Origin of the sequence: Paenibacillus sp. FSL H8-0283, assembly GCF_045040675.1 — a bacterium.
Classification (GTDB): domain Bacteria; phylum Bacillota; class Bacilli; order Paenibacillales; family Paenibacillaceae; genus Paenibacillus; species Paenibacillus amylolyticus.
In genome coordinates this window covers 634,386-692,056 of the sequence record NZ_CP150295.1, presented here as the reverse complement: position 1 = coordinate 692,056, position 57,671 = coordinate 634,386, and the positions used below count along the sequence as shown (strand labels likewise).

Annotated in this window: 55 protein-coding genes and 1 riboswitch (2 of these 56 cut by a window edge); of the genes, 15 read left to right on the top strand and 40 right to left on the bottom strand. The window is 47.6% G+C overall.

The features are described 5' to 3' along the window. The 5 genes from MHI52_RS03255 to MHI52_RS03235 all read right to left on the bottom strand — a co-directional run. On the bottom strand, positions 1 to 974 hold the 5' portion of the coding sequence (locus MHI52_RS03255) for an ABC transporter permease (RefSeq protein WP_405158436.1). 322 nt of this gene lie to the left of the window's left edge; the window shows 974 of its 1,296 coding nt (coding positions 1-974); its start codon is at positions 972 to 974; its stop codon lies off the left edge, out of view. Beyond that, a complete protein-coding gene (locus tag MHI52_RS03250) occupies positions 967 to 1,869 on the bottom strand; it encodes an ABC transporter ATP-binding protein (RefSeq protein WP_036668607.1) in 903 nt (300 codons plus the stop codon). Before MHI52_RS03250 ends, MHI52_RS03255 begins: the two co-directional genes overlap by 8 nt. A gap of 20 nt (positions 1,870 to 1,889) precedes the next feature. Beyond that, positions 1,890 to 2,786 (bottom strand): ABC transporter ATP-binding protein, encoded by an 897-nt coding sequence (locus MHI52_RS03245; protein WP_047840261.1) that lies wholly within the window; start codon positions 2,784 to 2,786, stop codon positions 1,890 to 1,892. Between the two features lie 15 nt (positions 2,787 to 2,801). Then, positions 2,802 to 3,191, bottom strand: a complete 390-nt coding sequence (locus tag MHI52_RS03240; protein ID WP_036613231.1) for a GntR family transcriptional regulator — start codon at positions 3,189 to 3,191, stop codon at positions 2,802 to 2,804. Positions 3,192 to 3,280: 89 nt separating this feature from the next. Next, a complete protein-coding gene (locus MHI52_RS03235; RefSeq protein ID WP_405158435.1) occupies positions 3,281 to 3,994 on the bottom strand; it encodes a hypothetical protein in 714 nt (237 codons plus the stop codon). 200 nt (positions 3,995 to 4,194) lie between these two features. Between MHI52_RS03235 and MHI52_RS03230 the strand changes: the two genes are divergently transcribed. Continuing rightward, positions 4,195 to 4,524, top strand: a complete 330-nt coding sequence (locus tag MHI52_RS03230) for a hypothetical protein (protein WP_405158434.1) — start codon at positions 4,195 to 4,197, stop codon at positions 4,522 to 4,524. 110 nt (positions 4,525 to 4,634) lie between these two features. Here the strand turns inward: MHI52_RS03230 and MHI52_RS03225 are convergent, their stop codons facing one another. The 9 genes from MHI52_RS03225 to MHI52_RS03185 all read right to left on the bottom strand — a co-directional run bounded on the left by MHI52_RS03225 (position 4,635) and on the right by MHI52_RS03185 (position 12,249). After that, complete coding sequence (locus MHI52_RS03225) at positions 4,635 to 5,006, bottom strand: hypothetical protein (protein WP_036613171.1); 372 nt, start codon at positions 5,004 to 5,006, stop codon at positions 4,635 to 4,637. Between the two features lie 141 nt (positions 5,007 to 5,147). Further along, positions 5,148 to 5,612, bottom strand: a complete 465-nt coding sequence (locus MHI52_RS03220) for a DUF420 domain-containing protein (protein WP_405158433.1) — start codon at positions 5,610 to 5,612, stop codon at positions 5,148 to 5,150. Between the two features lie 34 nt (positions 5,613 to 5,646). Continuing rightward, positions 5,647 to 6,570 carry a cytochrome c oxidase assembly factor CtaG gene (ctaG, locus tag MHI52_RS03215; RefSeq protein ID WP_127551107.1) on the bottom strand — a complete coding sequence of 308 codons (924 nt, stop codon included), beginning with the start codon at positions 6,568 to 6,570 and terminating at the stop codon, positions 5,647 to 5,649. Between the two features lie 108 nt (positions 6,571 to 6,678). Further along, positions 6,679 to 6,999, bottom strand: a complete 321-nt coding sequence (locus MHI52_RS03210; protein WP_036613178.1) for a cytochrome C oxidase subunit IV family protein — start codon at positions 6,997 to 6,999, stop codon at positions 6,679 to 6,681. Positions 7,000 to 7,002: 3 nt separating this feature from the next. Then, positions 7,003 to 7,629: a cytochrome c oxidase subunit 3 gene (locus MHI52_RS03205; RefSeq protein WP_047840264.1), complete on the bottom strand. Its 627-nt coding sequence runs from the start codon at positions 7,627 to 7,629 to the stop codon at positions 7,003 to 7,005. Beyond that, the gene (gene ctaD / locus MHI52_RS03200) at positions 7,626 to 9,476 is read right to left on the bottom strand and encodes a cytochrome c oxidase subunit I (protein ID WP_370511460.1); all 1,851 of its coding nucleotides are present in this window, start codon (positions 9,474 to 9,476) and stop codon (positions 7,626 to 7,628) included. Before ctaD ends, MHI52_RS03205 begins: the two co-directional genes overlap by 4 nt. A 71-nt stretch (positions 9,477 to 9,547) precedes the next feature. Further along, positions 9,548 to 10,600, bottom strand: coding sequence for a cytochrome c oxidase subunit II (coxB, locus tag MHI52_RS03195; protein WP_047840266.1), 1,053 nt, complete (start codon positions 10,598 to 10,600; stop codon positions 9,548 to 9,550). Between the two features lie 565 nt (positions 10,601 to 11,165). Next, positions 11,166 to 11,927 (bottom strand): type I methionyl aminopeptidase, encoded by a 762-nt coding sequence (gene map, locus MHI52_RS03190; RefSeq protein WP_076319471.1) that lies wholly within the window; start codon positions 11,925 to 11,927, stop codon positions 11,166 to 11,168. 133 nt (positions 11,928 to 12,060) lie between these two features. Next, on the bottom strand, positions 12,061 to 12,249 hold the full coding sequence (locus MHI52_RS03185) for a hypothetical protein (protein WP_017690840.1): 189 nt from the start codon (positions 12,247 to 12,249) through the stop codon (positions 12,061 to 12,063). Between the two features lie 399 nt (positions 12,250 to 12,648). Between MHI52_RS03185 and MHI52_RS03180 the strand changes: the two genes are divergently transcribed. Next, a complete protein-coding gene (locus MHI52_RS03180) occupies positions 12,649 to 12,924 on the top strand; it encodes a transposase (RefSeq protein WP_405158432.1) in 276 nt (91 codons plus the stop codon). A 108-nt stretch (positions 12,925 to 13,032) separates the two neighbouring features. On the opposite strand, the gene MHI52_RS03175 is transcribed toward MHI52_RS03180, so the two are convergent. Continuing rightward, complete coding sequence (locus MHI52_RS03175) at positions 13,033 to 14,334, bottom strand: hypothetical protein (RefSeq protein WP_405158431.1); 1,302 nt, start codon at positions 14,332 to 14,334, stop codon at positions 13,033 to 13,035. Positions 14,335 to 14,576: 242 nt separating this feature from the next. Here MHI52_RS03175 and MHI52_RS03170 point away from each other — a divergent pair, with 242 nt between their 5' ends. Then, on the top strand, positions 14,577 to 14,915 hold the full coding sequence (locus tag MHI52_RS03170; protein WP_047840268.1) for a DUF4870 domain-containing protein: 339 nt from the start codon (positions 14,577 to 14,579) through the stop codon (positions 14,913 to 14,915). A 96-nt stretch (positions 14,916 to 15,011) separates the two neighbouring features. Here MHI52_RS03170 and MHI52_RS03165 read toward each other — a convergent pair whose 3' ends face one another. From MHI52_RS03165 to MHI52_RS03155, 3 genes are all read right to left on the bottom strand, one after another. Then, a complete protein-coding gene (locus MHI52_RS03165; RefSeq protein WP_282319523.1) occupies positions 15,012 to 15,824 on the bottom strand; it encodes a DUF418 domain-containing protein in 813 nt (270 codons plus the stop codon). A 738-nt stretch (positions 15,825 to 16,562) separates the two neighbouring features. After that, on the bottom strand, positions 16,563 to 17,924 hold the full coding sequence (locus MHI52_RS03160) for a nucleobase:cation symporter-2 family protein (RefSeq protein ID WP_405158430.1): 1,362 nt from the start codon (positions 17,922 to 17,924) through the stop codon (positions 16,563 to 16,565). 1 nt (position 17,925) lies between these two features. After that, complete coding sequence (locus MHI52_RS03155) at positions 17,926 to 18,513, bottom strand: xanthine phosphoribosyltransferase (protein ID WP_036613196.1); 588 nt, start codon at positions 18,511 to 18,513, stop codon at positions 17,926 to 17,928. A 57-nt stretch (positions 18,514 to 18,570) separates the two neighbouring features. Between MHI52_RS03155 and MHI52_RS03150 the strand changes: the two genes are divergently transcribed. After that, positions 18,571 to 18,717 carry a hypothetical protein gene (locus tag MHI52_RS03150; RefSeq protein ID WP_157116037.1) on the top strand — a complete coding sequence of 49 codons (147 nt, stop codon included), beginning with the start codon at positions 18,571 to 18,573 and terminating at the stop codon, positions 18,715 to 18,717. Positions 18,718 to 18,813: 96 nt separating this feature from the next. Continuing rightward, a riboswitch (purine riboswitch) is annotated at positions 18,814 to 18,913 on the bottom strand. Positions 18,914 to 19,184: 271 nt separating this feature from the next. Next, complete coding sequence (gene mscL / locus MHI52_RS03145) at positions 19,185 to 19,679, top strand: large conductance mechanosensitive channel protein MscL (protein WP_036613199.1); 495 nt, start codon at positions 19,185 to 19,187, stop codon at positions 19,677 to 19,679. A gap of 239 nt (positions 19,680 to 19,918) precedes the next feature. On the opposite strand, the gene MHI52_RS03140 is transcribed toward mscL, so the two are convergent. Further along, the gene (locus MHI52_RS03140; RefSeq protein WP_017690846.1) at positions 19,919 to 20,221 is read right to left on the bottom strand and encodes a hypothetical protein; all 303 of its coding nucleotides are present in this window, start codon (positions 20,219 to 20,221) and stop codon (positions 19,919 to 19,921) included. A gap of 79 nt (positions 20,222 to 20,300) precedes the next feature. Between MHI52_RS03140 and MHI52_RS03135 the strand changes: the two genes are divergently transcribed. Further along, complete coding sequence (locus MHI52_RS03135; protein ID WP_282319527.1) at positions 20,301 to 20,993, top strand: NUDIX domain-containing protein; 693 nt, start codon at positions 20,301 to 20,303, stop codon at positions 20,991 to 20,993. A 269-nt stretch (positions 20,994 to 21,262) separates the two neighbouring features. Here the strand turns inward: MHI52_RS03135 and MHI52_RS03130 are convergent, their stop codons facing one another. Both MHI52_RS03130 and MHI52_RS03125 read right to left on the bottom strand, forming a co-directional pair. After that, positions 21,263 to 22,069 carry a helix-turn-helix domain-containing protein gene (locus MHI52_RS03130; RefSeq protein ID WP_340937105.1) on the bottom strand — a complete coding sequence of 269 codons (807 nt, stop codon included), beginning with the start codon at positions 22,067 to 22,069 and terminating at the stop codon, positions 21,263 to 21,265. A 73-nt stretch (positions 22,070 to 22,142) separates the two neighbouring features. Continuing rightward, positions 22,143 to 22,955: a zinc ribbon domain-containing protein gene (locus tag MHI52_RS03125; protein WP_405158429.1), complete on the bottom strand. Its 813-nt coding sequence runs from the start codon at positions 22,953 to 22,955 to the stop codon at positions 22,143 to 22,145. Between the two features lie 349 nt (positions 22,956 to 23,304). Between MHI52_RS03125 and MHI52_RS03120 the strand changes: the two genes are divergently transcribed. The 3 genes from MHI52_RS03120 to MHI52_RS03110 all read left to right on the top strand — a co-directional run bounded on the left by MHI52_RS03120 (position 23,305) and on the right by MHI52_RS03110 (position 26,689). Next, positions 23,305 to 25,887, top strand: a complete 2,583-nt coding sequence (locus tag MHI52_RS03120; RefSeq protein WP_405158428.1) for a UvrD-helicase domain-containing protein — start codon at positions 23,305 to 23,307, stop codon at positions 25,885 to 25,887. Positions 25,888 to 25,907: 20 nt separating this feature from the next. After that, positions 25,908 to 26,225 (top strand): hypothetical protein, encoded by a 318-nt coding sequence (locus MHI52_RS03115; RefSeq protein ID WP_127551127.1) that lies wholly within the window; start codon positions 25,908 to 25,910, stop codon positions 26,223 to 26,225. A gap of 95 nt (positions 26,226 to 26,320) precedes the next feature. Further along, positions 26,321 to 26,689, top strand: coding sequence for a hypothetical protein (locus MHI52_RS03110; protein ID WP_339189982.1), 369 nt, complete (start codon positions 26,321 to 26,323; stop codon positions 26,687 to 26,689). Positions 26,690 to 26,830: 141 nt separating this feature from the next. Here MHI52_RS03110 and MHI52_RS03105 read toward each other — a convergent pair whose 3' ends face one another. The 3 genes from MHI52_RS03105 to MHI52_RS03095 all read right to left on the bottom strand — a co-directional run bounded on the left by MHI52_RS03105 (position 26,831) and on the right by MHI52_RS03095 (position 29,595). Next, the gene (locus tag MHI52_RS03105; protein ID WP_405158427.1) at positions 26,831 to 27,550 is read right to left on the bottom strand and encodes a hypothetical protein; all 720 of its coding nucleotides are present in this window, start codon (positions 27,548 to 27,550) and stop codon (positions 26,831 to 26,833) included. 450 nt (positions 27,551 to 28,000) lie between these two features. After that, positions 28,001 to 29,071, bottom strand: coding sequence for a Gfo/Idh/MocA family protein (locus MHI52_RS03100; protein ID WP_405159350.1), 1,071 nt, complete (start codon positions 29,069 to 29,071; stop codon positions 28,001 to 28,003). 47 nt (positions 29,072 to 29,118) lie between these two features. Then, positions 29,119 to 29,595, bottom strand: coding sequence for a GNAT family N-acetyltransferase (locus tag MHI52_RS03095; RefSeq protein ID WP_405158426.1), 477 nt, complete (start codon positions 29,593 to 29,595; stop codon positions 29,119 to 29,121). A gap of 261 nt (positions 29,596 to 29,856) precedes the next feature. Here MHI52_RS03095 and MHI52_RS03090 point away from each other — a divergent pair, with 261 nt between their 5' ends. Both MHI52_RS03090 and MHI52_RS03085 read left to right on the top strand, forming a co-directional pair. Continuing rightward, complete coding sequence (locus MHI52_RS03090) at positions 29,857 to 30,915, top strand: copper amine oxidase N-terminal domain-containing protein (protein ID WP_405158425.1); 1,059 nt, start codon at positions 29,857 to 29,859, stop codon at positions 30,913 to 30,915. 235 nt (positions 30,916 to 31,150) lie between these two features. Then, positions 31,151 to 31,318 carry a hypothetical protein gene (locus MHI52_RS03085; protein ID WP_405158424.1) on the top strand — a complete coding sequence of 56 codons (168 nt, stop codon included), beginning with the start codon at positions 31,151 to 31,153 and terminating at the stop codon, positions 31,316 to 31,318. Between the two features lie 340 nt (positions 31,319 to 31,658). On the opposite strand, the gene MHI52_RS03080 is transcribed toward MHI52_RS03085, so the two are convergent. From MHI52_RS03080 to MHI52_RS03030, 11 genes are all read right to left on the bottom strand, one after another. Beyond that, positions 31,659 to 32,060: a RidA family protein gene (locus MHI52_RS03080; protein ID WP_074093334.1), complete on the bottom strand. Its 402-nt coding sequence runs from the start codon at positions 32,058 to 32,060 to the stop codon at positions 31,659 to 31,661. 258 nt (positions 32,061 to 32,318) lie between these two features. Beyond that, positions 32,319 to 33,293, bottom strand: a complete 975-nt coding sequence (locus MHI52_RS03075) for a D-alanyl-D-alanine carboxypeptidase family protein (RefSeq protein WP_036668590.1) — start codon at positions 33,291 to 33,293, stop codon at positions 32,319 to 32,321. A 407-nt stretch (positions 33,294 to 33,700) separates the two neighbouring features. Continuing rightward, positions 33,701 to 34,513, bottom strand: a complete 813-nt coding sequence (locus MHI52_RS03070) for a hypothetical protein (protein WP_405158423.1) — start codon at positions 34,511 to 34,513, stop codon at positions 33,701 to 33,703. 46 nt (positions 34,514 to 34,559) lie between these two features. Continuing rightward, positions 34,560 to 37,763: a DEAD/DEAH box helicase gene (locus tag MHI52_RS03065; protein WP_405158422.1), complete on the bottom strand. Its 3,204-nt coding sequence runs from the start codon at positions 37,761 to 37,763 to the stop codon at positions 34,560 to 34,562. Positions 37,764 to 37,990: 227 nt separating this feature from the next. Next, positions 37,991 to 38,410, bottom strand: coding sequence for a chemotaxis protein CheW (locus MHI52_RS03060; protein ID WP_164783412.1), 420 nt, complete (start codon positions 38,408 to 38,410; stop codon positions 37,991 to 37,993). Between the two features lie 625 nt (positions 38,411 to 39,035). Continuing rightward, on the bottom strand, positions 39,036 to 39,983 hold the full coding sequence (locus MHI52_RS03055; RefSeq protein WP_405158421.1) for an aminopeptidase: 948 nt from the start codon (positions 39,981 to 39,983) through the stop codon (positions 39,036 to 39,038). Between the two features lie 93 nt (positions 39,984 to 40,076). Then, positions 40,077 to 42,029, bottom strand: coding sequence for an alpha/beta fold hydrolase (locus tag MHI52_RS03050; RefSeq protein ID WP_405158420.1), 1,953 nt, complete (start codon positions 42,027 to 42,029; stop codon positions 40,077 to 40,079). A 60-nt stretch (positions 42,030 to 42,089) separates the two neighbouring features. Next, positions 42,090 to 42,656 carry a TetR/AcrR family transcriptional regulator gene (locus MHI52_RS03045; protein WP_036607516.1) on the bottom strand — a complete coding sequence of 189 codons (567 nt, stop codon included), beginning with the start codon at positions 42,654 to 42,656 and terminating at the stop codon, positions 42,090 to 42,092. A 433-nt stretch (positions 42,657 to 43,089) separates the two neighbouring features. After that, a complete protein-coding gene (locus MHI52_RS03040; protein ID WP_405158419.1) occupies positions 43,090 to 44,388 on the bottom strand; it encodes an ABC transporter substrate-binding protein in 1,299 nt (432 codons plus the stop codon). Between the two features lie 942 nt (positions 44,389 to 45,330). Further along, positions 45,331 to 46,167: a carbohydrate ABC transporter permease gene (locus MHI52_RS03035; RefSeq protein WP_036607337.1), complete on the bottom strand. Its 837-nt coding sequence runs from the start codon at positions 46,165 to 46,167 to the stop codon at positions 45,331 to 45,333. After that, the gene (locus tag MHI52_RS03030) at positions 46,167 to 47,048 is read right to left on the bottom strand and encodes a carbohydrate ABC transporter permease (RefSeq protein WP_036607341.1); all 882 of its coding nucleotides are present in this window, start codon (positions 47,046 to 47,048) and stop codon (positions 46,167 to 46,169) included. The genes MHI52_RS03035 and MHI52_RS03030 overlap by 1 nt, the downstream gene beginning before the upstream one ends. Before the next feature lie 143 nt (positions 47,049 to 47,191). Here MHI52_RS03030 and MHI52_RS03025 point away from each other — a divergent pair, with 143 nt between their 5' ends. Both MHI52_RS03025 and MHI52_RS03020 read left to right on the top strand, forming a co-directional pair. Beyond that, positions 47,192 to 49,021: a sensor histidine kinase gene (locus MHI52_RS03025; protein ID WP_405158418.1), complete on the top strand. Its 1,830-nt coding sequence runs from the start codon at positions 47,192 to 47,194 to the stop codon at positions 49,019 to 49,021. Between the two features lie 5 nt (positions 49,022 to 49,026). Beyond that, a complete protein-coding gene (locus MHI52_RS03020) occupies positions 49,027 to 50,655 on the top strand; it encodes a response regulator (RefSeq protein ID WP_405158417.1) in 1,629 nt (542 codons plus the stop codon). A 358-nt stretch (positions 50,656 to 51,013) separates the two neighbouring features. On the opposite strand, the gene MHI52_RS03015 is transcribed toward MHI52_RS03020, so the two are convergent. Next, the gene (locus MHI52_RS03015) at positions 51,014 to 51,979 is read right to left on the bottom strand and encodes a bile acid:sodium symporter (RefSeq protein WP_315372089.1); all 966 of its coding nucleotides are present in this window, start codon (positions 51,977 to 51,979) and stop codon (positions 51,014 to 51,016) included. A 227-nt stretch (positions 51,980 to 52,206) separates the two neighbouring features. Between MHI52_RS03015 and MHI52_RS03010 the strand changes: the two genes are divergently transcribed. Then, entirely contained in the window at positions 52,207 to 52,965 is a 759-nt protein-coding gene (locus MHI52_RS03010) for a tryptophan-rich sensory protein (RefSeq protein ID WP_017690869.1), read from the top strand. Between the two features lie 117 nt (positions 52,966 to 53,082). Here the strand turns inward: MHI52_RS03010 and MHI52_RS03005 are convergent, their stop codons facing one another. From MHI52_RS03005 to MHI52_RS02990, 4 genes are all read right to left on the bottom strand, one after another. Continuing rightward, positions 53,083 to 53,457 (bottom strand): RidA family protein, encoded by a 375-nt coding sequence (locus MHI52_RS03005; protein WP_127551150.1) that lies wholly within the window; start codon positions 53,455 to 53,457, stop codon positions 53,083 to 53,085. 148 nt (positions 53,458 to 53,605) lie between these two features. Beyond that, the gene (locus MHI52_RS03000) at positions 53,606 to 54,292 is read right to left on the bottom strand and encodes an oxidoreductase (RefSeq protein ID WP_127551152.1); all 687 of its coding nucleotides are present in this window, start codon (positions 54,290 to 54,292) and stop codon (positions 53,606 to 53,608) included. 106 nt (positions 54,293 to 54,398) lie between these two features. Next, positions 54,399 to 55,556, bottom strand: coding sequence for an MFS transporter (locus MHI52_RS02995; RefSeq protein ID WP_235193865.1), 1,158 nt, complete (start codon positions 55,554 to 55,556; stop codon positions 54,399 to 54,401). Between the two features lie 208 nt (positions 55,557 to 55,764). After that, on the bottom strand, positions 55,765 to 57,180 hold the full coding sequence (locus MHI52_RS02990) for an ATP-binding protein (protein ID WP_338707671.1): 1,416 nt from the start codon (positions 57,178 to 57,180) through the stop codon (positions 55,765 to 55,767). 240 nt (positions 57,181 to 57,420) lie between these two features. On the opposite strand from MHI52_RS02990, the gene MHI52_RS02985 reads away from it, so the two are divergent. Continuing rightward, positions 57,421 to 57,671, top strand: the start of a protein-coding gene (locus tag MHI52_RS02985) for a phosphatase PAP2 family protein (protein WP_036607365.1). Its footprint extends 403 nt past the window's final position; only the first 251 of its 654 coding nucleotides appear in the window; it begins with the start codon at positions 57,421 to 57,423; its stop codon lies off the right edge, out of view.

Here is a 57,671-nt window from a genome sequence, read left to right as displayed (position 1 = left end):
TCTTCAGTACGGCTTACCATTGAACCAATGGCAGCAAACAACACGGCATACAGGAAGTAACCCAGAATGTAGAATATGAGTCCGTACACAATAACCGCAATATTCACATCACTTACACTCATATTGAAATCACCTAATACTGCACGGTTATGCGGCAACAAGATATTTCCGGCAACCACCGCTCCGAAGATCCCGATTTGCAGCATCCCCACCATGAAAATCCCGATGATTTTACCAAACATCTGACTGAGCGGTGATACACTCGTAATCAGAATCTCCATAATACGTGAGCTCTTCTCAGCTGTGATCTCGGAGGCAATCATGTTACCTGTCATCATCGTTGAGGTAAACAGCAGGATGATCAGCAAGTACACCACAATATAGTTAATCGGGCTCATTTTACCTTCAGACTCAGTACCTGCTCCGCTCTCATCTGTACTCAAACTTTGCTCAGTGAGCTTCACAGGTGTTGTAATCAGTTCCTTCTGCTCCGCTGTGAGTACATCCTTCACAACCACATCCAGCTTCACACTCTGCAACGCTGCTTCAATGGATGCAATGATCTGAGGTGATACGTCTTCTGCTGAATATAGAATGGGCTGCGGGAACTCTTGCCCGGAAACAGCTTCAAACTTCAGATAACCATCGGTAATCCCTGCTTCCACATCCGCCGCAAGAGCCGCCTCATCTTTGTCTCCACTGGTAACGAATCGATAAGCCTGATCTCCTTGAGCCGCAGAGAAGCTCTCCAGTTTCTCGGAAACTTCAGGCTGCCCTGTACTCAAAAGACCAATATTTACAGGATTACTGCTTGAAGCTCCACCAATGGAACCCCCGTTGAATAAGGTAATGAAATATGGGACATTGAGTCCAATTGAAATTAAAAGTGCAAGTACAATGGTCGTTACCATGAATGATTTCGTTTTAACTTTGTTTTTAAATGTAAAACCCGTAATCGTTCCCATTTTATTCATTCGACTCACCTACCTCACGAATAAAGATTTGGTTAAGCGTTGGTTCCTTCAGTTCAAAGTGTTCCACTGTCGTCTGGGTCATGGCTGTTCTGAGAATCTCTTGAGCCGCTTCCACCTGACTAATATGTATCAGGTACCCACGCTCATTCCGCTCGACTTTCTTCACACCAGACAACTGTTCAAGTCCTTCCACACTACCAATCGTACCCAGGAATACCTGTTCACGCGGATACCGGCTCTTGATCTCCTTGATCTCTCCTTGTACCACCGTGTTGGAACGATGCAGAATGGTGATCTGACGACACAACTCTTCAACGTGCTCCATACGGTGTGTTGAGAACAGAATGGCCGTGCCTTCATCACGCAATTCCTTGACGGTGGACTTGAGTAATTCCACGTTCACAGGATCCAGTCCACTGAACGCTTCATCCAGAATGAGAATCTGCGGTCTATGCACTACAGCCGCGATAAAGCCCATTTTCTGCTGATTACCTTTGGATAACTCCTCGATCTTCTTATCGTAATACTCAGGTACCTCAAACCGATTCAGCCAGTACTTGAGGCTCTGATCTGCGTCCTTACCATTCATACCACGAAGTCGTGCCAGGTAATTAATCTGTTCGCTGACTTTCACCTTCGGATACAATCCGCGCTCTTCCGGAAGATAACCCATAATCTGTTGCAGCTCCGTATTATAGGGCTTGCCGTTGTACAGGATATTCCCTCCGTCAGGGTGAATCAGTCCGAGCACCATACGCATTGTTGTTGTTTTACCTGCACCATTGGCTCCGAGCAGTCCGTAAATCTCCCCCTCTTTTACATTGAGCGTGACTCCATTAACGGCTGTTTTGTCTGCATATTGCTTGACGACTTGCTTCAATTCCAATCGGTTCATCATTTATCGTCTCCCTTCGGTTATTTCCACTGTACGGGTGCATACCCGGCAATCCAGAATGCCAGCACTTCATCCAATTCCAAGTTACGGATTCTCAATACCCGGTTATTGGACAGCTCCAGCCTCTCCTGCGCCTCGCTGACCCGGGTTGTAATTACGCGAACCAGACCTCCCTCTTCTATAGAAGATTCCACAACACCAGGAATACTTTCTGGCCTTAAATCTCCTTCATACCAGACTTCTTTCCACTGATCGAGCACCATATCTTTCTCGGCCATCCCCAGTGACTGACCACGGTGCATCAATACGATGTAATCCGCAAGCCTTTTGACTTCGTCTGCAATATGTGTGGCAATCAGAATCGTGGTGTCTCCCCCCGCCATGAAGGTACGGAACTGCTCAACCATCACTTTCCAGGCAAAAGGGTCCAATCCTGATGAAGGCTCATCCAAAAGCAATAGTCTTGGGCGAGCTGCAATTGCAGCTGCAATCTCAAATTTTCGCCTTTCTCCCTTGGACATCTTGTTCAGCTTCACATCAACAGGTACTTCCATATCCTGAATCAGTTGGTCGAACAACTTCATATCCCAACGTGGGTACCAGTACGCCCGGAAATGGGCCGCTTCTTGTGCTGTTATCCGGTTCTCTTCTGAACCAGCGTTATCTGCCACAAAACCAATCTGTTGTCTCAGTTCAATGGGAAGTGGCCCATCATGTTCCTGACCAAACCATATAATCTGCCCAGCATCTGGCAGCACCACTTGCTGTAACATGTTAAGAAGGGTGCTTTTGCCTGAACCATTGTGACCGAGAATAGCCACTATATACCCTTCCGGGATGGTCAGATCAATTGGGCCAATAACTCTGCGTTTTCGCATTTTGGATACGCCGTTCAACTGGATTGCTATGGGTTCCACGTATGAATCACTCCCTTACTTCACGTAAATAGCCTTCAGGACTTCCCGGAATAGGCTCTCCATCTCTTCTTCCGTACAGCCTACCGATTTCCCGGACTGCACCGCTGCCTGCATCGCTTCCTGTGCGGCCTTTAATCTATAATTTTCTCTGTCACCGGCTTCTACCTGGGCCACAAATGTACCTGTCCCCTGCTTCGTACGAAGCAAGCCTTCATTCTCCAGATCCTGATAGACCCGTCTAACCGTAATAACACTGCAATTCAGTGCTCCGGCGAACTCACGAATGGACGGCAAATGTGTTCCCTCCCCCAACTGACCCGTAATAATTAACGATCTTAACTGATTTTCAATTTGGTGGTATAAAGGTTCAGCGCTATTTTCATTAATTTGAATGGGTATTTTCACATCTTGCACCTCGCCCTCCGGTACACTCCAGTCTGTTACCTGACCGTGCCGGTTTCATCCTGTATTCGTACATAAGCTCAATTCTCATTTTAATTCAAATCCCGATGAACCAGCTTCTTCAGCGTAAAACGACTAGACAGCCATAATCCCGCTACGCCAGCCACCAGAGAAATCCACATGATCGGGGAAAGCAGCCCCCATGATTTACTTCCATCCATTACAATCCGCAATCCGTAACTGCCTGATATTCGAATCAGTATGGATATGCCAATGGCGAATGGTATAAAAAGCATACTGAGAAGCAAGTATTTCTTGCCACTGTTCAGAAACTCTCCGTAAATATAGAACCCTGTTACCAAAAGGCCATAACCTGTACAGGTAAGGCTAAAGGCCAGATACTGATCCCATCGGAATCCTTCGGCATGAAGGTTAACCACGTATAACGATCCGTAGAAAAAGATTCCATTGTACTTAAACGCCATCAGAGACTGCTGTAGCCTGGACCACATCACCACTTGTTCAGGAATGGGAATTCTACGATAGTAGGCCAGCATCTGCGTATAAGAATCTTCCTGTATGTAACGGAAGGAGCGCCTGCAGAACATAAACCCTTGAAATGGCAACATGATTAAAAAGAAGGAATCCACTACTGGATTAATAATATCTGTCTGTTGTTGTCCTAAAAACATCACACCGCTCATACCGCCAGTGTATATCATGAATAATGCAGACCATAGCCATTGGAGCCTATCCTTACTCATCTGGCTGCGGGTCAACCACCACGCCTGCTTCCATTCGTTCATATGCATGCCTGCCTTTCATCTGTCATTCACTCATGTTGCTTACTGTGATTACTGTATATATCAATATACACAGTATACAGACCTATTTCTCATCCCGTCAACCCCTAATTTTCCTGAATCAGGAAGACGGGATGGGACACAGTACGAATTTACGTTAAAATAAATTATAGTAACGAATCATAGAAAGGAAGGTTACAGCTATGGATTGGCTGATAGAGATCGGATTTGTCCTCCTTTTCCTTATCGTCGTAATCTGGTTGGTCCTCCGGGATGAGCCTCATCGTCATTCTGCCAAAAAAGGCAGACACCGCATCCGCCGTAACAACGGTCATACCGACTCTGCTTCGGGATATCCGGTCATTATGGGAGATGACTCCTACGATCGACATGCTAGACACACACCGGATCACAAACATCATGATTCAGATTCTTCAGGAGGCACACATTCTCATCACAACAGCGATAGTGGTAGCAGCAATGACAGCAGTGGGGATAGTGGCGGCGGAGACAGTGGGGGTGGCGGGGATTAAACATCATTTCCCAATCACAAAAGAAGGGCTGTACCCGTTATTGTGTAAACACAATTCGGGTACAGCCCTTTGCCGCTCTCTAGCACCTGTTAGAAGAAGAGGCCTTACGATTAAACGAGGTTATAGCCACTAGGCAGACTGCGATCCCTGCGGATTGCGCGAATCTGAGCCAGCGTTAACCGTTGATTGGTGGAGATCAGGGATTCCACGTCATTGCCACGGATCAGATCATCCAAATCTCTCAAGTTGGTGTTGCCTCGGAAGACTCGGAATCCACCTTGGAAGTTAGGACGTGTAAACACAACCAGTGTTGCATTGGAACTTGTTGAGAAAAAGCGCAGGCTCTCCACCCCATCCAAAATATTGTCCAGGTTACGAAGACCCGTGTTGCCACGATAGATGCGGCTTCTCCCTCTGTAGTTCTCTTCTGAATACACGGTAAGACGTGGATACGTTTGACTGACGTTGACTGTTTTTTTCATTTTGTTTCCCCCTCTCGAACTCATTCTATGAATGAATGAGAGAGGAAGCGTGGACGAATGATCTGCTAGATTCGTCCATTTTCATATTTTCAGAAGAGAGTAGTGACGCCGCCCAAGTAACAGGAGGTTATATCTCAACTTTTATACGCCGAGGATAACTTCCCATACCGGACGTGTATGACCTCCAGGATATAAGAGATATAGAAGAACATACACAACAACACCTGTTAGCGCTGACCCGAACCAGATCATGGACGTGTACTTACCCCAGCGGCGATGTTTTCCGAACTTCTTTTTGAACCCCAGCACCAGTGTGGAGATGCCAAATATCGCTGCCACGGTAGCCAGGATAATATGAAAGATCAGAAATATCCGATAAAAGATCTCCAGATCCGGGTCCCCGCCCCAAGCCGTATTTCCCACGAACACTGTACGAGACATATAGATCACAAAGAAGATTAGAGCTGCAATCGCACCTGCTACCATGGCGGACTGATGAGCCTCACGTTTCCCCCGAATAATCAGTACCCATCCAATCCCCACCAGTACTGCACTAATCACAATGAAAGAAGTACTGATCGTTGGTAGCCAAAAATACATATCCATCGTGTGTTCCCCCTCTTGTCAGAACATTACTTCATTATTTGGCAGCCGGATTGAGCGGCCCTCCTGCGCCCCCTGCAGGATACGAATCATCATCATCTTCCTGCTTCTCTTTCCGATACCATTGGAAAAAGACATAAGCCAGCATCGAGGCAAAGATTCCTTCCTGAATAAACTTCATGACAATGCCACCGACCTGCTGATCTTCTTTCGCAGAAGACAGGAAGTTGAAGAACGCAGGCCCACCGAATGAGCGAAGTAATGCCGTAGAATCTCCAGACACACAATACCGCATTGCTTCAGCCCATACGGCCGGGTTGCTGTACGTCTGATACAACGGCTCGGCCGCAAAAATAATCAATCCACACGCAGGCGTGAGCAGTACCATATTCAGAAAAATAAAACCAATCTTGGATAACCCCGATGCTTGTCTGCCTTCTGGCAACGGATTCAGCAATGTCCACCACATGAGCATCGAGGTGATGAACAGCGCAATATAATACAACCGGTGAACGGTAAAATTCAGCATGACGTAATCATGCACAATCGGTAGGTGATACAGCGAGAACAGCCCGTTAAAGAGTACTGCCGCAACGATCGGATGAGCCAGGAACGATAGCTGTCGTGTAGGCAACCAGCGCACGATTCTGCGCCATACCCAGATCGGCAAACCTTTCATCATCAGCGGCGGAGCTACCAGATAGGAGAACGCCATACTTACCATGTGGAAGCTAAACATCACGTGACCAAGCAGATTAAAGGGTCCAGCTTGAGCCAGATACAGGACAAACAGTCCTGTAATAAACATGATTTTCTGTGCAGCAGTCGCAGGTTCTGCATCCTTTATTTGCTCGCTTAACGGTCCCACAAGCACCAGATAAGCCGCAGCAATGATCAGAAATAAAGCCAGTATAAGCGGACTCCATAAATCGTTGAAGCTAAAATATTGCAACCCGAGCATACGGGAAACCTCCCCGTGACCTGATTTGGTTGTTACCTTCATTACTTTGAGAAGATTCATTCGCCAAAAAGGGGAAAAGACGGCGGCAATGCGCCGCCGCCATCTCTTTTACCACCAGACCCAATAGAGTGCCATAATGATGCACGTAAAGGCTACGAAAAAGCCAAAGGCCATGAACAGAATCGGCATCAAGTGCCCTTTGTCCTTCAAGTGCATCCAATAACCCAATTGAACGAATACTTGAAGAATAGCCATGACGAGCAAAATAATAATGATAAAGGTTGTGTTGACCCCTCCGGCAGAAGCAGCCGCAAACGCAATCAGCGTAAGAATAATGGAGAAGATAAACACCACGACGTGTTTCTGTGGCCCTTCCGTCCGGTGACGGTGTTTCACAGGCTGTTGATCTGTCTTATCCTGTGCCGACATGTGCTACCCCACCTTTCCGAGCAGGTACACGACCGTAAAGATGAACACCCATACCACGTCAATAAAGTGCCAGTACATTGCGGAGACGTATACTTTAGGTGCGGTTACGACCGTCAATCCTTTTTTGAACAGCTGACCGATAATGATTCCGATCCACACAATACCAAAAGCAACGTGGGCTCCGTGGAACCCGACCAGTGTATAGAATGCTGAACTGAATGCACTCGTGGTCATGCCAAACTCTTTATGTTTCACATACTCGTAGAACTCGTAAATTTCCAGTGCGAGAAATCCCATACCCAGTACTACCGTGATGCCAAGCCACAACGCCAGTGCATCTCGCTTGCCCTTATGCATGGCCTGAATCGCAAATACACTTGTCAAACTACTGACCAGGAGAATGAACGTTGCAGCGGCCACAAGTGGCAGGTGGAACAGTTCATTCGCCGTAGGTCCATCATTGGTTTGGCCACGAAGAGCCAGGAAGGTAGCAAAGAGTGTACCGAACAGTACCGTCTCGCCGCCAAGGAACAACCAGAAGGCGATAAGCTTGTTACGGCCTTCCAGCGTTGCTTTCTCCGGTTCATGCGGCAATTTGTCGTTCACCGGTTCGGCATGTGAGGTTGTCATGTTCTAGCCCCCTTCTCATCCTGATCCTCCGGTTCAATATGCCAGCCATGATCATCATAAAGTGAACGAAGTGCCATTGCACCAAATGTGATTACGAGACCAATAATAACTACAATATAATTGTTGAAAATGACATTCATAAATGCATTACCAAATTCATCATTGCTGAACATCAAGCCAAGTCCGGCGATAAAGATACCTACTGACATTACAAACGGCAACGGCGTTGCTGAAGGCATATGAATCGAACCTACAGGTTCTGCCGGTGTCATCTCCGTATGTCCTGCCATTTTTTCCTTCCAATATGCATCAATTCCGCGTACCAGCGGCGTCTGCTTGAAATTATATTCCGGCGGCGGAGATGGAATAGACCATTCCAGTGTACGGCCGTCTTCCCACGGATCGTTTGGCGCGCCAGCCGGTTTTTTCATTGTGATCACGATGTTCACGAGGAACATGATAACCCCAACACCCATTAGAAACGCACCGACGGAGCTGACCAGATTGAGCAGGTCAAAGTCCTGATTCGGCAAGTATGTAACGATCCGGCGCTGCATCCCCATCAGACCGAGGAAATGCTGTACAAAGAACGTTAATTGGAAACCGATCATAAATGTCCAGAACGTCCATTTGCCCAGTGTTTCGCTGAGAATACGTCCGAACATCTTCGGCCACCAGTAATGCAGTCCCGAGAACAATCCAAGTACGAGTCCCCCTACAATAACGTAGTGGAAGTGGGCTACAACAAAGTACGTATCATGGAACTGGAAGTCTGCCGGAGCAGATGCCAGCATAACGCCTGTAACACCACCCATAACGAAGGTTGGGACAAATCCAACAGCAAACAGGTTTGCCGCGGTAAAGCGGATCTGTCCACCCCACATCGTAAAGAGCCAGTTAAAGATTTTGATCCCGGTAGGTACGGCAATCAACATCGTGGAGATGGAGAAAAGCGCGTTGGCTACATTACCCAGACCTGTTGTAAACATGTGATGCGCCCATACCATGAAGCCCAGAAAGGCAATCAGGATGGTGGCAAATACCATGGAGCTGTATCCGAACAACCGTTTACGCGAGAAGGTCGGAATAACCTCCGAGATAATACCAAATGCCGGCAAAATCAGAATGTATACTTCCGGGTGCCCGAAGATCCAGAAGATGTGCTGCCAGAGTACCGGGTTACCGCCACCTGCTACATCGAAGAAATTCGCTCCCAGTATACGGTCAAACGTCAAAAGTACAAGCCCTACCGTGATGGCAGGAAAAGCAAAAAGGATAATGGCAGATGTAATAAATGTCGTCCATGTAAACATCGGCATCCGCATGTAAGACATGCCTGGAGCACGCATTGTAATAATCGTTGCGAGAAAGTTAATGCCCCCGATGAGCGTTCCCAGACCCGCGATCTGAAGGCCGATGGTGTAGAAATCCACACCATGCGTTCCACTATACTCACTGCCCGAAAGCGGCGTATATGAGGTCCAACCCGCATCCGGTGCTCCGCCCATAACCCAGCTCAGGTTCAGCAACAATCCACCAAAGAGGAATGTCCAGAAACCCAGCGCGTTAAGAAACGGGAAAGCAACGTCCCGTGCCCCGATCTGCAAAGGCACGACAGCATTCATAATGGCAAAAATAAGTGGCATGACACCAAGGAAAATCATCGTTGTTCCATGCATTGTAATCAATTCGTTGAAGACCTGTGCCGATACAAAATCATTCATAGGCTTCATCAGTTGAATCCGAATCAAAATGGCTTCAATGCCGCCGATTCCAAAGAAAAATCCACCCGCAACCAAATAGAGAATGGCGATTTTTTTGTGATCGACGGTGGTGATCCAATCCATCAAGCCCCTGTACCTCTTGACGCTATGCGCATGAGCCAAGGTTGTGTACCCCCTTCTTCGTCCTTGCTGTTCTATTCATAGTCCAATTTGTAGTTGGCCAGATATTCGGCAATTCCGTCGATTTCTTCATCCGTCAACCCAAGATCTTTGGGATTCGGCATGGTATTGCCCGGCTTCACGGATTGTGGATCATGGAGCCATTCTTTCATGTTATCCAGTACCGGACTACCTTCTTCCTGTCCCTCGCGAGAATTCAGCAAAATGCCTGCGACAGATTCCTTGCCGCCGATTCCCGTCAGGTTAGGTGCAACCGGTCCACCTTGATCACCAACAGCGTGGCAAGAAAGGCAGTTTGTTTTGAACTTTTCGGCCAATTGAGTGTCTTCAGGAAGGACTGCAGGTGCTTTCATCTGGTTCACCCATCTGTCAAAGGATTCCTGACTCACTGCTTTTACCTTAAACTCCATAAAAGCATGCGATCTGCCACATAATTCGGCACATTTACCACGGTAAACGCCTTCATTCGGTGCAGAGAAACTGAACTTGTTAAGTGTTCCATCCGGGTTTGTGTCCATTTTGCCCGCAAGTGACGGCACCCAGAAGGAGTGAAGCACGTCAGCGGTTTTTAATTCGAATGCAATTTTTGTTCCGGTCGGGATGATGAGATCTTGAGCGGTGGTTACGTCATATTGAGGATAAGTGAATTCCCACCAGTACTGATGCGAGGTGACTTGGACCTTAAGTGCATTTTTGTCATTGGACAGATCTTCGCCTTGGGCAAAAATCGTTTGGACCGTCGGTACTGCTAGAACAATAACCAGCAATAACGGAATGGCTGTCCAGATTACTTCCAGCTTGAAATTACCTTCAACCTGTTCGGGCATCTCAGTCTGCCCAGCTCGTCTACGAAACCGGATCAGAACATAGGCCGCTATGGCAAATACAATGATGAGCACCACGATCATAATCGCGATGGATAACTTCATCAGATCATATTGGCCTTGCGCTACAGGACCCTGAGGTTTCATTACCGACAAGTCTTCCCGCCCGCATGCGGATAGCAGCAAAGAGAACACCGCCAGCAAGGGGAGAATTCGCTTTGCAACCTGCCACTGTTTCATCATTGATCTACCCCACTTTTTTACGTTTTCGTAGATTACCGTTGTCGTTCGGTAGAAAGGCAACAAAAGGTACGTTTCAGCACGATACGCATAATCCTCTTCATCATACAGAACGCTTAGAAAAATAACGCTTCCAGTACTCCCGTGATTTCCTGCTCAGGGCATGTCTGCGCATTCTTCCAATTCATTCTATATGCTTCAATCACTTATTAAATATAAGTTGAGGGTATGATTTTGTCAATCTTTGGACACATGTTCACAAATTGTTCACTTTATGTAAAAAACCGCTCTACAACTTGATTTGCAAACGATTTCAGTTAAAAGTATTACACTCTACATTTGAAAATTTTTGCCAAATTTCGGTGATAAAACTCGATTTATTGGTGATTTTTCTCACAATGAAAACATGTGCTATTATGCAAAAGAAAGATCAGAATTTATGGAAAACCTCTTCCATATCCATTCAGAAGACATGCCTATCGCTCCATACCGCTATCTTCAAGCTCAAAACAGCATGGAGCATTTCTGAGAAAGTTCAACTCAAGCCCTCTTCTTCACTGAGTTCATCTCACGTGCCATCGGTCAGAATCAAGGGGCCATTCCCAGTAATCGCAACCGTATGCTCATACTGGACCCCCCAGCTGCCATCTACCGTCCTTACCGTCCATCCATCTTCATCCCAGACAACGGCCCCAGAACTGCCTTTTGTAAAGATTGGTTCAATCGTAATAACCATGCCCTCGGTGAGCATCGTGCCCGTTCTACGTTTGCCATAAGGCAGAACATTTGGGGGTTCATGAATATATTGACCAATCCCATGACCGATGAGAGGCTTCACAATCCCGTACCGATACAGTCTGGCTGTTCGTTCAATGGCACTTCCAATATCTCCGAGTGTATTCCCTGGAACTGCCTGGGCAATCGCCCGCTCAAGTGCCTTCTCCGTGCGTCTCATCAGCTTGCGAATAGATCTGCTTGTTTCACCAATTCCATATGTCCAGGCCGAGTCAGCAAGCCAGCCGTCTTTGTTTACCACCATATCGATGGTCACTACATCCCCACTCGCCAGCTCCTCTTCCCCAGGAAATCCGTGGCAGACCACTTCATTGACAGAGGCACACGTCGCGTACGGATATCCTTTGTACCCTTTTTGCTCCGGTGTGGCTCCTCGTGCTGCCAGAAACTCTTCCACCCGCTCATTAATCGCTGCTGTCGTGATACCGGGGATCATCCACTGCTCAATATGCTGGTGACAGCTCCACAAAATTCTTCCTGCTTCCCGCATGTAGCCAATCTCTTCTTTGGTTTTCAAAATAGGGTCCACATGCATTCATCCTTCCCGCTGTAGGTGTACTCCCATATATATGCAGCAGGAACGCAAAAAAAACCGCCTTCCGGAGCTTAACGCCCGAGAGACGGTTCTATTCATTATCGGAACAGTATAATCAGAGTTGTGTGTTGTTTCAGGACACGGAAGAATCCATCTTGACAAGCTCATGCTCAACCACAGAAGTCAATTCTTCCTCATATCCACCCGTAATCCGGTATTTTCTCACGTACTCCTTCACGAATTTTTTTGGATCCTTAGGACGGAAAATCCGAGTCATTTCCCTCAAACTTTCTTTGACCTCATTGTGACCTTTCGTTGCCATTGTAATTCCCTCCCAAAACGTTGAAAGTGAATGCTCCGTTTAGAGAATGCCGAATAAGTCTTAAATGCCATCCATGAAGTTGTGTGCGCGGCTTAAAGCAAGCTTTAGGTCGGGAACCTCGCTAGAAAGCAAGTACCTGACACTATAAATACCCGATATGATTCGGAATGAATCATAATCTTATTGTAGCATATTCGGAAGTATCTTACGACTTGACGATTTCCTCTAATAAATATAACGGTTTTCATGCCCAAAAAGTTTAATTCCGAATCATATGTTAAGATTGCCACCATTCTATACGGAATTAATATATCCAGCATAACACTGAACTATTCGGGGGATATTATCACGGACAACCCATACAGTTAAATTACTGGTATCCAAAGGAGGCGTCGTCTCATGGACCGCAAAGAACAAGATATGCTGCCCCTTTCGCATGAAAAGGTGGAAGTAGACGGAGTTTACATCAACGAAGCCGGACGTGAGGAACATCTGCACCGGGGGCAACATTTCCCGGCTGATCCCGTTCTTGGCAAGTCGGAATGGAAACTGACGGAATATGCATATGATAATCATCACGAAGGAAGAACCGATGAGCGGTTGGTTCCCAAAGAAAACGACACCGATAAAAACGGCAAGATCAACAGCCCACGCAGACAGTTTCAGGGCGGGTAGTCTTGTTTGTTAAACGTATGTAGTGCTAGAAAAAAACAAGTGCAGTACAAGCCATATATCGGCTTGTACTGCACTTGTTCCATTTTAAGATAAATTTCAATTTTTTTGTTAGTTTCCCCTTAAATCACTCAGTAGAATTTTCTGGGAGCTCTGTTCCAATAGACGAAATTCCTCGTTGATTTTCCGTTCTCTGGCTGCATCAGGCCGATAACCCGGAATCATTGCCCAATGCTCTCTTATCAATTCAATGCGATACATTGTTGGAGGATGATACGCATGATCCTGGGTATCACGTGTTACCTGCAAACGTTGAAGTCGAAGAATCTCTTGGCTTGGAACGGCAGAAATACGACTTCTGAATTCCTCATACAATTCCTTGTTGTACTGATATTCTGCCACTTGCTCAGCTGTAAGTGCAAAAAGGCCTGCCATCTCAGACTTTAAGAACAAAGACTCTACGGCTTTACTTCCAGCTGTCTCCGAAGCTTCATGATCTGCGATGTAGAAAACTCGCTGCATCTCAGGCCTCATGCTCCAAAGCAATAAGACATATATCCCACCAACAATGGCAAGCAACAATAGACGAAATATGATGATTGGGAATACTACCCAAGTTAATAAACCGCTTCCCTCCGGATTAATCGTGTCGAGCCAGGAATGAAGCACGTGTTTGGCACGTTCAACGAAAGAGCTATTAGATATGTTGGGGTGTGCCAACTGACTCATTTGATGACTAATTGCGGCTACCTTCTCCTCTAGTGTCAAGGCTGCAAACAAAGGGATTCCCAAGACGATAGCTCTCTTTTTTCTTTTGAGATGTAGTACGTACCCGTTATATTCCTCATTGATGAGAATCATATCCACAGGCGGAACATTCATACGCTCCCCAATCTCATCAATCATCCCATACAATTCGGGAAACTCATCTCTTCTGATGATTCTACCTGGAAGACGTTTCCGATACGGCAAGATAATCGTAATCCATAGAAGTACCAGGGCAATACCTAATACAAAGAGCCAAGAAGAAGTGGTTGAAAAGAAATAAATTGCCAATCCTAAAATAGCTAATGTTGAGCTATGGACTAGAAGGGCAATCAAATAGGTAAATATACTCTTTTTAGTAAAGGGAATCTCTCTATTGATACTGTACTTGAATTCCTTAAGCAATGGATCAGAAGATTGTTCCCTTGTTTCGTTGTTCAATTTCTCAGATATGAATTCTCTACCTTGATCCCCTTCCCCATAAATGTTCCAATTACACTTCTCACACCAGGTCATGTACCCTGGGTTTACCTCCATTTGATGTCCGCATTCAGGACAATGCTCTTGCTCTGTGTGATACAAAATTTCTTCCACTCCTTGGTTAAACTTATGTACTAGGAAAATATTATATAAAAAGTAATCTTTCACTTAAAAAGATATTATATATCACTATATATAAATCGGGGTTTAATGGAATATTTTGAATATGCAGAAAGTCTCAAATTGTATGTGTGTTTACGCACTTGAATTTCTAAATGAATCTATAGTCTCACATGTTTACCTATATATTATTTTCTTTTGTTCATCTGGAACATTCCTTAACCAAACCGGTTCAGTTCTGTCCATCTCCTTCATAGCTTAGTTAAAAAGGACAAAGGAGGCTAGACCGGATGTCCCCCATGAAATCGTCTAGCGGTCTGGATGAAAATATTGCCGGTATGCTTTGTTATCTGTTTACCTTTGTAGGTGGGATTGTCTTTCTCGCTGTGGAGAAGCGGAGCCGGTTCGTGTTATTTCATGCGCTGCAATCTGTAACGGTCTTTGGCATCATTATGGTCGGGCATGTATTATCGGCTTTCCTTCCGTTGTTCGGACCACTGGTGGCATCGCTGTTATCCCTGCTTGGTGTAGTGGTCTGGCTTATTATGGTCGTTACCAGCTTACAGGGGAAATGGCTAAAACTGCCGTGGGTTGGCGATTTTGCAGAAAAACAGCTGCGTCATCTGTAACTTCAGGCAGAAGGTAGACGTGTTCCAAAAAGAAAAGACGATCCATTTCCGTTCAATCGGATGTGGATCGTCTTTGATTATAACGAGGAAAAAGAGTCAACCTCTCACCCTTTTGTCATGAACACGTGGCTTAGAATGCTTTTTCCGGATCGGAATGAAACTTAGATAAGTACCACATCTCCATACCCATTCCAGCGGCCCATACTGGAACCAGCGCATCCACAGATTACTCGCGATGACTTGTACAATAACCATGCCAATGCACACAAGGGTAGACACCGTATACGATACAGCAGCATCTGCAAATATGAGTTGGTATACCACCAACAAAATGATGGTCTGTGCAATATAATTGGTCAGGGCCATTCGTCCGAATGCATGCAGGGGACTTAACATTTTGGCAAAGGTCATGTTCTGGTTCAATCTCAGTAATGTACTTAGATAAAAGATGGATACCACCGGACCAATTGCCACACCGATATGTTCTAATCGAAAAGCAGCATCCATATTGGCTTGCTCAGCAACAGGCAGGCTCGCACCAATCACTTCGTATAGAAACGGACTCATCGCATCCGGAGGAGCAACCCACCACATGATACCGATCCCCACCGTAGAAGCGATGAATGAAATGAACCAGATTCTGCCCAGATACGGGAGTCCTTTCTGGATCTTCTCCATCAGTTGATATTGGCCTGCTGACAATCCCAGTATAATTAAAAAAGGAATCGTTAGCATTTTGACACCTATCGCGGCGGCCGCACTGAATCCCACCACACCGAGCACCAAATTCACAGTTCGAGGTGCCCAATATAACGGAATGACAACCAACCCTATGATGGCATAAAGAAATAAAGCTTCTCCAGACTGATACTGTTGATGAATATATCCCAGCGCTAATAAAATAAGCATCCTGCGGATATAGAGAAACAGCTTGGTTTGACCTTTGGGAGCTGACCGGCTTAGAAAAAGATAAAATCCAAGGCCAAATAAAAAACAGAAGATATCGTAAAAACGTGCCTCCACCAAAAAATATAATGCTCGTTGGATCCAAAAATCTACACGAGTATCCGGCTTCAACATAACCCACAATGCCAATATATTTACGAATGGTAGGCCTATCAAGGAAAACCCTCGAAACAAATCCAGAAACTTCATTCGATCTTGTTTTGATACAGGTTGATAATTCATCGTTCCTCCCAGTGAAATTATTATTATGTAATCAAAAAGCGATTGGATCGCTTATCTCTTTGGTGTATATCCCCATGCATGATAACAGTCTATCCTTCATACAACATGGCTTGCCATCGAATTAGGTGAATAACTTCTTACATCCGGCATAAGGTCTTGTTCCTGTATTGTTCCTGTACAGCAGCACATTGGACTCTATGCTGATGATAAACAAAATAAAAAAAACACCGAAAACACGACTCTGCTGAGTCTGTATCTTCGGTGTTTCGCATCTAAAAGTGTCTCTTTCATTTGTTCATGGGATTGAATATTCATAGCATAAACGATGTATGTCATAAACCATTCATGCTGTATATCACCATGATTAACCTGATTCATTATTCATCTTGTGTATCGTCTATTCATAACAGTTAACATAACAATCCTGCTGGATGATAACCCTAGCCTACTTCAGCTAATTTAAGCTGACTTGCCCGTCTCTCCAAGGATGGCATCTGCCTGTTGTTCAGCCATCTTGGCAGCCGTTTCCTTGGTACCCAGACCATTAAACAGCAGGTTCATGAAGATCGCCGTGAAGCTGCCTGCGATGATACCATTACCGAGCATAATCTGAGCCCAGGCCGGTGCTCCTGCGAACAACTCAGGTACAACGGTAACCCCAAGCCCCATACCTACAGAACAAGCGATGACAAACAGATTCTCATGTCGGTTCAGATCAACCTGACTGCCGATAATTCGAATGCCTGATGATACCACCATGCCAAACAAGGCCACCATGGCTCCGCCAAGTACTGCCCCTGGAACGAGCTGTGCGAGGGCTGCAATTTTTGGTACAAATCCAATGATCACCAGGATTACACCAGCCACCACAATGACATCACGTGTCTTCACACGTGTCATCTGTACCAGCCCTACATTTTGCGAATACGTTGTATACGGGAACGAGTTGAAAATCCCGCCTAACACAATGGCTAGGCCCTCTGCGCGATAACCGCGCGCCAGATCCTTGGACGACAGGTCCTTGTCCAGGATTTTGCCCAGAGCCATAAATACACCTGTGGACTCGGCCACGCTGACAATCGCCACCAGAATCATCGTCAGAATAGGTACAATCTCAAATGTCGGTCTGCCGAAGTAAAACGGCTGAACAACGTGGAACCAACTTGCATCGCGAATAGGGGCAAAATTAACCTCGCCCATAAACCCTGCCGCAATCGTACCTACAAGCAGACCAATCAGTACCGAGATGGAACGGATAAAACCTGTAGTGAATCGAGTCATTAAAATGATAAAGAGCAGCACGCCGAAACCGAGCATGAGATTAACTCCGCTGCCGAAATCTTCTGATCCCTGACCGCCGCCCAGATCGTGGAAAGCAACGGGAATCAAGGTTAAACCGATTATCGTAACCACCGACCCCGTAACCACTGGTGGAAAGAGCCGAATAAGCTTCCCAAAGATTCCGGAGAAGATCAATACGAACAGCCCTGAGGCAATAATCGCTCCGTAAATGGCAGATACCCCACTGTTCATCCCGATTAGGATCATCGGGGACACAGCCTGGAATGCACAACCGAGCATGACAGGCAGCCCTACGCCGAAATATTTATTTCCCCATACCTGGAGCAGTGTAGCCACACCACATGCGAGCAGGTCAATGGCAATGAGATAGGTTAGTTGTTCCTGTGTAAAACCCAATGCATTACTGACGATCAATGGGACAACGACGGCTCCTGCATACATCGCAAGCACATGCTGTAGTCCGAGGGAGAACGTTTTGATTGGATGCCGATGCCGCTGAAAAATACGTTCGCGTGCCATATTAGTTCGTGCCCTCCTCGTCCGCAAATGTAACCTGTCCATCCGACAGTGCCCCGATGCGAACCAGCGATTCCACACGGTATCCTGCTTCTTTCAGCAAGCGACCTCCCGGCTGGAATGCTTTTTCAATAACAATACCGATACCCACCACTTCTGCTCCAACCTGCTCCACAATGCGAGCCAGACCAAATGCTGCTTCACCATTCGCCAGAAAATCATCAATGATCAGTACGCGATCACCAGGCTTCATGAACTTCTTGGCAACGGTAATTTCATTGGTCTCCTGCTTCGTGAAGGAGTAGACCTTCTCTACCAGAATATCTTCTGTCAGTGTGAGCGACTTCTGCTTCCGTGCAAAGATCAGCGGCACGTTCAGCTCCAACGCAGTCATGATGCCCGGAGCGATCCCTGACGACTCAATCGTCAGCACACGTGTGATATTCTCACCTTCAAAGCGGCGAATGAACTCTTTACCTACTTCCTTCATCAGAACCGGGTCCATCTGGTGGTTCAGGAATGAATCCACTTTGAGTACTTGCTCGGACAGGACAATGCCTTCCTGTCTTACCTTGTCTTTTAACAATTGCATTGTAATTCTTCCCCCTGAATGCCCTCCGCACAGAAGCTCACATGCTCTTCCAATCGCATGGTAAAAAAGCAAAAAGCCCGCCTTTTCACACGCTGCGGAATAACCGGAGACGGGAAAGACGGACTTGTACGTATATGGACAAGCCGTATGGATGCTGCAAGTGTACTGGATGGACAGAATGACAGGAGTTCAATCCTGCTGTGAGAAACCTCAAACAGTGTAGTCAGAAACAGATAAAAGCCACTTGAACCTGCTCTTCAGTCAAACTGTCTGAGAATGATCTCATGCCAACCATACAAAACATTGCAACATCTTTCCCGTAGTCCGATCATTCCGGTGATCAGGTAGAGACATGCAGGCCTATTCCTGCACATATACGAGTAACGGCATATTTAATTTTTTGGCTCCATGATTCGTTACAATGTATGATCGCGAACCTGAATGTAAAAGGTTAAACATAACTGACAATGTTAGAAGTATACCGAATCGACGCCGTGAAATAAAGAAGTATTTTCATGGAAGTTGCGGAAACTTGTCTTAATTTGCAAACAGGGGGTGATAGGAATCTATTTTTTATGTACAATATGAGAACGGAAGCGCGGATCTGAACGGAGAATGGATGGAAACGCGGCCTATATTTTGAATTGAATGATCAAAGGAGATATGCAAACATGAAAGGCGTACTTAACGAATTCAAGGAATTTGCCGTCCGCGGCAACGTCATCGATCTGGCGGTCGGTGTCATTATTGGGGCTGCTTTTGGTAAAATTGTCACATCCCTTGTGAATGATATCATCATGCCCCCGGTTGGAAAACTGATGGGTGGAATCGACTTCAGTCAGAAAATCATCAACCTGGACCGGGATATCAAAACAGCAAACGGACAGGACATCACCACCCTCGCTCAAGCCAACGAAGCTGGGGCTACCGTGATTGCTTATGGACAGTTCATCAACGTCATGATTGATTTTCTTATCGTTGCGTTCTGTATCTTCATGCTTGTGAAGGGCATCAACTATCTGAAAAGCAAAGAACACAAAAAGCCCGAGCCGCAAAAAACGACCAAGGCTTGCAAGTATTGCCTATCGGAAATTCCAGCCGCAGCTACCCGCTGCTCGCACTGTACTTCAGAGCTCGAAGCTGAAGGCACCGGCGCTCTAGCATAATTACAATGAACGTTTAAAGACGCACCGAGTTGAATTACGGATAAATCCTGATGCGGGGGACAACCTCTTACTTGCTAGGGTTTATGTATGAAAAGCTAGCCATATGGGCTTCATTAACTATGGGTTGCGTAGCTTAAAGGTTTGAAGGTTCCACCGTAAAGGTGGGGCCTTTTTTGTGCCTATCATACATGTATTACATATACTCCCCCATGAATTTCATTCGCGGCCATGCTCATGAATTAGAAGCGGCGTGGCAGCAAATGCTCCAGGATCGACTTCAGATCTTTATCTTCTTTGTAAACTTCTTCTCCAGTATCAAGCTCTGTCACACGAATATATTCAAAGTTTGCCGAAGCATCCACTGGCTTGAATAACAACTGGGCCTCATCTTCCAAACGTACATTAAATCCCATATCCTTAAACATGCTGCTTAACTGACTGTTAGCCGGTTCCTGACCTTGCCCTACAAATATAAGTCCTCTAAGACTTTTACGTTCCTGAGGTTGCGGATAAATCACCTGAAAGTGTACAATGCATTCCATACGATCGTTCCCCTTTCGTTTAATACATACTTTGTGAAATTTTGAACTTTAAAATCTGCTATATAAGGAGATACGTTTCATGACCCCAGAACGTTTCGACATTTATGACGATCAGCAAAATTGGATCGGCACTTCACTACGCAGCGAGGTCCATGCCAAGGGATATTGGCACCGTTCATTCCACTGCTGGATTGTGCGTGACGAAGGCGAGCAGCGACAGGTTCTTTTTCAGCGGCGGCGTGATATTAAGGATACCTTTCCCGGATGTTACGACATTACAGCAGCAGGCCATCTTACCGCAGGTGAACAACTGCAAGACGCCAGTCGTGAGCTGGAGGAAGAACTGGGTGTTTATACTCCATTCGAGGCACTAACCTATCTACTCACGGCTACACAGCAGCTCCAAGGAGAGGTGCGTGGTGTCCCATTCATAGATCGGGAATTCAGCGCCGTCTATGGATTATGTCTGAACCAGCCGCTCGAAGCCTACGTTCTGCAGCCCAGCGAGGTGGATAGTCTGTATGAAGTGCCGCTGGATGATCTACTCGCTTTGTTTCGTAATGAGATCGACGTCATTCAAGCTACCGGAGTTCAGACTCAGCCGTTGACATCACCGCCACATTCCATCGGTCATAAGGACCCATTAAGTGATCATGCAGCTGATGAGCCGGAACGTATCGTTCGCGAGATTCGGGCAACGGAATTTGTACCCCATGGTACAGCTTATTATACGGACGTGCTGGAAGCTCTGTATCACGTGCCCAAAGAGTGATCGTGTACAATCCTGTTCAACCCGATCTAGTTCAATCGAATGTTCATAGCTTCATTTTCTCAAAAATAGCATAACTTCATACCTTTACTATCGACTTGACTGGGAACAGATGCTGTGACGAACATCACTGTCATCTCTCAAACCAGCACAAACAGGCGTCTGCCTTTGGGCAGCGCCTGCTTTATGTACACACGTATTCGTTTCGTCAGGATAGGTACCTATGTGCTGGCATGTTCACTCCATCAGAGGTGAATTAGTCGCCGATCTGTCTAGCTCTGGTCACCCTCTCCTGAAGGAGAAGACCAATAACGCGCAGAGAGTTCTTCGTACCGGTGCCCATAGCGTGACTCCAGTTCCTCCCCCATATCCTGTTCCAATTCGTACAAGACCAGCTCTTGAGCAAAATGATTCAGCAGCAGTCCGGTCATTACCGGATGCTCCGTAACTAGTGCCTGTGTGGCGCATGATTCACCGCGCATGCCTAACATGCACCAGCGGCGATCCACCACCAGGGAAAATTTCCGACCATTACCTGTACCATACATAGGCAAACCCGGCCAAGGAACAGGCTGATCAAGCATGCCTTCGCCACCATCACACGACCATAACAGCCGCACACCCCGAGCTTCAGCCTGCTGTAAGTCATTACGCAGTAGCTCTGCCTCTTCACGCCAAACGTCTACAACAATCTCATGCTGAGCCTCGGCCAATTCACGGCTCAGATTCTCAAACACATTTTTGTCACCTTCGACGTTATAGAAGACAGGCTTCTCCGGTTCACTCTTCGGCATGCTGCTCTGGACATAATCCAGCGAGGTACGCATTTGATCGGAGATCATACGTGTCATCTCCTCCGGCTTCAGCACACTATACTTCGCCGGTTCCCCTGGACTACACCGCAAGAACCCACGCTGTTCCAGCCGTTGCAGGGTCGCATATACATTGGAACGGGACACGCCCAGCCGCTTCGCAACCTCATATCCTGAGGCTGATCCCTGACGGGCGAGTTCCACCATAATTTTAGATTCCATCTCGGTAAACCCGAGATGACGCAAATGATGCAGCAGTTGGTCCATATTCCCGTCCCCCCATGCTGTCAGCAACCCGCACTGCCTCAAAATGATGCGGCAGTGCTTCTACTGCATCAGATCAGATCTGTTCGGCACCACAGCGCGGGCACCACTTCGACCCTTTGGGTAGCTCGGCTGCACAAATCTGACAATTCACCATTTCACGTGATACTTCGGTCTGTACGTCCACCGTGTTCACGATCGGATTGTTTTCTTTCCAGTAGCGGATGCGTTCGTCCAGTTCCTGCTGGCGCTCACGTTCCCGTTGCATCTCTTCATCTCTGCGACGTTCCCACTCGGCATCAAACGCTTCCTTTTCTTCCTGGGTAAATTCCGTACTGTTATATTCCGATTCCGTTTCCAGATCCGCTATGGACGGAATGACCGTATGATACGGCTCATCTTCCTCCAGTTCCAACTCAGGTGGCGCATCGTAGAAGTCCGGCTCTGGAGCTGGGGTCTGAGCTACAGCTGCCTCCTGTCTTGCGGCTGTGGTGGCTCCTGCAACTCCTGCTGCTACTTTAGGCGCTGCTGTCTTGAGTTCACCCAACTTACGTCCGCATTTAGGGCAGAAGTTGGCATCCAGGGAAGCGACGTGTCCACACTCGCACAACCGTTCGTTCTTAAGTTGTGCAATCTTGTTGCGCAGACCATCAATCTCGTCCTGCAATTCGTCGCAGAGCTGCGACAGATCCACCATCTCTTTTTCTGCACGCGTCATATCCTGTGCCCGATAACCCTCATAGAAGATGCGACCCATATCTGTAAAATGGACTTCCTGTTCCTGTTGCAAGCCCACAATCTGGTTGTTCAGTTTCCCAATCTCAACGGCGTGTTGGGCACGCTCTGTTGCTTTGTTCGCTCCGTCTTTGATGCGCTGAAGCAGTTTCATGACCATTCCTCCTCTGTCCCGTCAAAACCAATATTATCATTTCTATTTAGTAGTAAATTAGCATATTACATCCTTCATGCAAAATGCTCAGGCATATAACTTATACGATATCATGCCAAAAAGTTGCGTAATCTCGTGCAGGTGCCCGTTTTATACCGATACTGGATGAAATCGGGGGCTTTCGTCAAGACCATATGTTCGGGTATAATGAAGCTTTGACCATACTTAACCGCCTGATTAGGCGACTAACTCTATCATACCAATTTACAATGCGATTGTGAAAAGGGCAAATGGTTTACTTTTAGCCGGGATAGTCCTATCCCTGAATGCATACAGAGGTGGATGAAACATGTTAAGTCCGAACTCAACGTTCTACCCCCGTCCGCTCGGGGTTACCCCGGCGGCGTCCCTACCCCAGTCCCCGTCTGCTCCGCTGGAGACCAGTCGGCAACTCGTGGGCAATGATCAACAGGATGCCTTTTATTTTCGTTCTTTGGAAGAGGCAGGCATCAAGTTAAACGCACCACAAATCTCGGCAGTCCGTCACGGCAGAGGACCGATTCTGACTCTCGCCGGAGCCGGTTGTGGCAAAACAACTGTACTGGCTGCAAGAGCCGGTTACCTCATAGAGGTCAGTGGCGTACATGCAGGCAGTATCCTGCTGGTGACGTTCACGAACAAAGCCGCCACCGAGATGAAAGACCGGATCGCCGCATTGCCAGGCATACGCCCGGCAGCCGCGAGAGCCGTACAGGCTCGCACCTTCCACTCTTTTGCGCTGACATTATTGCGTCATTACGGTGTGCAGGAAGAGATCTTTGGCGAGTCGCGAGCCCAGCATACGGTGCTGAAGATGCTTCTTCGCCAAAATGGCATGAGTGAAGCCTTCCAGCCTGAAAGTCTGCTGGCTATGCTGTCCGCATGGAAGATGCAAGGATCGGAAACAACCGATCTGCCTGAAAAATCACAGGAAGAACGCGATGCCAAGCGTGTTCTGCTTGGTTACGAAGCCTGGAAGCAGGATCGCGGCAAAATGGATTTTGATGATATTTTACTACGGGCAGCCGCGCTGCTTCGTGATCCTGCTGTTCTGGGGCCGCTTCAGAAGCGTTTCCAGTACATTATGGTGGATGAGTTCCAGGATACCAACCATCTGCAGTATGAAATTGTGCAAAAACTGGCTTCCGCTCACCGCAATCTGATGGTTGTGGGAGACGATGACCAGACGATCTATACCTTTAATGGCGCACGCCAGGAATCAATTTTGGAATTCGATAAAGTATACCCCGGCGCACGCATTGTGACGCTGGATATCAATTATCGTAGTGATGCACGCATTCTGGGACTCGGAAGTGAACTGGTCGCCCGCAATAAACGCAGACGTGACAAACGGCTACGTGCCGCTGGAAACCGCGGAGATGCGCCTCGCTTCGCTACACCTTCCAATGCAGAGGAAGAAGCGGCGTGGGTTGTAAACCAGCTGTGCCAGCAGGTTGAAGAAGGACTACACACCTATCGCGATATTGCGATTCTTCACCGGACAGCCAGCAGCAGCCGGGCTGTATTTGAGCAGCTTGTGTTGAAAGATGTGCCTTTTGTACAGCATGGTGCTTCTCCGGTGTTCTATGACCAGTCTCTCATCAGACCCCTGATGGATCATCTGCGTCTGTCCCTTGACCCACGAGCCATGGATGCTCTTCCAAGTGCACTGGGTCCGCTCTATGTATCACGGGATGCAGGGCTGGAGTGGATTCAGCGTTGTGAACAACAACAGGCGAAGAAATATCCGCTCATCCATCTGGTGAAATGGGACAAGCTGAAACCGTTCCAGCAGGAACAGGTCAAGGAACGCATCAAGCTGATCAAATCACTGCACAAACTAAAACCCATCATCGCCATTCAGGAGATGCGCAGGCAGTTCTACGACAAGTATATGGAAAGTGGTGATCCCAGCATCTTCACCCACTATAAGGAAACGATGCTGGAAACTCTGGATGAATTCGAAGCTGCTGTCAAAAAATTCGAAACGGTAGAAGAGTTCATCCAATTCGCGGATGAGCTGTCCCGCAGACACCGTGAGATGGAATCTTTGCGTCGTGCGCAGGATAGTGACGCGGTACAGCTGATGACGATCCACCGGGCCAAAGGATTGGAGTTCCCTTGTGTGTACTGGATTGGAGCCAGTGAAGGCATTGTGCCTCACAGTACAGCACTTCGCCAGGATATTCCCGAGGATCAGAAAGCTGCGCTTGCTATGCAGCAGACAGATGCCGAACTGGACATGGCGCTGGAGGAAGAACGCAGGCTCGCCTACGTTGCCATCACACGGGCCAAGCAGTACTTGTATGTCACCTCACCGGCGAGCCATCACGGAAAACCAGCGGATGTGTCCCGTTTCCTGCTTGAAGCCTTCGGCATGGAAGTACCGGACAAACGCAAACCTCGTGAGGAGAGCCGGACGAGCAGTCAGGCTTCATATGGTAAAGGCAACGGACAGTATGCCCGCTCGTCCGGCTCAGGTGCCCGTTCAGAAGGTCGGGATGCGGCACAGCGTCGTGCCATCAGCCACAGTGACCGTCGTGACTACGAGGTCCACAACGAACGTGATGAGGATCGCCTCAGTGAACGGCGTGGTATTGGGGAGATTCGCAACCATAAGGCATTCAGCACCACAGGTCTGAGTCCAACAGTTGCAAGTTCCTCCAGTTCACATTCGCACACTTCAGGTTCAGGTAATGCTGAGCGTACGGAGACCGTTGCGGTCTGGAAGTGTAGTTCATCCACCTGTAAAGCGTGGCTAAGACAGAAGCCGGCTGTGCCTTCAAAAGCAACCAAGAAGGCATCCTCGGGCCCTCCCGCCTGTCCCCTGTGTTCAGGATCGATGGAGGCCGGCACCCGCCAGGTGCCCGTAACGGGGAGATTTGGGAAATAACTCAAAGGAAGAGGTCCCTTATGGAGTTAGAGATGATTATTAAAGAGCGGATTCAAGAAAGATTCGACACCCTACAGGAATTGTACGATATGTGGTTTACCGAAAATCCGGCTTATATCGCTCCCAAAGAAAAACTTTTTCCACAATCACATATTGAGAGACTTAGAACCATTACTTATCTATTGGATAAAGGGTTCATCGTCGTTAATCCCGTTAAAGATGAACCATCACTCGTGTCAGTCAGTATTACAGTAGATGGAATTGACTTTTTTGAACAAAGTCGATTAGAAGGTAAAGGTAATGGCTGGTCATATGTGACTGAACATGTGGATGAGTAAATAACACACGAGCATAGTAGCTCGTTTCAGGGCGCTTTTTGCTGTTTATTAACAGTAGAAGCGTCTTTTTTCCATTTCAGAATGGGGGTTGGATTATGCAGGACGGCAAACAACATCTGTATGTATCGGTAACTCATAACCTGATTGAACGAACAAAGAACGAATCTACACCCTTTGAGGTGTTGGTGGATGACGAACAGTTGGGCCGATTGAAAGATCTGATGAAGGTGCTGGAGGATGACGATGCCTATACATTGCAACGGGCGCCAGTACCCTACAAATCGGCAGACCATGATGAGGCAACGGAGCAGTTTTCGGATGGCATGACCTTGCTGTACACCTTTCTGTATGACCACGGCACGCCGGATACCCGGCAGGCAATTGAAACCATGAACGTGCTTCCAAGGCTGCAGGATACGGATTATGATGACCCTGGATACGAGAATTCACCACTGAATAAATGACCTGATGCCAAAAATATGCGCATCTGCTTTGGACGTAAGCTCCCTCTTTATAAAGACAGATACAACAACATATTTAATGATAAATAACCTCTTTCCTGAACATGCTCCTTGTTAGGAAAGAGGTTATTTCTTTGAGTATTTTTACTTGATGGCTTGAGTCCATTCTACAAATTTATATGGTTCCTGCCAGGATCCAGAGTATGGTCCGTGAGGGTCTCCCGACAAATTCCCCTTACCAGTTGCACTCCATGTTCCACGGTTTACAAAAGGGGTTATCCAGAAAACATAGGAGGAAATACCACTTCCGACTTTAGGCCCTGAATATGTTGTATTTATGCTTTGGTTTATTTCACTGGCCAGCCCTGCTTCTATCGAAGTTTTTAAACTAGCTGGAATCGTGACACTAGCCGAGACATTTGCACTTAGTTTAAATGTAGTGTTAATCGTTCTTTCTTGGGACTGCCCAACACTTGTTACCTGCTGAGCTGCTAATGGGGTATCTCTCTGGGTGACTTGCTTAGTGATATCCCAGATAATATACAGGTCATACCAAGCATTGGGCGTTATAATATTTTGTTGAGATGATGTGGTTTGATTGCTACCTTCAATGACATTAGAAATAATAATATCTCCATTACCGCCTGCTTGTTGTGAGATCGCTTTCAGTTCTTCATCGGTTATTTTACCAGCTGCTTCAGGTGAAATTATAAAGCTTTGTCCATCAATTACTTTTTCTGAATTATTAGTAGACGGAACGATTACATCATGATTTTGTTGAGCCATAGCAACTGAAGAAAACGTTCCTCCCACGAGCATAGAAGCCACAACAGCGGGGACTAAAATTTTTTTTGTAATATTCAACACAAATTACCTCTTTTCCTGTATAATTTGGTACATAATCCATAATAAAGAAAAATAATAAAATGTCAAATATTGAATAAAAAGGAGATAATGATGAATTTACGAACAACAGGTATAATTCTTCTAACCATGGCAGGATTCCTCTATACTTTGGAGCGTACTGTTGCCTATTTCTCTACTTACGTCAAAACCATTGGAAAAATTGGGATATCCGTCGATTTAACAGTGCTCTATCCTGGATTTTTTGATAATCTCTTCGTTCCAATTTTCGCTTTTTTAGGATCAGTTCTATTCATTGTCGATCTCATAATTAAAAACAAATAATAGCCACTAAAAAAGAGTTCTGAGGGAACGCGCACCCACCAGAGCTCTTTTGTTAATAACATTTTCTTAATTGAATTAGAATATATCGAATTTAACTATTTTTCAATTGCTTTTTAACATGTCTAATTAATCAAGTCTGATCTCCTGCCCTTTCTCAGCGGATTCGTAGATTCCGCACAACATGCGCGTGGAAGCCACACCATCCGCAATTGGGCTGATCGGCTCTGTACCGTTCAGGCAGCAATCCACAAAGTGGTCAATCTGGTTCTGGAATGCACTATGAATATGGAGACCCGTATTGTCCGTCTGGGGTTCAATATTCAAGATGGTATTATTTTTCTCCGAGACGATCAGTGTCTCCGGCTCCAGTTCGAACCCCCCACGCTCTCCGTATAATTTCACCGAAGATTCATCTCCGCGTGCATGCAGGGTAAAGCTCACATCCACCGCCAGCGAAGCCCCGTTTTCAAACCGAATGAGCGCATTCGCCATATCTTCTACGTCATTCACAGCTGCGCTGTAGTCGGCTGCTTTGTAAAAAGAAAGATGTTCAATATGGGCACGATTGCCCAACTTCCGATACGTATTACCACTGACCGTAACAGGTTTCGGCCTGCCCATGAGGTACCAACATTGGTCGATAATATGTACGCCCAGGTCAATCAGAGGGCCGCCGCCGGAACGGCTTTTGTCAGCAAACCAACCGCCCGGATTGCCGTGTCGCCGTAGAATGGAAGCTTTGGCATAATACAGTTCACCAAACTCCCCGGCATCAATGAATCTGCGCATCATCTGCATATTGTTATCATAACGCCGCACAAAACCAACGATAAACGTACGTCCACTCTTCTTCACCGCTTCTTCAATCCGCAGTGCATCTTCCACATTGGTTGCGACCGGTTTCTCCAGCAACACATGCTTGCCTGCCTCCAATGCAGCAATGGCAAATTCCGCATGTGTATTATTCCAGGTACAGATACTGACAGCATCCACATGCGGGTCCTCCAGCATCTCCCGATAATCGGTGTACACGGATTGAGCATCATACTTCTGTGCCGCAGCTTTAGCCCGTTCTTCGTTCAGATCGCAGATCGCATAGATGACGGCATCCTCGTTTTTGGCATAACACCTCATATGAAGATCCGAGATTGATCCTGTACCGATCATTCCGATGTGCAACATTTGTTTCGTGCTCATCATCGTCCTCCCTTCCTTTTCCACAGCTTCCACAACATCATTATTGTCTAGTCTGCCCGCAGCATACCTTCGTAAATACCCGGCGTTGAATTTTCAATCTTCACTGCACCCAGCGTCTGGGCATAGAAATCCACAGGTCCCGCTGATCCAATAATCGCATACCCGTAACCGTCCGCCTTCATCGCATGCATACAGGCCAGTAACAAGGCTGTGCCTACACCTTTGCCTCGTGCATCCTGGCTCACACCGGTCGGTCCGAAGAAGTTGCGACATGTCGCTTCGTAACAGGCAAATCCAATCATTTTCCCATGCTCAACCGCAATATAACAGGACACCGGCTGACGCGCAAAAGCGACATCAGATTCATCTACCCAAGCCTGACTAAAATGTGACCTCACCCAATCCAGTACAAGCTGTTTCTCTGGGGCAATGGCTCTTCGAATCACAATGGAGGATTCCTCCAGCATTCTCAGTCCACTCTCTTGCTCCGGCAAACGATAGAGCGCTACCAACATATCACTCATCTAATCCGTTCCTCCTCGTACTTGAATGTGAAATAGAACAAAGGTTTGGCCACTTACCTGAAATTAACCTGATCCTACTGCGGATAACCTGAAATACAAGCGATATTTCTAATTTAAACTAACCTACCGCTTACATTCATTGCATTTCAACTGCAACACTTAGACGATTTGTCCCGTCTATTAACTTGAAGCGCGGCCCTAAGGAAGATTTTACCGCGTCAGTACACAGATTAGAAGGGATGAATATTGATGAACAACAACATGAAAAAAGTAAGTGCACTGATGGCCCTATCCATGGCATTGGGTGGTGGAGCCGCTTATGCAGCAACACTGGACAACACAAAACCAGTCCATCAAACATCCGTTTCAGCAGATAGTAACGCAGCGAGTGTAGTAAACGTATCCGTGAATGGTGCAACCATCTCTGATGGTTATTGGAACAAAGATGGCAAAGTAGCCATGATCCCGCTGCGTGATCTTACCGACGCACTGGGTATTGAACTGGAATGGAATAAAGAAACTAAAACTGCAGAGCTGACTCGTGGTGCTCTCTGGACACAGGTAATCACAGGCAAGGATCAATATTCCGTGAATAAAATGCTGCTCACGCTGGGTACAGCGCCCGAAATCACAGGCGGCAAATTGTATGTACCGGTTTCTTTTGCTGAGAAAGCACTGCATGGACAAGTGAACACAACAGGAAATCAGGTGACTATCTCGAGTGAAGAGGACGTGAAGACGGTTACTGAACGTGGTGTCATTACCAGAATCTCGAACCAAGATAAATATCAGTCCATCCAGATTGGCGGTGCAGGTACGGATGGTATTGTGCTCAATCTGAGCGATGAGACAAAATTCATCTCAGTTGAGGGAAAAGAGATTGCACTGACTGATCTGGCCATTGGCATGAACGTGGAAGCTGAGCATTCCCTGATCACCACCCGCAGTCTGCCACCACAAACGCCGACCTATACAGTCACTGTGTTGGATGCGGCTACAGCATCTGAGGCACAACCTAAAGAGCTTCTGGGTACAGCGGGTACAATTGAAAATGTAACATCAGCTGAAGGCAGCATCTCACAGATTGAGATTACAGGTACACGGTTAACAGAAACCGCTCCTGACCATGTCGTGCTGAACATTGCTAAAGACACGTTGCTCGTGAACCACGAAGGTGAGACGGTGAAAGCTGAAGAACTGACCAAAGGCGCTAAAGTCATTGGGTTCTACAGCCCTGTGTTGACGCGTAGCCTGCCTCCAATCGGAACAGCTTGGAAAGTGGTTGTTGAAACACCTGCAGCAGAACTGGAAGCGAAATAATACGATTGGAAAAACGTCTGGCTGAAACACATGTTATATGTTGTTGCAGACGACCGTGTACATCGCTTAGCGCGGGGTCATGAGTGTGGAGCATCATAATGACCAGCCATCCGCATGTAGCTCCTGACGCGCGGTGTAATGAGTTTGGCGCATCAAGAACTCAGCCGTGCGGCCAGGCGGCGAAGTCAATTCAAAATAACCTTATCCGCTTGTCTTTTGACAGGCATGGATAAGGTTGTTTTTTTGTTTTGGTTTTGGTTTTGGTTTTGGTTTTGGTTTTGTTCTGGTTCTGGTTCTGGTTCCGGTTCCGGTTCCGGTTCTGGTTCCGGTTCCGGTTCCGGTTCCGGTTCTGGTTCTGGTTCTGGTTCTGGTTCTGGTTCTGGTTCCGGTTCTGGTTTTTTAGAGTGTGTCTACAAACTGCTTCAAACTGAAGCGTACCTGAAACTTGTCCGGAGCAGACACGTGCGATGTGCACTGCATACGAAATACATTGCTTACCGAATGTAAGAGCAAGCGGAGTTAACGCTAACGAATCTGAGGCATCTTATTCAAGGATTTGAAGTACCCGCAGAAATCTAAGGAATCTCAGGCACGCTAATTTGAATTAATAGCTGTTTATAGCATTTTTATCAGAGTAATTTGGGAAATAACGTGTCTGATGTTCCTTACATTTTAGAAAGAGGACCTTATCGCCAAATAAGACGTCCTGGGTTCCTTAGAAATCATCCGGATAACCGTCAGAATCAATCGGCTGTGACTTCATCTTCAACAATCGCTTCTACTTCAATCTCAACCATCAACAAGGGATCAATGAGTGCGCTAACTTCAACCATGGTGGCTACAGGCTGGATCTGTCCAAAAAATTCACCGTGCGCCTTGCCAACTTCCTCCCATCTGGAGATATCGGTCACAAACATCCGGGTTCTCACCACATGCGACATGTCAGCCCCCAGTTCTTTCAGTGCATTTTCAATCGTCTGCAAAACGAACCTTGTCTGTGCATACGGATCACCTGCCCCAACAACTACACCATCTTGCATCGCGGTTGTACCCGCCACTTCGATTCGGTTCCCTACACGGATGGCACGGCAATATCCCACCAACGGTTCCCATGGGGAGCCGGTAAAAACCTGCTGTCTGCTCATTCTCTCGTCCCTCGCTTTGGTTGTATTTATCTATAATGCATACCTTAATTATATCAGCCCATTCGAATCCCGAACAAAAAATTAAAACTTAAAGCTGGCTGGAACTTCTTCTTCGCACATATTTGATATACCAAAATTCGATGTACAAAAAAAAGTCCCAGGAAGGGCACCATCTGTTCAACAAATGATGCGCTTCCTGGGACCTGTTCATAACGAGATAGTATTAACTAATCAAATGGAAACTATAGGTTGGCCTGATTACAACTTGATATTAGCCTCATCGAAGTATTCTTCTAGAGTTAACCCACTCTTCGCCACATCCGGTGCCAAATCTGTACCGATGTACCGGATATGCCAAGGCTCATAGACGTAACCTGTGGTATCTTCTTCACCTTGCAGATAACGGATGACATATCCGTATTCTGCAGCATGTTCAGCCAACCACTGGCCTTCCTTCGATGTGCCAAATACCTCTTCCAGCACATTGCCCACACTCGGGCTGGATACATCAATGGCAAGACCCGTCTGATGTTCGCTTCGGCCTGGCACAGAGCTCACGCGATCCGTGTATTCTTGACCTTTGGTTTTGACATTATTGTTATAGATGGATACCTGACGCTGATATGAACGATAACCGGATACCGCACGAAGCTCAATGCCATCCGCTTTTGCACCTGCAAACAACTTCTCCAGTGCCTCCGCAGCTTCCTTGCGCATATGCCGCTTCTCGTGTGGTTCGTCGAAGGAGAACGGTACATTCGGCTCTACCAGATCGTCCGGCTCGTAACCGTCAGGCAGACTCCGTTGTTTGTTCACAATGACGGTCATAGACTCGGCATTGGTCACCACAGATTGTGCATCAATCGTCGTTTGCAGTGCGCTGATACTGCGTTTCTCCAGCAATGGATCTTCCCCTGTCGCGCCATTACCATTGTCCGAAGAGCCCTGCCCTTCGCCCGCTGAAGCATTCCCAGACTCGCTATCCGTGCCTTCACCGCTGTTGCCAGAAGATGATGTGTCATCCCCGCCAGCATTGTCGCCATCCGTTCCTTTATCCTCCGTAAAATGAACCGTTGTGCCGTCCGTCTCCTGTTGAGTGTTACCTGTTCCATTCGGATTCTGGCTTTCCTCTGTGCCTGAACCGTTCTGGCACGCGGCAAGCAATGCTCCGCATATCATCAATGAGGACAGCATAACCACCATGCGGCGCTGTCTTCCTGTAGTTGATTTCATGTAAAAACTCCTATCGCAATAATATAAATGTTATATAGTTCTCAGCGTGCAATGTTCCCTGCGACAGTATACCTTAATTGGGAGCGAAGCTCCACCGGTAAAGACCTCCTTTAGAAGAGATCCGAATGAACTTATACGGGCTGTACAGCCTGTATGATCGTTTTTTGGACTTTTAGAGCAACATCCCCGTGCTGTACACAATAGAAGTGAAATGGGAATATACCTTCATATATCCAATATGCAAAAAATTGATTATACCGAGATGCACTTTATTAATGAGCATTAGCATTGTTGGATAAAGACAAAATTCATCTTGTACCGGGAAATGAATTAAATCAAATAATGCAACATGCTGCAATAAAAACAAGCAGGGGTGATCTGAGATCTCCCCCGCTCTAATGGGTGCATCATTTGGTTGCTGGGCTGTCCGTCTTCTTCTGGACAGCCTGCCACATCCGCGCGGCTACACGCTCGCGGATCAAATCCAGCCCTGCGGTGGCCGGCACGCCCGGCAGCAGCGCCGTCAGCTCCGACAAGGCCGGCGGCTTGCCCGGCTGCGCGAGGCGCACCTCAACGGCGCCAAAGCCCGGCCCCGGCTGGTGCATGGCGCCGTCCGCGGCGGCCTCGGCGATCCACTCGCCGACGGCAGCGCCGCCTTCGCCGCCGCGCACTTGCGGGCGGCCAGCCGTTTCCGCTGCGCGGCCGGGGCCGCTGGGATCATGGGCGAGTTCCTCCGCCCATGCCCCCAGCACGCCGGCGAGCAGCGCTTCGCGCGGCAGGCCGGCGTGCGCCAGCTGCAGCAGCGGCTCGGCCGCGAGGCGCGCGGCTACGGCGCGCTCAGCGGCCGCGGCATGCGCGCAGCCCGGGCGGCCGCAGGTGCACGCCACGGCCGCGCTGGCCGTTGCTGCGCCTGGCGAGCCCTCGGGCGCTTGCGCAGCCGGCAGCAGCCCGGCGAGCTCCTCGGACGCCGGGCCGCCGCGCAGCAGGGCGTACAGCGTCAGCGGGCGCTTGCGCAGCTGAGCCAGTACAGCCTCGCGCTGGGCTTCGCTCAGTCGGGCGGGCGTTCCCGTGACCGTGAACATGCCTGCGGCCGATCCGGTCTTGCCCTCAACAGCGGAAGCGGAAACGGAAACTTCCTGGTCCGCTTCCGCTGCTGTATTTACTTCTGCTGTCCATCCACCGGGGGACATATGCAGCTCGATCTTCCATTTTTCGCTCACAATAATCCCCCTTTCTCAACATCTATATTCCCCTGAATGTTCAAGGTCACAGCCACGTCTCACCCTGAAGAGAAATCAGGCCACGTAGCTCATCATCCGACATCTCGGTCAGCCAATTCTCACCCGAACCAACGACCTGCTCGGAGAGTGCCTTCTTGCTTTCGATCAGCTCATCAATCCGTTCCTCCAGTGTTCCCTGACAGATCAACTTGTGAACCTGCACATTGCGATTCTGCCCGATTCGGAATACACGGTCCGTCGCCTGGTTCTCAACCGCAGGATTCCACCACCGATCATAGTGAACAACATGACTCGCCCGTGTCAGATTCAGACCCACACCTCCGGCACGAAGAGATAGAACAAACATGGACGGCCCCTCTCCTTTTTGGAAAGTCTCCACCATATCATCTCTTTGCGCCTTCGACACACCACCATGCAGGAAATAAGGTTCTTCCTCATATCGCTGTTTCAACCTCGATACCAGCAGATCTCCCATAGCAACATACTGCGTGAAAATCAAGGCAGATTCCCCGTTATCACGGATGGCGTCCAGCAGTTCAAGCAAACGTTCCATCTTACCAGATGCCTCAGCCTTGCCGTGGTCTTTCCGATTGCTGTCCGCCAGCACCGGATGATCACAGATCTGCTTGAGCTTGGTCAGGGAGGACAGCACAATCCCCTTACGGGCAATGCCATTTCTGCCGTCCAGCCCCCCCATCAGATCATCCACCACACGCTGGTACAACACCGTCTGTTCCGGCGTCAGGGAACAATAGGATTTCAGTTCAAGCTTCTCTGGCAGATCCTTGCGAATATCCGGATCGCTTTTCAGCCTGCGCAGCATGAATGGAGATACCAGTCGATGAAGCTCACGCAAGGATGCTGCATTTTCCTCGGATGGCCCCAGTCCTGTATACCGCTGGCGGAACGATGAAGCTGTGCCCAGATACCCCGGATTGAGAAACTGGAAAATCGACCAAAGTTCGCTCAGCCGGTTCTCTACAGGCGTTCCCGTCATCGCAATACGATGAAGTGTAGACAGGCGCATTACGCTTTGCGCTTGTTTGGTACGGTAGTTCTTAATATATTGTGCCTCATCCAGCACAATGGTGGACCAGTGCAACGAAGCCAGATCCGGGCCATCTCTGCCTGCCAGATGATAGGTCGTCAGTACAATGTCATGCGTCTGCGCTTCTGCCTGGAATTCGTTCCCGTGCAGCCGTTGTCCGCCATGATGAATATATAGCGACAGATCCGGGGCAAACCGCTTCAGCTCACGCTGCCAGTTTCCAAGCAGCGAGGTAGGACACACAATAAGTGCAGGCAGATGAACAGGCTGCTCATGCGTGTGCTGATCCGCCGGGAAAGAATGATCTGATCCATTCAACAGCTCATTCTCACGGGCTTCCTCTTCAGCTACCTGGCGTTCCTCGTGTTTGCGGTCTAGCAGACAGGTAATTACTTGAATCGTCTTCCCAAGTCCCATATCGTCCGCGAGACATACGCCAAAGCCCAGCTCACGCATCGCGGATAACCATTGGTAACCTCGTTCCTGATAAGGTCTGAGTTCACCATGCAATTCTGCCGGAACCTGACGAGGCTCAATACTGCGAAGCACCTGTCCATCGAGCAGGAAAGCAAGCATCCCATCAGATTCGGCACCAAAGACGGAGAGGCCCTTCCATGCGGAATCCTCCCCTTCATCCGCTGCCAGATGCAGCCATTCGGAGAGAGGCATATATTGTTCTTCTTCTTTTTTCATATAACGCAGGACTTGGCGAATCTCTTTTGTATCCACTTCAATCCATTCGCCACGGAACATAACATAAGGAACTGTGGATTCAGCCAGTGCTGCCAGTTCCTCCGCCGTGACCGGTTTACCATCCAGCATAGGCTCCGCTTTGAAAGCAACCAATTGTTCCATGCCCAGTGCCGATGTGGCTCCAGGCAACCGTTCTGTTCCCCGATTCAACATCTGCAGACGCAGTCCCGCACGACGTTTCCCGGCACGACTCCACCTTGAAGGCATGAGAACGGTTATCCCAGCCTTCTGCAAACGTGGAACCGCATGTGTGAGAAACTCAAAGAAACCCTGCTGCTCCAGCTTAATTTCCTCCGGACGAGCGGTAAGCAGCGCCGTCTCCAGTTCAGGTGCCATTTCTGCTGCTTGCCCGAGTGCCATCAATAATTGCTCTGCCGCCGAGGTATATAACACCTTCCCCCGGTCCAGATCTCGCTCTGGATGTGCCCAGATCGTCCGTGCAGGCAACCTCAAGCTTGGTTCCTGCTCACTGTCCGCCCAAAAGCTGATTCCCCAGATCGTTTCATGTTCGCCCAGCGGTGGCTCCAAGCGGAGCACCAACTTCAATTGGCCTTCAGCAGGTGCCATCTCTTCTGCTCCCACGATTGGCATTGACGTTCCACCAACTTCTTGCAACGTATGAATAAACGCTGTCATATCGTCCGTCGGCCCTTGCACTGTCACAGGACGGAACATCGAGATCAGACTGTTCCACCAGAGTTCGGCTACTGGCGAAGATCCGCGTCGATATGGGGTGCGGTAACGGGACAGTTCACTGTCCATGCCCTCCAGTTCACTTGTCACCACAGCATGAATCATGCCACTCATGAATGAAAATAATACCGCAGCCCCTGCTTCTTCACGCGTTTCCGGTTCCAATGAAGCATAAGCTCCAGGAGCAGCCAATCCAATTGGAGGCATCGCTTCAGCAAGATCGCGGAAGCGTTCGATGTCCTCCTCCTGCTGCAAGCGTGGCCGCCATACGCCTGTTAATGTCTCTTGCCCGGTCCGTCGCCGTGCTCCGGTCTTTGCTGCGAATTCAGCCGATGGAGCAATTGCTCCCCGCAACAGCAGCTCCTGTGTGAACTGCGCTGCTTTGATCCAGTAACGCATCTCTTCTCCAACCTGAATTCCGGCTGCATTTAACAAACGGTCATCCCATTGCAGCAGCAACCTGAAGGCATCCTTAGGCGAGACTGCCAATCCTTCCAATGTGCGTCCCAGCAGTTGACGCCGCTTCGTGTTCTTCGCTTCAGCCGTGTTCCTCAGCGGATTCGGCCAGCGCAGCTCCGCAAGACGCAGAGCGGCAGGCTGAAACAGACGACCCCCGTCGCCAAAATTCAACCTTCTTACCACGTGGCTCCATGCATCCACACGCGGTTCCGATGTTTCACCGGAAAAACAAAAAAATACGTCACCAAGCCATACTCCATACAGCGATTGCATCATTAAAGTCTCCCGTCATCCCTTCGCATTGTTACTCTCCATCATATACGAAAATGACCGGATTTAAAAACCTTTGCCCATAAAAAGTGGTTATTCTGATGGTTAGGGGGTGTCTCAAAACGCCCTAGAGGCACAAAAAAATGTCCCTTCACCCTAAAAGCGGATGAGGAACATTTGGGTAAACCGAAGGATAATACTGAATATTGAAAGAATTACGGATCGTTATACTCCTATGATCTGATCAAGCTGCCCAGTAATACATCGAGGTTCAAAATACCTGCACGATGATCTTCACAGAACCCGATTTTGTCAAAAACGCCAAGCATGAAACGACGGTGTTCCTCAGCTGGTTCCTCGAAACGATCGTAACTTACGACAGAATCGACCATATCTACGATCAGCGGTACAAATCCACCTTTGTAAGGCACCACAATAATACGTGTAGAAGAGGTATCCTCCTGGTCTGGCATGCCTAACAATACACGAAGACTCACCACCGAAACGACCTTACCGTACAGCGAAGCAAAACCTCGGATCTCCGGGCTTCCAAATGGAACTGTTGTCACCTGCACCATTCTGATGATCTCATGAACTTCATCAATTCGTAGTGCAAAGATCTGGTCTCCTACCGAAAAATTAATATATTGCATTCCCTCGTCCATAGTTATCCCCATATCCTCTCATTCCGTATAATCAGACTACTTTCGTCCCATTAGATGTTACTTTGGTGTATCGGTTATTTTTGATCAAATGTTTAGGCTTCAGATCATTTTTGCCAACTTCAACAGACGTTGCATTACGGTTGCTGTCTCCGCTCTGCTCATTTGCCCTGTTGTGGAGGGTGGTGGAAGTCAGTCGTTTTAGAATTGAGCGTAAGTAACCTGACATAGGATTGAAAAATTATATTCATAAAAAAGACCCAAGATCAGCCTTATGCCGATTTCGGGTCTTTTTTATCCCCATATATTATGGATCTGTTTCTATGTTTTCAAATACTTGGAACAAAAAAGCGTTATTCCTGTGGATAACTTGTTTCATTACTCCAAAACGACTGTTTTATCGGATGAAAACATGAGTTATACCTGATTTGTGGATAAGTTGTGCACATATTGCACACATGCTGTGGATATCTTTAGCATTTCATGTGGATATTCATTAATTTAATGTGGACATGTTGTGTATTTGTTTGTAAATCTGACGTAAAATCTGAATTTCCGCTTCAGTTATCCATTACTGTGGACACGTTGTGGACATGCCCAATTTCCTTCGCTGTAGTTATTCGACCAATTCACCCTGACGCATGATCAGCCTGTCATCGATGTACACGTCCGGCTTTTGTACAACTGCATCAATATGAACACCTGCGGCAATCGTTCCACCAAATGTGTTATTGCTGCCAAAGGCCACATGAATTGTGCCGTACACCTTCTCATCTTCCAGCACCACACCCGTGATTCGCGCCTTATTATTGGTACCGATCCCGAATTCGCCGAGAAAACGACCATCGCCCTCACCAAGCGTTTCCAGTAATTGAGCCCCATCTGGTCCTTCAGCTGACACCAACCGTCCTTCACTAACGGTCAATAACATCGGTTCACGGAGTGCCCCAATTCCAGCAACGGAACCATCTACAACAATACTGCCCTCGCCCTTGCCCTCGACGGGAGCAATATAAGCTTCTCCTGACGGCAAGTTGCCCGATTCACCAGGGTTCAAATACATACCTGTGCTTGGTACACCGTTACGATCTTCAATGGAAAAGGAAAGACTATGGCCCTGCTTCTCTATTCGCACATGGCGACCTGCGGTTAATAGAGCCGTTACCTTCTCGGTCAACGCCTTTACTTGTGAATATTCAGCTGTAATGGCTCCGTTCACAAACATATCCTCTGTCATGCCTGGCATGGTTGCCACTCGGGTCCCTGAAGCAGCGGCTTTTTTGCGTGCTTGGGTATGCGTTAATGAATATTTCGTTACACACACGGCTACATCTGCTCGAATCATGGCCTCTGCAATTGGCGCAGGTGGCTCTTCGCCGGATCTGCTGCGTTTCTCCATGATTAACAGGACTGATTCTGCTCCAAGTGCTTTGCCTGCCTCATAGATGGATTCAGCCAGATCCCGTTTCATATCGTCTGCGACAACTACCAGATTCTCTCCGCTGCGCAGTCCGAGACATTCCGTTAGCACATTTTTACTGATTTCCACACGTTGCTTGCTCATACATTCATCTCTCCTGTCTTTGGTTCAGCTCTCAAAAGTCGACTTGACCCTTTCGACAATTGGCACGGGATTCCTGCATGTCCAAACCTGAACTCACCTTAAGGTATCGGCCCATTCGGCGAGAATTGCAGCTGTTTCCTTATACTGAAACGTCGGAAAGTAATGTCCATAGGGTACATCTATCCGTTTGACCTGTGAGTTCATATCCTGGGGATAGTGATATTCCTGATCTTGATTGGCCCACACAACTAATACATTCTTGGCATAATGCTGACTTTCCATTTTCGCCCACAACGTTGATCTGGCGCCTTTCCTCTGACCCGAGTGAATCCAGCACAACAAGTCTGCATGTGCTCCTGCAATGCGAGGGGACTGGAGACTGGAGCGTATTCTCTTGCCCATGGTATCGGCTATAACACTGCTGTCGCCTACGCCACTATGTGAACTGAACATTTGATTCCAACTTTTCTCAGATCTGCCACGCAGCAGGGAGCGCATCACCCCTCTTGGCAAACGGGAAATCCATCTCAGCACATTCGGATTCGAATTGTTAGCTACTGGCTGAAGCAACCCCAGTCGAATGTCTGTCCGCCCGCTACGCATCTGTGCCGCAGCTGCAATAGCAGCCCCGATCGAATGACCAACCAGCTTCACCGGACCTTCAAACTCACCAAGAGCCGTAAGCAGTGCATCCACCTGACCTTCAAACGCTTCATCCCCCTGATGCACCGGAGACCGTCCGAATCCAGCGAGATCGATTAACCATACCGGGTTCCCGGTCCGGTCCCTAAGCTGTTTTCCTAAAGGTAACATCTCATCCGCAGATTGAAGCAAACCATGTACAATAATCCAAGGCTCTCCCTCGCCCTCCCAACCAAGCATAGCCATATTTCCACTTCGAGACCGAATATAATCTGTCGGAAAACCCTCAGGTAACGGCGTATACCGAAGACGATAGTCCAGATCGGCTGTAACCAGCGGAAGCTGTTCCCGGATGTCCGGCCAGGATTGCCCCATACGTGTGAACAGAGCCTCTGTCTCTTCAACCGGGAAAGACCTGTTGGTAATAAAAGCAACCGACTCCGCTGGAACACCACTGATGCGTGAACCACCTGATTTCATGATCCATTGAATCCATGGTAGTGGCACAGCCCCTTTCGGCTTGGGTACATCCAATTGCTGCGCCAAGAATTGCAGCAGTTCCTTCATATTGGGACTGTCTTCCTTCCGCGCCAACAGTGGATAAGTTCCTCCGACTGGAGCAACTTCCCTGGATAGAAAAACAAGCGTCTGTGCAACAATGTCATTCTCCACAAGCGGTAACCAATAGGATGAACCTCCCGGCACTACCGGCATAAATCCTTTCTGAATCGCCTGAATGAGCAGTCCAATCCCACCCGTTTGCTCGGTTTCACCTGTGGGACGTGGCCCAACCACTGTACTCGGATTTACAACGGATAAGGGATAGTGATGCTGTTCAGCATGCTCGCGAATATGAAGATCGGCATGGAACTTCATCTCTTCATACGCACTTTCATTGTTATCCACATGCTCAACCTGTAGATAATTCCCCTGTTCATTCCGCTCTCCATAAGGACTCATATAACCAACAACGTGGATAAAGTGTCTCAATCCATGAGTAGAGTGGATTTCCTGTGCTAGCTGTGCCAGTTCCCTGGCCCCGTTCATGAATATCTGCTCGGCTACTTTTCGTTCCAAAGTGACGTCCATCGTTCCTCCCGCATGAATGATCACATTCGCTTCAAGAGCACGCTCCCGATCTGGTGCGGTAAGGCCAAGACCCGAAATGGACAAATCACCTTTAATAAAGGTAATCCTTTCGAAATCCTTCACTCCATAAGCCTTCAGCACAGTTCTGGCTCGCTGTTCCGAACGAACCAGCAAGAGCAATTGTGCGTCTCCCTGCGTGAGTTGTTTGACCGTTTCTTTGCCGATAAAACCTGTACTACCTGTCATAAAAATGGTCGTGGCTGCAATATCAGACTCGCTTATTACCTGATTCATGTTTGTTGTATGTACATTCATTCTGTTACGGCTCCTTTTAGTACTATACAGTACTAGTTATATTCAAAAAAAGAGCTTCGATTAACGAAGCATCTGACAAAACGTACGTGCCGATTGTTCAATAATCCCAACATCACGGGCAGTTCCCGCTAGGATTAGTGAACCTTCCAATGCGGCAATAAACAACAGCGCAGCTGGTCCCGGTTCGATTTCTTTGCGAAATTCACCGCGATCCAAACCTTGCTGAAACAACTTCTCCACCATAGGTCTAAGCTCACGAAAGAATCTGGATATGCTTTCCTTCACTTGGGGTGCACTGTCCGGTGTCTGCATATATAACGTAACAAAGGGACAGCTCCCTTCGTAATTTCGGCCCTCAATACCTGCCGACAGCAATGCCATGAATGAGTAGATACGCTCCTCCACTCCTCGTTCACGCTGACTGAGCAGCAGGTACAGCTCCGACTCATACTGGGCAATCCAGTATTGTACCACGGCCTGGAGCAGCTCCTCCTTGTTTTTAAAATGATAATAAATATTTGACTTGGATACCCCACTCACTCGCACGACCTCATCCATGCTGACGTAGCTGTACCCCTGACGCAGAAATAATTGTGCCGCCACTTCAACTGCCTTGGTCCGGTTCACCGGATTGGTACTTTTGGATTTGGCGGGTCCCGTGTTCATTTTTGGATTTGTCATATTTAGAACTATACAGTACTAAACAGTTGAAAACAAGTATTTCTGTTAACAAAAGAGGACCTCCCACTCCAGCTACTCCATACTTGTCCACATTTAGAGTGTTATACACACAGGATATCCACATATAGTATTAACTCTGTGTTAAATACGTCATGAGATCATTAAACTGCTTTGGAGTTATCCACATTTCAGGAATATAGCTGACTTTGAACTTTTCAGAGAGCGTCATTGGCTCCTCGGAAAAACAAAAACAGGCCAACCAGAATAAGATTTCTGGCTAACCTGTTTCAATTAACTCATATATCCGATAGACTAACTTTTCTATCCGAAGATTTCTGAACCGTTTTTGGTAACCTGTGGATACCGTCCATGATCCGGATTATTTTTTCAGACTATCCCAGTTCTGTTGCAATGCGTCTAGCAATCCGGCTTTATCCGATTTGCCTGCAACGTAAGCCTGAATCGTGCTACCATACTCTTGTGGAACCCCTTCAGGGAAACGGTTGAAGTTCCAGCTGAGTGTTTTATTTTCCTGGCTATACTTCATGATCTCTGTGGCGAGGTCACCCAGATCCTCTTCGGATGCCGTGATGGAACTGAACGCCGGAATGAATTTGAATTCTTTTGTCATGTATTGTTTCCCGATATCCGAAGTTACGAGCCATTCCAAAAACTCTTTTGCTTCCGGTTTCACTTGGGAATTCTTGTTCACAACCCAATAGTTCGGCACGCCGACAAACAATTTGTCATTGGGTTCATTGTTAATTGGCATTGGGAGGATACCCAGATTCAGATCTGGATCGATTCCATCGATCTGTACTTGAGTCCAGTTTCCTTGTTGCATCATCGCCGCTTCTCCACTCGCAAACAACGTAACTTGCGTATTGTAGTCGGTTGTCAGCGGGTTTTTGTTGCTGTATTTCAGCGTTAAGTCGAGCAAGTTGATCCAGTCGGCGAACACTTGGTTGCCAGGAATCTTCTCCGTACTTTCGTTGAGTCCTTGGATGAATTTCACCGGATCTGCCTGATTTGCAAATGCGACGTTTACGTTATGATTGCCCAGCACCCACCACTCTTGATATCCATTAGAGAATGGGGTAATGCCTGCGGCTTGAAGTTTCTGTGCAGCTTGATCCAATTGTTCCAGTGTCGTTGGAATTTCGGTAATACCTGCTTTTTGGAAGAGGTCTTTGTTATAAATGAAACCATAACCCTCCAGCGCGAGCGGCTGTCCGTAGAGTTTGCCGTCTTTGGTCATTGGCTCTTTGGCTACTTCGAGTGCATCCTTGGCCCATGATTCTCCAGACAGATCTTCCAGATATTCAAGCCATGTATCCAATTCACGATAACCACCTACGTTGAAAATGTCCGGTTGTTCGCCAGCCGCAAACTTGGCTTTTAATGCAGCACCGTAGTCACTGCCGCCACCTACAGTTTGAATGTCCAGTTTGACGCCTGGATGGGAGGATTCATATTCCGCTTTGAGACGGTTGAGCGCTTCCGCGATTTCGACTTTGAATTGGAAGATCTTAATGGTTTTATCTCCAGCAGCAGCCTCGCCACCACCTTGAGCATCCGTGTTGACCGGACTGCCGCTCTTATCTCCATTGCCACAACCCGCCAGCATTAACGAAAAAGCAATCAGCATAAGCAACGTCAACTTTGTCATTCTTTTCATACATACACTCTCCCTATAGTAGTTTCAGTATAACCGTTCCACTAATGAATATTTACACTGGCACTCCGATGACAGAATAACCTTCTCTTGAAGCGTGTTTTCATTCTAACGAACCGAGCGCACGTTATTCGCACCTATTTGCACAGGTTCCAATTTTAACGAATCACAGCGACGTTATTTCGTCGATTTGGTCGAATTTTAAGGCTTTGACGCCGTTTTGTACCCGAATAACGTTGCTGAGATTCGTTACAATTTGTATTCCTTGATTATCCACCTATTAAGATGCGGTGGATTCGTTAGCGCTTTGAAAAAGGAGCATACCCTCACTTCACTCTGCAGAAGAAGTTCCTGGCTGTACAAGCTTCTTTATTGCTCCTTTCTCTTTATCGACGCTTTCCCTTCCCTAGGAGTCATGCCAAAGCTATGCGGGCATGACTCCCTTTGCACACCTCCATGCGAGGTGTGCAAAGGGATCAGGATACGATGGAGGAGCGGAGCGTTCGCCTTTGATACTCGGTGGCTTCCTTGCCCCAATACATTCAGGACACCGAGGAGCAACAGCGACCGAAAGCGCAACTTGAGCCCGCAGCGACCTTGTACTCGCACTCGCACTCGCACTCCACGCTTGAGACCGTCAGCGACCCTGCCCTTATACACTCACCTTCTGCCTTATCGAACCTAGTCTTTAAATCATTTCATTCTTGGTCATTTCTCTTTATCGACGCTTTCCCTTCCCTAGGAGTCATGCCAAAGCTATGCGGGCATGACTCCCTTTGCACACCTCCATGCGAGGTGGGAGCAAAGGGATCAGGATGCGATGTAGGAGCGGAGCGTTCGCCTTTGATACTCGGTGGCTTCCTTGCCCTAATACATTCAGGCCACCGAGGAGCAACAGCGACCGAAAGCGCAACTTGAGCCCGCCAGCGACCTGCACTCGCACCCTCACCCTTTAACTGATCCAGCCGTAATCCCCTGAATGATGTACTTCTGCATCAGCAGGAAGAAGATAATGATCGGCATGATGCCGAGCACAAGTGCTGGCAAGGCCAGATCCCATTGCTTCGTATATTGTCCGAAGAGTGCAAAGGTCGCAATCGGAATCGTACGCAGGTTGGAGCTTTGCAGGATCAGCGATGGAAGCAGATAATCATTCCAGATCCAGAGTGTGTTCAGAATGATGACGGTTACATACATCGGTTTCATGAGTGGAAATACGATTCGGAAGAACACTCCGTAGACCGAGCTTCCATCCACCCGGGCCGCTTCCTCAATCTCCAGTGGGACGGATTTTACGAATCCGTGGAACAGGAAGACAGACATCGGTGCCCCGAAACCGAGATAACAGATGATGAGGCCGCCAAGGCTGTCGATCAATCCCAGATTACTGGTTACAGTAACGAGTGGAATCATGATAGACTGGAACGGAATCACCATGGCGGCAATGAACATGCCGAACAAAATTCGGTTGAACCGGGTATCACTGCGAACCATTCGGTACGCGGCCATGGAACTGATCAGCACAAGCAACAGATTGCTGACCACAGTAACGATAAGCGAGTTCATCAGCGCGGACGGGAAATTAATTTTCTCCCAAGCGTTAGCATAATTGCCCCACTGAAATACTTCCGGCCATGCAGCCGAATTGGTGAGTAGATCACCGAAGGTTTTGACCGAATTCACGAACAGGAAGTAAAACGGAACCAGGAATAAAAGTCCAAGGAGTACCATGACAATCTCGGTTACAATGGTACTGAAGCGGTAATTTTTCGTCGTCTCCATTAGGCTTCTACCTCCTTGCTCTTCGTCAGACGTACCTGAATCATGGTGATGATGGCAACGATTACGAAGAACACGAGCGCTTTGGCGGTTCCGATGCCATATCTGTTATTCACAAAGGCTTCATTGTAAATATTAAGTGCAACCGACTCTGTCGATCCGAACGGTCCACCTTTGGTCAGTGACAGATTGAGATCGAACATTTTGAACGACCAGGAGATCGCCAGGAACAGACAGATCGTTACACCTGGCATAATGAGCGGAAGAATGATGCTCCGCAGTACCTGCCAGCGACTTGCGCCATCAATCTCGGCAGCTTCCAGCAGATCAGGGGATACATTTGTCAGAGATGAGATGTAGATGACCATCAGATATCCTGCGGTCTGCCATACAAACACAATCACGATTCCCCAGAAGGCGGTTGGTTCGTCTCCCAGCCAAGGAAGGTTGAAGAAGGACCAGCCGGTTACATCGCCTACTGCTGAAAACCCTTTCACAAATATGAACTGCCAGATAAAGCCGAGCAACAACCCACCGATCACGTTAGGCATAAAAAAGATCGTACGCAGAATGTTTCTCGTCTTGAGCGGTTTGGTCAGGAAATACGCCAGGAAAAAACCAATCACATTGGTCAGTACTACACCAACCACGGTGAAGCGTACCGTAAACCAAAACGCCGTTTGGAACTTGGGATCATTCGCAAAAACATGCACGAAGTTATCAAACCCTACCCAATTAATGTTCTCGGATACCCCGTTCCAATCCGTGAAGGAATACACCATGCCAAGCAGGAAAGGGACCACGATGATGAGAATAAAAAACACGATGGAGGGACCCACGAACACAAGCTGCTGTAACAGCTGTGAAGATTTGCGATGCTTCATATCGTTCTCCCCTTCTATAGATGGATGAAATTGGTCTCTTTTTCTATTAAACCCCATTATCGCCGAGGGAAACACCGACCCTTGTGAACAGTTGGGGGTAAAATATTGTCCTCTCTAAACCTGCAACCAGAAGGGGTGTTCCGATGTCCAAATACTACAGTATACGCACCAAATTGATTGCTTTTATGCTCATTGCTACCACCCTTCCGCTGCTCGCATCGATCAGCATGACGTTTATCCAGACCAAAACGGCCCTACGGGAACAGGCTGTGGAAGAGAACAAACGCCTGATCTACCAAGCGTCCACCAATCTCAATAACTATGTGGATAACGTGGCCAGAGCGTCGCTCGCTGTGTATAACGACCCGAACTTTCTGCGTAACTTGGCAAAAATTCCTGGGGATTATCGGGCGGTTGCCGAGGTGTACACCACTTTGCAGACGATACGTGCGGCTGTGCCGGATGTATTCCAGCTGTATTTGCACTCTTTTGCCGCCAATCAATCCACCTTAATTACAAATCCCTTTCCGAAGCGGGAGGAACGCAAACAGGCCTATTCCGGCTCGCTTCATGGAAAAACAAGCGGTGACAGCCCGGATATCTGGGTGGAATCGGCCCATATGAGTCACACGTACGGATTCAAGGCTGCCTCCCCCGATGACCCTGCCAGAACGGTCATTACCCTGCATCGGGTGATCAAGGATATTCCGTCCACTGAGCGTCTGGGTGTACTCGCCATTGATCTGAATATGAATACCATTGCAGCAATCTGTAGCAGGCTGTATGATCCGGCTAAAGAACAGATCTATGTGGTGGATGGTCAGAATCAGATCATTTACCAAGGACGTTCCGAGGTCAATCATACGGATGCACTACGAGAGGAAACGGCTAGTGAACTGAATATCGCGCGATCTAGCGCAGGTACAGCCCAGAACGTTGCAGGGCATTTTGAACAGGATCGTTCCATGTATGTATACCAGCAACTTGGTAGCACTTACGCCGATTGGACCATCGTCAAACAGATCCCAAATGAGACGTTATATGCCAGAGCCACCACACTTACGTGGAATAACGCGATGATTGCCATTGCGGCACTTGTATTAGTCATTGTTGCAACCTTGTTCATCTCCATCCGAATCACCGGTCCACTCAAGCAACTCATGCGGTATATGAACCAGATTCAAGCCGGGCGTCTGCATGTGGATATCCATCTATCCAGCCGAGATGAATTTGGGGTGCTCGCTCGTCATTTCCGGGATATGATGGATACGGTAAATAACCTGATTTTGCGGGAATATCGACTGGAAATCGCCAATAAGACCAATCAGCTCAAAGCGTTGCAAGCGCAGATTCATCCGCATTTTCTGTATAATACACTGCAATCGATCGGTACACTTGCCCTTCAACAGCAAGGACAACGGGCGTATACACTACTCTCTAGCCTGTCCAAAATGCTGCGCTACAGCATGCGGGATCAGACCTGCGTGACCTTACGCGAAGAGGCGGAGCATGCCCGATTATATCTGGAACTGCAGCAGGAGCGGTTTGGTGACCGCCTTGAGGTGGATTTGGATTTTGCCGAAGATACACTGTCTGTCGAAATGCCAAGAATGACGTTACAACCTTTAATTGAGAACTACTTCAAACATGGGGCAGATATTCAGCCTGGCAAAGGTCACATATCCCTATCCAGCCGCCGGATCAACGATCATTGGATTGAAATAGAACTGAATAATAACGGTCCCTCCATACCTGAAGAAAAATTACTGGAGATCTGCGGATGGCTACATCAAAGTCATACAACAACCGGGTTATCCACACAAGAATCCGACGAGTCTGAATCCATCGGTCTACGAAATGTAATACGCCGACTTCAATTGAACTCACATCCCGGTCACTCAGCCAGGCTTGAGATCAACAATCGGGAACCCAATGGTGTGAAGATCACGGTTAAACTATACGCGGGAGAGTGAACAACATGAAGGCACTGCTTGTAGATGATGAAAAACATGTCCGCGATGCCATAAGGTTGCTTGGTCATTGGGAAGAGTTTGGCATTGATACATTACTTGAAGCAGCAGACGGGGATGAAGCCATCGCCGCCATCACGGCACATCAACCTCAAATCATACTCAGTGACATGCGTATGCCGGGCAAGGACGGTATGGCATTGCTTGAATGGATATCGGCTCATACCCCGCACAGCAAGGTGCTGGTTATCAGCGGATATGATGATTTTGAACTTGTGAGGCATGCAATCAGGCATGGTGGCATGGACTACCTCCTGAAACCTGTGGAAGCAGATGAGCTGAATGCATCTCTATTAAAGGCCGTTACAGCTTGGGAAGAGGAAGACGCCATTCGAATACAATCCACCAGGCAATCCATTGTTGTTAATCGAATGCGCCCACACTACCAGGATCGTCTACTCACCGAACTTGCCGTCGGAAGAGGCAGCAGCCCATCACACATGCAGCGATTGCAGGATGAGTTAAATCTCCCCCGTCTAATCTCTGTCTGTAGTGTCGCTGTCACCAGCCTGTCCCATCTGGATGCAGATTGTCTGGCAAAATACCGCAGTCAACCGGACCTGCTTGTGTTCTCGGTGCTCAATATCTGTGCCGAGATGTTATCCACACCAGACGAAGGCGTAATGTTTCGTCAGTTGGATCAACCGGACGAGATTGTTCTGCTGCATTGGGGTCCATCCACTTCATTGGAACATATTCTGGACAAGGTCAATCAGGGATTGGAGCAGACGATTCAGCGCCGGCTTCATTTTGGCATCTCCACCTGTGAGTCTTACCCTGGCGGAATCTCAGCGGCCTATCTGGAAGCAAGTTCAAGGTTGTGGCGACGTAATGTTGTGCAAATTAAACAGCGAATCCATGCCTCAGTGGAATCATCAATTGGGAATAAAATGAGGCGTTTAACCGCCCATGAAGAACCCCTGCGTATGGCAGCCATGAGCTGCCGGGCTTCCAGTGTATCTGCTGCGGTCGCCGAGTGGCTTGACCCGATTACTGATCTTGAGGTTGTCAGTGCTGAGCAGATCCAGCAATGGATCGATGAGCTGGAATGGATGCTGAGCCGCTGGCTTGATGATACGGCAGGTTCGTCATTCCATGAGGAAGAAATGACGGAGGAACAGTCTATTCCCTTTGCCGAGTTACCTTTGGACGCTGAAGGACTGTTATCCTTCCCCCTGCTTCGTTCATTGTTGGAACAACGGCTGCTTGCGGCCGGTAAGGCACTCACCGCTCATCACCACGCCAATCCTGATCCCATGAGTGAGATTGCACGTTATATGGACGCCCATTATCAGGAGGACCTGTCCTTACAGCAGATTGCCGCGCGTTTCTATCTGAGCCGGGAGTATATTTCCCGTAAATTCAAACAGCAATTTGGCCTGAACTGGTCGGAATATCTGGGCAAACTGCGGATCAACAACGGCAAGCTGTTACTACAAAATCCTTCTCTGCGTGTCGCCAAAATCTCCGAGATGGTTGGATTCCAGGACGAAAAGTATTTCAGCAAAGTGTTCAAAAAGATGGAAGGCATCACGCCAGCAGAATATCGTAAAACATTATTGCAGGCTGGTACGTAACGAGTATTTGATCCGAATTAAAAAGAGTACTCCCGGCATAACCCATCGGAAGTGCTCTTTTTAATTTTACTTTTACAGAAAATAGCCTATATCATGACGATTTGTTGGCTCTTTCTTTTCTAAGATAGGATACGCTCCGAAAGATTGCGGCTACAGCTACACCAAAGTAGAGATAATAAACTTTATTTCCCGTTGTATGAGCTGCTATGGAAAAGAAGATAATGATGAACGGTACAAGTATAATATCCAGATAGAACATGATCTTCCGGTAAGTAAGGATACTCATAACCCCCTTTTATTTACCAAAAATGGTTTTATTCATTATATTAGATCATAACATAGATACACCCTAGTACGCTCACCGATCCCGCAAAATCACCGCAGGTACAAGTCGAATGTAGACTATCTCCCCTGCAAGCTCCACCATCGTCTGTGTAACAATAACAGCCGCAGCGATAGTTGCCCATTCTGGCGGGAGTGCCAGCGCCAGTGGCAGAACAACCAACGAATTCCGTGTGGCTGAACTGAAAATCAAGGCCCGCCCTGCGCCTGTATTCAATCGAAACCAATTAGCAATGATCCGAGATATCCAAGGCATAATGATCAGAAAAGCAATGTAGATCGGGATCACGTTTACGATAATCGCCATATCATTGTAGACTTTGCCAATCTGGGAAGCGACAACCACGATCAGCGCAAGTGCCATCATCGGAACCGGGAGCCATGCCGTCGCATTTATGACCCGCTCCCCGCTCGCTTTACCTCTGGAGAAAACTTGTGTAACAACAGCGAGCAGCAGTGGAATAACGATCAGGAACAAAAAAGCCTCTACAAACGGCCCTAACTGCATGATCTGCGCTATCTCGGTACCCATCAATAACCATAAATAAAACGGCAACAGGATCATTTGTATAACAAATAAAAAAGGTGTTGCGGCGAGCATCAGCTTCTCATTGCCCCGGCCGAGCTGTGTGAACACAATGACGTAATCAATACAGGGAGTTAACAGTACCAGATAGACTCCGATCAGAACGCCTGGTGATTGCGGAAAGACAAGTGTGAGCAACCATACAACTACAGGTACTACGATAAAATTAGCCACCAGTAGCGCCACCATAAATCGAAGATTCGACCAGGACTCTTTTAACTGTAAAAAGGGAATCTGTACAAACATGCTGTATAACAGAACGGCAAGAACCGGGGACACAGTGTAGTGTAAAACATTCCCCCATACCGGATTACTCAGCCCTATCGCTGCCCCTACGAACAGTGCAACTACATAGAACCAGGTTTGCTGTTGCTCCATCGTTTCTCTTGTGAGCATTTCTCTTCCTCCTCTTCTAGTGGGACATCGTGGGCATGGACATATTTCTGCTTCGTTTCGCGTACATTGGGACAGAGTGCCGTTCCAACATAAGCGGCAGAGCACAAGGATCTGAAGGATCAACTTGTGAATTTTTTGCGGCTGTTATTAGAATGTGCAAGAACTGGGTATATTCATTGTAGACTGACCCGTGGTTCATTCAATCGTTAAACCAAGGAGGAAACACAATGTCACGTAACAATCCGTACAAGTGGTTAAACGCCATTGGTTTTATCGCTGTAATTATCGTGAACTACCTCTCCAACGCTCTGCCGATCGGAGGCAAGACCAATAAAGAAGTATCGGATATGTACCCTGTGCTGCTCACACCTTCTGGCTATGCCTTCTCTATATGGGGTCTGATCTACTTGCTGTTAGCAGGGTTTGTGATCTATCAGTTCGTGCCCGCTTCCTGGAAAAGGGATTCGATTACCCGTCTCGGGTATTGGTTTCTGGCAAGCTGTGCCTTCAACGTAGCCTGGATTTTTGCTTTTCAAAACTTGCAGACCGGTCTCGCTTTACTGATTATTGTACTGCTTCTATTGTGCCTGATCATGCTGTATGTAAAAACACGTACCATTACGGTTCCAACCACTGCTGAGATCTGGCTTGTGAAGCTGCCATTCAGCATCTATCTCGGATGGATTAGCGTGGCAACGATTGTCAATGCAGCTGTACTGTTATATAAAATTGGCTGGGATGGTTTTGGTATCAGCGAACCAACCTGGACGATCATTATGCTGATTGTCGGTATGGTGCTGGCTGTCCTCGTTAGTTTCCGTTATCGCGATAGCATATACCCACTTGTATTCACATGGGCGTATATCGCCATTGCACTTAAACAAAAGGATGTCACTTCCGTATATTATACGGCAATCATCATTGCGATCGTACTGGCCATCTATGCGGTATGGCTGTTCTTCGCCCGGAATCAAGATCGCGATTGAGTAGTTTCCATCATATATAACGCTTAAATATAACGAAAAAAACGTAACGCAAACAGCCGATTCTGGTCTTCGACCTGAAATCGGCTGTTTATGTATAAAAGAACGAATAAGGTTGTCCTATTTCAGGGCAATAACTTCAATCTCCACCAGTGCATCTTTTGGTAAACGAGCAACTTCCACTGCACTGCGTGCAGGATAAGGCTGTTCAAAGAACGTGCTATACACTTCATTCACAGGAACGAAGTCGTTCATGTCCTTCAGGAACACCGTCGTTTTCACGATTTTATCCATACTTGTACCTGCTGCTTCAAGGATAGCCTTCACATTGCTCAAAGACAGACGTGTCTGCTCCTGTACATCTGCGCCGAACTCTCCCGTTTGAGGATTCAGACCAAGCTGTCCGGAAGTGTAGATGAAATCGCCTGCATCAACGGCTTGACTGTATGGACCAATGGCGCCTGGCGCATGATCGGTAGAGATTGGTTTTTTCATGGACGAGTTCTCCTTTGTGTTCGTTATCCTGCTGCCGCATGGAGTCAGGGTTCGAACTCATTTTTGTTGCCTATTATACCACGATCTACCTCAAGCGAGAAACGCTCCTCACTAGCCACATGAAGTAAACAGCTCGTTCAAAGGTTTCTTAGCCCCCGTCCACACCAAGGACATGAATGACTTCATTTGAATACACATGGTTTCCCTTGGCTTGCACCAGCGCAATATTGGTCATGGCCTGTGCAATAGTTGCGGCGTGGACCGCCCGGTATTTGTCCGCTCTGCCTTTCATCCAGCGATCCAGAAACTTCATGGCATAGGCAGCCATCTGCTCACCAAACCGCTTCTCGTTTCGATCTCCCAGAATTAAGGAAGGGCGGAAGATATGCAATGACGGAAAACCGATATCGGACAATGCATCCTCCATTTCCCCTTTGGTTCGACTGTAAAAGACCCGGGAATCTGCACTCGCTCCCATGGAGGAGATCACCAGCATCTGTGATATACCATGTTGCTTCGCAATCGTAGCTGCACGAACCGGGTAATGATAATCTACCTGACGGAAATTGTCCTGACTACCTGCTTTTTTGATCGTTGTCCCCAAACAACAGTACAGGTCATCGATTCCATCGAATAAGTGATCTTGGCTCTCCAGCTGTTCCCAGTCCACCACATGCTGTTCCAGTTTGGGATGTTGCAGCTCAAGCGGACGTCTAACCAGAACGCGAACCAAGCTGTATGCTGGGTGCTCCAGCAGACTATGAACCAGTAATTCACCTACAAGCCCCGTGGCTCCAATCACCATGGCTTTCCGTTCGAGACGATTCAAATACATCCCTCCACTTCGCCATCTTTTTTGAAGTCATACCAGATACATATGATCAATCTAAATATTTACAAGGTTGTTCTGTCATCGAAGTGCCCGTGTAAATATTCAATATCTATTTTAACAGTACACGACGTCCAAGGGTAAATGTCAGAATCAGCATCACGACACCAACCCCCATTTGAAATCCATAGGCTGAGATCCAGGCCAGCGCATCGGACCAGGTTTCCATCTTTTCATACAACCAGCCTCCCAACAACGGCCCAAGAAACGAAGTGACTCCGGTCAGAGCCGAATACACCGCGACAAACATCGGTCTTTCACTTTTGGGTGTGTCTCCAATCGTAAAGTTAAATGCCAACTGGTTGAATCCACCTACCCCGATCCCAAGGAAAATATGAGATAGAAATAGTGCGATCAATACGGGCATGAACGACATTAAACCCCACGACAAACAGGAGAGTGCAATGACTGGCAATGTCCAAAATAGGAGGGTTTTGTTACTGAATCTGGCATTCAGATTGCCCCAAACATAGAAACCAGCCATCATAACCAGCGTCTGGACTACCGTGATCAGGGATACCGTCTGATAATTGATGTTCAATAAATCGAGCATAACATAGGAATAAAGCGGAACAATCAAGGTCTGGATCAATAACCATGAAGCCAGGAACAGCGTTGCTTTCAGGAAAGAACGATCCTGGAACGGCTTGATGAACATGCGCCAGAAAACCTTTTCGGTAGAACGTTCAAAGGGAACGTCCGGATAGAAAAAATAGATGACTGTATTGGCAATAGCACAGATCCACACCGGAATAAACAGGATCAGAAAGCCCATTTCTCCAGGGTAACGGTCCAAAACAATACCGCCTGCAAATAAGCATACGCTTCCAAGAGCATTCAGAATCGTATTTCGAATTCCAAAATAACGCCCTCTCACCTTGGCAGGTACGATATCGCCAATTAGTGAAGTCCAGATCATACCGCCGATGGTATTTGATATAAAAGCAACCGTATACACGCCAATATATACGCTTACCCACCACTCTTTGGGGAATATAAACGGGATCAGTCCCGTTGCACTCCACAAGATGCGATGTGTGCCCACAAATAACAGAAGCATGCGTTTACGGCTACGAATACGCTGCATCCAGTAAGCTGCTCCGATCTGGGCAATGTTCACAAACGTGGTAATCGCGAGCACAAAGCCGATATGTCTCGACCCGGCCCCAAGGTACAGCAGAAATCCGGTTAAAAATGGGCCTCCCAGCAAGGTCTGTAAAATAATTGCCGGTACACCCTCCCATGTTGCAATCGATAAATTCGTGCGTTGTGTCGAACCCTTGCGCCGTGGTTTGCTTGCTAACGGGGGAGGGTTAACGTTGACCGTCTTCTGTATGGGGATACACTCCTTAGACCGGGTCTCAAAAGCCGGTCGATGCTAGTTGTCATCCCAAATTCTACTCACGGCGCGAAGGTTGTCAACTCATTTTTTCACGGTCCAACGGGAGATAGAGATAGAAGGTGCTTCCTTTACCTTCAGTGCTCTCAAGTTCAATCGATCCCCCCAGTAATCTCGCTAAATCCCGACTGATCGACAGGCCTAGTCCGGTACCGCCAAATTTTCGACTAATCGACCCGTCAGCCTGTTGAAATGCTTCAAATATGGAATGATGCTTGTCCTCCGAAATACCAATGCCTGTATCCTGAACGGAGAAAATAAGCCATCGATTCTGAATACCTGCATTCTTAATCTGCTTGGTGCTTACGGTCAGCGTGACCTTCCCCCGGTGAGTGAACTTGATGGCATTGGACATCAGATTCCGCAAAATCTGTTGAACCCGCTGGGGATCAGACCAGAGCGTCTCGGGCAGTCCCGGTTTTTTGTCCAGAACCAACTGAATACCTTTTTTCTCGGCAACAAGCTGAAAGTGGCTCATGGCATCTTCTGTAAGTTGTGCGACACTGATATCCTCCAGTACAATATCCAGCCGCCCCGCTTCTACTTTGGAAAGATCCAGAATATCGTTAATGAGCGTAAGCAGTTCCTGCCCGGAGTGGTCGATCATATTGGCAAAACGTATAATATCCTCCTGATCCATCGTGTCGGCATTCTCGCTGATCATCTGGGCAAAGTTAATGACACTGTTCAGTGGTGTACGCAGTTCATGGGACATATTGGCGAGAAATTCGGATTTGTACTGTGAGGCAATCATCAATTGTTTCGCTCGATCCTCCAGTACAATCTGGGCTTTCTGTAACTCTTCCTTTTGCACAGATAAAAGCCGGTTTGTACTCTGGATCAACAAAATTCGATTCTGTTCATTCTGAAAATCACGTAAAATAAATGCAAAAATAAGGCTCAGCAAAATGCCTGTAGGGAGTGTATAAGGCATAATATGTGAAAAGAAGTATGTAGCCGGGATCACACCAACGATAGCAATGTTTACACTATTGACCACATTGACGATAACTGTAACAAGGATTCCTTTAATAATCAGCCTGTAGTTGCTGCGTCTCATCCATATATTCAGACCTGCACATATCACGCCCAAAATAGACATGTTAAGTACTGCCGCCAATGTAGCATCCGTGATGCCAAAAGTCAGCCTCGACAGCCCAATTCCAATACCCACGATGATTACGCTATAGGGTTGTCTATACGTTAGAACGGCAACAATTAAAGGAACATATCGAAGATCAAAGACCACTTCATCGGTGAGTTGAAACCCAAAAACCGTACTGATCCAACCTGCAAAAATAAGGACAAGCACGGAACTGATCTGCTTCACTCGGGAAGAAGTACGTATTACGACATATTTATAGAACACACTGGCAAGATATGCAATGGTAATAAGCATCCCCATATTCAATACGAACATTTTTGAAAATTGCATTCACTCACTCCTGTTGTACCGACTTTACTGGCCAAAGTGCCTTCGTCCGTATGTGTCTCTATCATATCATGCCCATTGAAGCTTCGGCATTCCTTCTTCGTCAAAAAAATACACAAAAATACACAAATCAGGATTCAATTTGTGCGCTGGTCGTAGTAGAATATATTGTTGTTTAAATTTGAATTAGTTATTTGCTGGGGTCATGCTCCTAGGGAGCATGAATGAAAGGAGTAAGGTGTTGTGCAATTGTTAAAAAGCAAATCCTATTGGCTGTCATTGAGTTTAATGCTGTCTTTGGCCGTCATGGGGCTCTTCTATGATATTCTTAATAGTCCAGAACGCGGGTTCGTAGTGCTTGATTCGCCGCTCGACCGGATCATTCCCTACGTGCCTGGCATGTCCATTCCATATTTGGGCTGGTACCCGTTTGTATTCGGTGTGCTCGCTTACCTGTGTGCCAAGGATCGCCTGACGTATTACCGCGTCTTGTT

Coding starts and splice junctions, on each gene's coding strand:
- MHI52_RS03250 (WP_036668607.1), bottom strand. CDS start 1,869: ATGAACCGATTGGAATTGAAGCAAGTCGTCAAGCAATATGCAGACAAA.
- MHI52_RS03235 (WP_405158435.1), bottom strand. CDS start 3,994: ATGAACGAATGGAAGCAGGCGTGGTGGTTGACCCGCAGCCAGATGAGT.
- MHI52_RS03230 (WP_405158434.1), top strand. CDS start 4,195: ATGGATTGGCTGATAGAGATCGGATTTGTCCTCCTTTTCCTTATCGTC.
- MHI52_RS03225 (WP_036613171.1), bottom strand. CDS start 5,006: ATGAAAAAAACAGTCAACGTCAGTCAAACGTATCCACGTCTTACCGTG.
- MHI52_RS03220 (WP_405158433.1), bottom strand. CDS start 5,612: ATGGATATGTATTTTTGGCTACCAACGATCAGTACTTCTTTCATTGTG.
- ctaG (WP_127551107.1), bottom strand. CDS start 6,570: ATGCTCGGGTTGCAATATTTTAGCTTCAACGATTTATGGAGTCCGCTT.
- MHI52_RS03210 (WP_036613178.1), bottom strand. CDS start 6,999: ATGTCGGCACAGGATAAGACAGATCAACAGCCTGTGAAACACCGTCAC.
- MHI52_RS03205 (WP_047840264.1), bottom strand. CDS start 7,629: ATGACAACCTCACATGCCGAACCGGTGAACGACAAATTGCCGCATGAA.
- ctaD (WP_370511460.1), bottom strand. CDS start 9,476: ATGGATTGGATCACCACCGTCGATCACAAAAAAATCGCCATTCTCTAT.
- coxB (WP_047840266.1), bottom strand. CDS start 10,600: ATGATGAAACAGTGGCAGGTTGCAAAGCGAATTCTCCCCTTGCTGGCG.
- map (WP_076319471.1), bottom strand. CDS start 11,927: ATGCATGTGGACCCTATTTTGAAAACCAAAGAAGAGATTGGCTACATG.
- MHI52_RS03185 (WP_017690840.1), bottom strand. CDS start 12,249: ATGGCAACGAAAGGTCACAATGAGGTCAAAGAAAGTTTGAGGGAAATG.
- MHI52_RS03180 (WP_405158432.1), top strand. CDS start 12,649: ATGGACCGCAAAGAACAAGATATGCTGCCCCTTTCGCATGAAAAGGTG.
- MHI52_RS03170 (WP_047840268.1), top strand. CDS start 14,577: ATGTCCCCCATGAAATCGTCTAGCGGTCTGGATGAAAATATTGCCGGT.
- MHI52_RS03165 (WP_282319523.1), bottom strand. CDS start 15,824: ATGCTTATTTTATTAGCGCTGGGATATATTCATCAACAGTATCAGTCT.
- MHI52_RS03160 (WP_405158430.1), bottom strand. CDS start 17,924: ATGGCACGCGAACGTATTTTTCAGCGGCATCGGCATCCAATCAAAACG.
- MHI52_RS03155 (WP_036613196.1), bottom strand. CDS start 18,513: ATGCAATTGTTAAAAGACAAGGTAAGACAGGAAGGCATTGTCCTGTCC.
- MHI52_RS03150 (WP_157116037.1), top strand. CDS start 18,571: ATGGTAAAAAAGCAAAAAGCCCGCCTTTTCACACGCTGCGGAATAACC.
- mscL (WP_036613199.1), top strand. CDS start 19,185: ATGAAAGGCGTACTTAACGAATTCAAGGAATTTGCCGTCCGCGGCAAC.
- MHI52_RS03140 (WP_017690846.1), bottom strand. CDS start 20,221: ATGGAATGCATTGTACACTTTCAGGTGATTTATCCGCAACCTCAGGAA.
- MHI52_RS03135 (WP_282319527.1), top strand. CDS start 20,301: ATGACCCCAGAACGTTTCGACATTTATGACGATCAGCAAAATTGGATC.
- MHI52_RS03130 (WP_340937105.1), bottom strand. CDS start 22,069: ATGGACCAACTGCTGCATCATTTGCGTCATCTCGGGTTTACCGAGATG.
- MHI52_RS03125 (WP_405158429.1), bottom strand. CDS start 22,955: ATGAAACTGCTTCAGCGCATCAAAGACGGAGCGAACAAAGCAACAGAG.
- MHI52_RS03120 (WP_405158428.1), top strand. CDS start 23,305: ATGTTAAGTCCGAACTCAACGTTCTACCCCCGTCCGCTCGGGGTTACC.
- MHI52_RS03115 (WP_127551127.1), top strand. CDS start 25,908: ATGGAGTTAGAGATGATTATTAAAGAGCGGATTCAAGAAAGATTCGAC.
- MHI52_RS03110 (WP_339189982.1), top strand. CDS start 26,321: ATGCAGGACGGCAAACAACATCTGTATGTATCGGTAACTCATAACCTG.
- MHI52_RS03100 (WP_405159350.1), bottom strand. CDS start 29,071: ATGAGCACGAAACAAATGTTGCACATCGGAATGATCGGTACAGGATCA.
- MHI52_RS03095 (WP_405158426.1), bottom strand. CDS start 29,595: ATGAGTGATATGTTGGTAGCGCTCTATCGTTTGCCGGAGCAAGAGAGT.
- MHI52_RS03090 (WP_405158425.1), top strand. CDS start 29,857: ATGAAAAAAGTAAGTGCACTGATGGCCCTATCCATGGCATTGGGTGGT.
- MHI52_RS03080 (WP_074093334.1), bottom strand. CDS start 32,060: ATGAGCAGACAGCAGGTTTTTACCGGCTCCCCATGGGAACCGTTGGTG.
- MHI52_RS03075 (WP_036668590.1), bottom strand. CDS start 33,293: ATGAAATCAACTACAGGAAGACAGCGCCGCATGGTGGTTATGCTGTCC.
- MHI52_RS03065 (WP_405158422.1), bottom strand. CDS start 37,763: ATGATGCAATCGCTGTATGGAGTATGGCTTGGTGACGTATTTTTTTGT.
- MHI52_RS03060 (WP_164783412.1), bottom strand. CDS start 38,410: ATGCAATATATTAATTTTTCGGTAGGAGACCAGATCTTTGCACTACGA.
- MHI52_RS03055 (WP_405158421.1), bottom strand. CDS start 39,983: ATGAGCAAGCAACGTGTGGAAATCAGTAAAAATGTGCTAACGGAATGT.
- MHI52_RS03050 (WP_405158420.1), bottom strand. CDS start 42,029: ATGAATGTACATACAACAAACATGAATCAGGTAATAAGCGAGTCTGAT.
- MHI52_RS03040 (WP_405158419.1), bottom strand. CDS start 44,388: ATGAAAAGAATGACAAAGTTGACGTTGCTTATGCTGATTGCTTTTTCG.
- MHI52_RS03035 (WP_036607337.1), bottom strand. CDS start 46,167: ATGGAGACGACGAAAAATTACCGCTTCAGTACCATTGTAACCGAGATT.
- MHI52_RS03030 (WP_036607341.1), bottom strand. CDS start 47,048: ATGAAGCATCGCAAATCTTCACAGCTGTTACAGCAGCTTGTGTTCGTG.
- MHI52_RS03025 (WP_405158418.1), top strand. CDS start 47,192: ATGTCCAAATACTACAGTATACGCACCAAATTGATTGCTTTTATGCTC.
- MHI52_RS03020 (WP_405158417.1), top strand. CDS start 49,027: ATGAAGGCACTGCTTGTAGATGATGAAAAACATGTCCGCGATGCCATA.
- MHI52_RS03015 (WP_315372089.1), bottom strand. CDS start 51,979: ATGCTCACAAGAGAAACGATGGAGCAACAGCAAACCTGGTTCTATGTA.
- MHI52_RS03010 (WP_017690869.1), top strand. CDS start 52,207: ATGTCACGTAACAATCCGTACAAGTGGTTAAACGCCATTGGTTTTATC.
- MHI52_RS03005 (WP_127551150.1), bottom strand. CDS start 53,457: ATGAAAAAACCAATCTCTACCGATCATGCGCCAGGCGCCATTGGTCCA.
- MHI52_RS03000 (WP_127551152.1), bottom strand. CDS start 54,292: ATGTATTTGAATCGTCTCGAACGGAAAGCCATGGTGATTGGAGCCACG.
- MHI52_RS02990 (WP_338707671.1), bottom strand. CDS start 57,180: ATGCAATTTTCAAAAATGTTCGTATTGAATATGGGGATGCTTATTACC.